Below are 56,065 nucleotides of genomic sequence, written 5' to 3' on the forward strand. Positions count from 1 at the left end.
AGCCGCTCCGGGCACCTCTCCTGGTGGGGGGTTTGGCGGAGAGGGCAGGATTCGAACCTGCGTGGGCCTGTGGCCCTTCCTGCGAGCAGGAACCCGTTGAGCCGCTCCGGGCACCTCTCCTGGTGGGGGGTTTGGCGGAGAGGGCAGGATTCGAACCTGCGCGGGCCAGTGGCCCTTCCTGTGAACAGGAACCCGATAAGCCGCTCCGGGCACCTCTCCTGGTCTTGCCTTGCTGGAACCCACTATGCCGACAAGACCTGACGGACCCCTGACTAATCCATGACCTCCAGCCGCAGCGTGTCCAGCGGGTACAGGACCTTCCCGGTGACCTCCTCGCCGAAGCTCTCGCTGTCGGCGCGGGTCCAGGTGCGGCCGCCCTCCGCCTCGACGAAGGCGTAGGAGACCTTGGCGCGGACCTCGGTCTCCACCTGCTCGGTGAGCTCCTGGGTGCTGCTCGCCGACATCTCGATCTCCTGGACCATCTGGACCGCGTTGACGGCCAGGACCCGCTTGTCGCCGAGGTTGTAGTAGCAGTCGCCGGTCAGGCGGTCGCCGTCGTCGTTGACCGCCTCGACCAGCACCCGGCCGGAGCGGGGGATGACGATGCCGTCGCAGGTGAACGGGCCGTACCGGGTGTCGCAGTGGGCGGTCTCGTCCGGCTCGGACTTCTTGCCGTCGTCGCCGATGAACTTGACCGTCGGGTCGTAGCTGTGCTCGAGGTAGCTGGCGCCGCGCTCGTCCGTGGTGTGCATGGCGAGGCTGAAGTCGACGGTGACGGTGCCCAGCTCGGGGTCGTCGCGGACCGGGCCCTCCTGCACCTCGATGGTCATCTCCTTCTGGTCGAGGCTCTGCGAGGAGTTGTTGATCTCCATCGTGATGTACGCGTACGCCTGGACCCGGCCGCGCTCCAGCGTGTCGGCGGGCAGGGTGAACCGCACCTCCTCGCTGGCCGCCAGGTCGATCTCGTGGTTGGCGAACTCCGACCCCAGCACCATCGTCAGCGTCGCCCGGCCGGACTGCTCCAGGCCGAGGTTGCGCACCTGGACCTCCAGCACGCCGCCCGCGGTGTCGAACGCCTCGCCGCGCGGGGGCGTCATGCCCTCGACCGCGCCCGCCTCGAACTCGAAGACGGTGATCTCCAGCTCCGGCGGCTGGACGTACCCGCCCGCCGCGCCCGCGCCGTTCACGGTGAACTCGGCCCGCTCCTGGCCGAGCACCTGGGACATCCCGTCCACCTCGGCGTACACCATCACGTCCAGCGGGTGCGTCCCCGCGGGCAGCGCGCCCACGACGAACTGCGCCCACTGCTTCTCCCCGGCCCCGACGCTGAGGCCCACGGCCTCGGTGCGGTTGGCGACGGAGAAGTTGACACCGACCGTGATCGGCTCGCCGTCGTCGTTGCTGATCTGGGCGAACACCTGCACCTCGGTGTGCTCGTCCAGCACGCCGGACGTGCCGTCCGCGCGCCCCGCCCCGACCTGGTGCACTGTCACCGATGCCATCGCGTCATCCCTTCGCAGACTTGCCGCCATCGTGTCCGCGCCCGCGCGGGCCGGTCGATGCCCGACGGGGCAGTCAGCGGGGCTGAGTTCGGCGACTACCGTCGCAGGTGTGTTCACCGCCTACGGCGCGTCGCACGGGGTGGTCATCGCCCTCTTCGTCGCGGGGGCGGCCGCCCTGGTGCTCGCCGGGCGCAGCCGCCCGTCGCGGGTCGCCGAGCGGGCGGTGGCGGTCGGCACGGCGGCCCTGTTCGCGGCCATGGTGGTCTACCTGAACGTCCCCGGCCGGTTCGACCCCGCGCACACGCTGCCGCTGCAGCTGTCGGACCTGGTGACGGTCTCGGCGATCTGCGCGCTGTGGTCGCGGGCGCAGTGGGCGTTCGCGCTGACCTACTACTGGGGTCTCGTGCTGAGCACGCAGGCGCTGGTCTCGCCCGCCCTGCGCGGGCCCGACTTCCCGAGCGCGGAGTTCCTGGTGTTCTGGGGCCTGCACCTGCTCGTGGTGTGGGTGGCGGTCTACCAGACCTGGGGCCTGGGCATGCGTCCCACGTGGCGCGACTACCGCACGGCGGTCGCGGTGAGTCTCGTCTGGGCGGCCGTCGCGCTGACGACCAACGCGGCGACCGGCGGCAACTACGGCTTCCTCAGCCGCAAGCCCGAGGTCGACTCGCTGCTCGACCTGCTCGGCCCGTGGCCTTGGTACCTGATCCCGGAGACCGCGCTGGTCCTGGGCGTCTGGGCGCTGATGACCTGGCCGTGGACGCGGCGGCGCTGATCAGCGGTCCCGGTGCACCAGGTGGTGCGCCAGCCCGGCCAGCTCGGCGTACCCGCGTGGCGGCAGGTCGGCCCGGCGCAGGTCCTCCAGGGCGGCGGCCAGCAGGTCGTCGGCCTGGCGCAGGCAGTGCGCCCGCCCGCCCGCCCGCTCCACCAGCTCGGCGGCGCGCACCACGTCGGCGGCGGAGAGCGCGCGCGGGGCGTGGTACAGCGCGGCCAGCTCGCGGCCCGCCGGGGTGCCCGAGGCGAGGGCGGCCAGCACGGGCAGGGTCTTCTTGCGCCGGTCCAGGTCGGCGTACACCGGCTTGCCGGTCACGTCCGGGTCGCCCCAGATGCCCAGCACGTCGTCGACGAGCTGGTAGGCCAGCCCCAGCCGCTCGCCGAAGCGGCGCAGCCCGGGCGCGCCGAGCACGACCGCGGCCGTGATCAGCGCGCCCGTCTTGCGCTCCGCGGTGCGCAGCCCCTCGGCCAGCGTGACGTCGGCGCGGCGCTCGAAGGACAGGTCGGCGGCCTGGCCGTCCTGGTAGGCCGTCACCGCCGAGGTCAGCAGCCGGACGGCGGCGGCGTCCGGGGCGATGACGTCGTAGGCCAGCGCCAGCAGGGCGTCGCCCGCCAGCATCGCCGCGCCGCGGCCGAACACCGCCCACGCGGCGGGCCTGCCGCGCCGGGCGCGGTCGCCGTCGACGATGTCGTCGTGCAGCCGGGTGTAGTTGTGCGCCAGCTCGATGGCGACCGCGGCGGGCACGGCGTCCGCGCCGACCGCGGCCGCGGCCGCCAGGGTGAGCGCGGGCCGCACGCCCTTGCCGCCGTCGGCGGTCCTCGGCTGCCCGTGCTCGTCCCACCAGCCCAGGTGGTACCCGGCGACGTGACGCGTGGACGACGGCAGCGCGTCCACCGCGGCGCGCAGCCCGGGATCGATGACCGCCCGCGCGTGCGCCAGCAGGTCGGGGGCGCCCCGGTGGCCGCAGACAAGATCGAGTACGGACACCGCGTCCCCCAGGTCCCGGCCCACAATGTCTACTGTGGACTGCAAGCGTGGCTGATCGGCGATGACGCTAACACCGGGCCGCCCGCGCGGTGCGGTGAGCGCGGGGCAACCACCCGAACCGGTGGTCAGCCCGGGAGCCAGCGGTCCAGCGCGGTGTGCACGCGCGGATGCGACCAGTACGTCATGTGGTCGACGCCGTGCGCGCTCTCGAACACCTCGGGCTCGGCGAGCGGGAACGCGGCGGCGCCGTTGGCCGAGTGCACGCCCTCGGTCGGGACCACCAGGTCGTTGGGCGCGGCGCCGAAGACCGCGTCCATCAGCCCGTCGCGCAGCCCGCGCGCCATCGGCGATCCGGGCGGCGGCTCGTAGTCGGCGGTGATGCCGTGGTAGGTCGCGGTGACCGGGCCGCACGCGTTGAGCTTGGCCAGGAACTCCCCGGACGGGTTCATCGACATGAGGCCGTCCAGGCCGCGGAACGCGCCGACGGCGAGTTGCTTGAGGACGGTCAGCACCATGTCGATCAGGTCGGTGACGCCGTTGTCCGGCACCAGCTGCAGCCAGTTCGTCAGCCGGTCCATCCAGGACGCCAGGTGCTCGGGGTCGGCCAGCGCGGTGCCCGCGTTGGGCGTGCCGACCATCACCAGCGTGCGCACGGCGAAGCGGTCGGGGGTCAGGCCGAGCTCGCCGCCCAGCTCGCACAGCGCCCGGCCGACCAGGCCGCCGCGGGAGTGCGCGACCACGTCCAGCCGCAGCCCCGCGGCCGGGGGCACCATCGACACCAGCGCGCGGGCGTTGGCCAGCGGGTCCACCGACAGCGTGTGGTGGTCGTAGGCGACCACGCGCCCGCCGTAGCGGGTGTGGAGGTCGCCGAGCAGGGACGTCGGCAGCCCGGCGAACCCCGTGCGGGTCGTGCTTCCCGTGCCGTGCAGGAACAACAGCGCCGGGCCCTCGGCCAACGCCGACCAGTCGGGCACGCCCGCGGTGACGCCGACCAGCCCCTCGGGCCGGTTGCGCTCCTCCCACCGCCGCACGAAGAAGTCGCCCACGCGCCCGAGCACCGGGTCGATGAGCGGGAACACCAGCACCTTGAGCAGCTTCGAGCCGACCGCGCCGAGCAGGCCGCGCTCCCCGGGCTCCGACGGCGGCGCCGCCGTGACGGGGATCGTGTACGTCCTGCGGTCCTCGCCTCGGTCGGTCGCCTCCTCCGCCGCCTCGGGCAGGTGCCAGCGCAGCACGCCGTCCTCGTCGGCGGCGAGCACCAGCTGGCCGAGGCCGGTGCCCGGGCCGGGCACCTCCACGACCAACTCGCCGGAGTCCGGCGTGGTGACCTCGACGGTCAGCTGGGTGTCGTAGTCGGCGCGGTCCAGGGCCTCGGCCAGCAGCGGCCGGTCGTGGCCGCGCAGGCCGGGCGACCCCGGCGGGTGCACCGCGACCTCGCCGGTCATGCCCGGCGCCGTCACCACGACGTCGCCGACGCGCACAGGGGCGCCATCGGGTCGCAGCCGCTCAGCCATGCGTGCTCTCCGTTCGCTCCATCGCCAGCCGGGGGTGGCCGAAGAACTGGTAGGCCAGCGCGGTCGCGGGCCTGCCGTCCCTGGTGTGCCGGGAGACCCGCGAGCGCCAGCGGCGCAGGACCTCCGCGGGCGGCACGCCGGAGTAGGCCAGCCGGTAGAACTCGTCCGCCGCGGCCGACGCCGACTCGTCGTGGACGTTCCACAGCGGCGCGACGACGCCCGAGGCCCCGGCGGCCAGGAACGCCCGCGCCAGCCCGGAGTAGTCGCCGAGCACCTCGCCGCCCGCGCCGACCTGGCAGGCGTTGAGGAACACGAACGGCCTGCCGGTGAAGTCCAGCGCGGCCACCTGGTCCGGGTGCAGGAACCGGTGCCGGGTCCGCCCGCCGGACTCGGCCAGCAGCACCAGTCCCTCCTGGACGGACTCGGGGTCGTAGCGGCCGTGCAGGGCGAAGTGCAGCACGTCGGCGCGCGGGCCCGCGTCCAGCGCGTCCAGCACCGCCGAGTGCAGCGGGCCGATCTCCTCGCACGGCGGGTAGCGCTCGGCCAGGCGGGCAGCCTCGGCCTCGGCGTGCGGCAGCCGCGCCCAGCCGGGCACGCCCTCGTACCGGGCGGTGACCACCGCGTGCGAGCCCGCTCGCACCCGGACCGGCGGGGTCGGCGCGGGCCTGCCCCTGGCCAGCACCCAACGGCCGACCGCGGCCGTCGCGCCGAGGAACGGCGAGCCGTCCTCCGCGCCGTCCATCACCGCCAGCTCCCACGGCACGTGCGGTTCGGTGCTCAGCAGCAGAACGGTCGGCACCCCGACCCGTCGGCGCACCGCGCGGACGGCGTCGGCGACGGGTTCCGGAATCAGCTCGCCGATGCGCCTGCCGACGCCGATCAGCCGCAGCGCCGCGCCCCGCGCGTCGTCGCCGTAGCCGCCGATGTCGATGCGCAGGGCGCGGGCGAAGGCCGCCGGGTCGTCGCCGAGGTCGCAGCGGAACGGGCCCGCGTCCGGGGCCACCCCGGGCAGCGGCGAGCGCACCGACCACAGCAGGGTCTGCCCGCGCACGTCCTCGCCGCGCTCCACGACGATCACCAGCTCCGGCCGGTCGGCGTCGAGCAGCGGGCGGATGTCGAGCACCCGGCCGTCGAACAGCGGCACCGTCCCGGACGGCGTCGCGGCGACCTCGATCTCCCGGGAGGCGAAGCCGCGCAGCCCGCCGCCGTGGTGGTACGCGGCGCCGATGTGCCTGCGGGCGCGCAGGTCCGGGCCGTCGATGGCGGTCATCCGCAGGTCGACGTGGCGCTGGTCCGGGTAGTCGACGGTGATCGGGTTGGCCCAGCCGACCGGGGTGAACGCGGCGGGGTCGTAGACGACCACGATCTCCAGCCGCACCGAGCCGAGCGGCAGCGGGATGGCGCCGGTGCCCAGCAGCGCCGGGTCGCGGCGGTCGGTCAGGCCGACCCGCAGGGTGAACGTCTCGCCGCCGGACACCGACGCGGGCGCGCGCAGCAGCGGCCACGCCTCCTCCGCGGGCGCCGCGCCGACGTGGCCCTTGGGTTTGTCGTCGATGAGCCGATCACGGTCGGACCTGGGCCTGCCGCCGGTCTTGGGGTACGGGCGGTCCAGCGGCGGGGACTCGTCGCCCATCCAGTCGTGGTCGCCCGCGCCGTACCCGCCGGGCGGTGTCCGGACGCCGCCCCAGTCAACCTGCCCGGGGCCAGCGGGTGCCCGCTCGGTCAGCGCGGAGTGCAGCAGGACGGCGGCGCTGGTCATGAGGTGCTCGTCCCAGAGCAGGTCGCGCAGCGCGGAGAGCAGGTCGGCCTCGGCGCAGTCCAGCAGTTCCGGCGGGACCTCCGTGGGCGGGGCGCCCCGCTCCAGCCAGGCGCGGGCCAGCCTGCGCAGCCGCCACACGGCCCGACCGCGCGCGGTGGCGCGCTCGGCGAGGAACTGGCGGGCGTACACCAGCCCGGCGGGATCGCCGAGCCAGGCCACGAGCCGGACCCGCTCCCACGCGCTCAGCACCGTCCTGTCACCCCCCTCGCGCCGCCATGCAAGGCTGTCACCGCCGCGAACGGCTCGGAGCCCGGGGGTGCCCTCGCATGATCGACGTGTTGTCCACCGTCCTCACCTGGGCGGCGGTGGCCGCCGCGCTGTGGGCGCTCGTGCTCGTCGTGCTCAACCGTCCCCTGCTGCTGGACCGGCCCGCCAGCGGGCTGCTGGTCGTGTTCCTGCTCATTATCGAACTCGCCCTGCTCGTCCAGGCCGTGATCGGCTTCATCCGGCTCGCGGGCGTCGACCGCGAGGTGGACGGGGTGTCCTTCGGCGGGTACCTGCTGGGCGGGCTGCTGCTGCTCCCGCTGGCGGTCTACTGGTCGATGCTGGAGCGCAGCCGCTGGGGCATGGCCGTCGTGGTCGTCGGCGCGCTGTTGATCCCCGTGGTCGTGGTGCGGCTCACCGAGATCTGGTCGGTGACCGGTGGCTGAGCTCCGTTCGGGGCCGGGCAGGCTCCTGGTCGCGGTGTACGCGGTGTTCGCCCTGGCCGCGTGCGCGCGCTCGGCGGTGCAGCTGGCGACCCGGTTCGACCGCGCCCCGCTGGCGTACCTGCTCTCCGCGCTCGCCGCCGCCGTCTACGTGGTGGCGACCGTCGCACTGGTCAAGGGCGCGCGCAGGCTCGCCGTGATCGCGTGCCTGGTGGAGCTGGTCGGAGTGCTCGCGGTCGGCACGGCGAGCCTGCTGGCGCCGTCGGCGTTCCCGGACGCCACGGTGTGGTCGGGCTTCGGGCAGGGCTACGGCTACATCCCGGCAGTGCTGCCGGTGCTCGGGCTCTGGTGGCTGGCTAAAGCGCGCGCGTAATGAGCGCGGCGATGCGCGCGTTCACGGCGGCCTGGTGGTCGGCCAGGTAGAAGTGGCCGCCGGGGAACTCCTCGACCGTGCAGGCCGCGGTCGTGTGCTCGGCCCACCGGTCGGCCTCGGGGCGGGAGACCTTCGGGTCGCTGTCGCCGATCAGCACGTGGATCGGGCAGTCCAGCCGAGGCGTTCCCGGGGTGAAGCGGTAGGTCTCCGCGGCGCGGTAGTCCGAGCGGATCGCGGGCAGCACCATGGCGACGATCTCCGGGTCGCTCAGCAGCGGGCCCTGGGTGCCGTCGAGCGTGCGGATCTCGTCGAGCAGGCCCGCGTCGTCGCGCTGGTGGACCCGCTCGTCGCGGGGCGCGCTCGGCGCGCGGCGGCCGGAGGCGACCAGGCAGGCCGGGATGACGCCGCACTCGCGCAGCCGCACGGCGACCTCGAAGGCGACCGAGGCGCCCATGCTGTGGCCGAAGAGCGCCAGCGGGAGGTCGGCCCACGGCTCCACGATGTCGACCAGCAGGTCGGCGAGGTCCTCGACGGTCTCGACGCAGGGCTCGTCGCGGCGGTCCTGGCGGCCGGGGTACTGCACGGCGAGCACCTCGATGTCCGGCGCGAGGTCGCGCGAGAGCGGGAAGTAGTAGCTCGCGCCGCCACCGGCGTGCGGCAGCGCCAGCAGCCGGGCCCGCGCGCGCGGCGACCGGTGGAACCGGCGGATCCACAGCTCGGTCGTGTCGGCGGGAGCGGTCATCGGGGGATCACCTCGGGGACTCGGGGGACGGCGGTCGCCATCAATCGTCCCAGGGCGGGCTGACGCGCGAGCGCCGTTCCGACCGCAGGCGCGGAGGGTTACGAGATCGTCGGAGCGTACTGGGCCGAATGGGTGGTACTGGGTAGTAGATCGTTCAACTTGGGGCACAACGTGTAACTGGGCGCGCGTTCGGCCGATGGTCCGAATGGAACATGACCATCGAATGAACTCCGAGCGCTGCACCGGACGGCCGAATGCGATTCGGCCTGATGGTCGTGAGGGGCGCTCGGCGTCGAACGGGGGTGCCGATGTCCCTTTCCCTCTGGCTCGTCTGCGGGGTCGTGGTCGCGGTCGCGGCATGGCGGCTGCGGCTCGCCGCGGCGCGACTGCGCGCGATCCTCGGCGAGCCGCCCGAGGCGCAGCGCGCCGAGGTCGCCCCGGCGTCCGGCGAGCCGCCCGCCATCGCGTGGCCGCACCCGCCGGGCAGGCTGTGGGTGCGCTAGGCCGGGCCGCGGGATCCGCGGCCCGGCCAGGGCGTCAGCAGTGCAGGGCCGCGTCGATCGCGGCGCGGTCGATCCGGCCGAGGTGCGCGCACGCCCGGTCGCCGCTGAAGAACCACAGGTGGTGTTGGTGCCAGTGCAGCACCCGGCCGTCACGGTCGGTCGGCGCCATCGGGTCGCCGACGTAGGTGCCGCTGAACGCCAGGCACAGTTGGACCGATCCGATGTCGGCGGGCCGGATGTCGCGAATTCTGGCGTACAGATCGGGCATCCGTCGCCGCGCCGCGGCGATCCGGGTGCGCAGTCCGCCGATCCCGTCGACAAAAACGCGGGGTTCTGACAAATCGCGGATATGCGGTTCCGCGAAATCGGTCAATACGGTGAAGTCGCCTTCGTTCACCGCTTCGGCCACGAATGCGGCCGTGATCTCCACATTCGCCGCCGCCTGCTCGGCATCGGCCTCGATGACGCGCGGCGGACGCGAATACGTCCGGTTCACCTCGCCTGCTCCAGCGCGCCGCGCAACGTCTTGCGGTGTTCGCGCCGGATCTCCACCGCGCGGGCGGCGGCGTACTCGGCCTCGGTCTCCGGGTAGACCCCGGGCACGGTGCGCGGGTTGCCCTCGGAGTCGACGGCGACGAAGACGAGGTGCGCCTCGGCGACCGGGACCCGCTCGCTGGCCCCGCGCTGCGCGGTGACGTAGACGCCGATGTCCATCGACGTCCTTCCGGTGCCCTCGACCTGGGCGAACGCGGTGACGACGTCACCGGCCCACGTCGGGTTCTTGAAGATCATGTGCTCGACGGTGACGGTCACCGCGTGGCCGTTGGCGTGCCGGGCGGCGGTGGCCCACGCGACGTCGTCGACCAGCTCGAGCAGCAGGGTGCCACGGCCGGAGCCGAACATGTTCTGGTCGGCGCGCCATACGACACGGGAAAGCTCGCAGCGCGAGGAATTCATCGTCTTGGGCTGCGGATCGGATTCGACAACGCGCGTCGGTGTGCCCATTGCGGCATCGACAGAAGGCATCGGGGCAGTGCTCCACTTGGGGTTGAAAGGAAATGGGACCAAACCACGGGGGGACCGGCGCTGAGCAGACTGTAAACGATCACCCGACGCCGCGCCGACTCGCCGCGACGTTTGGCCCCGGAATTAACTCATTGCGGTGACATCCCACTGTGGGATGCGGATATGTTCATCCGAGCGTCTTTCGCGGCGCGCCGCGGGCGGGCCGCCGTCGCCCGCCTGGGCGTCGTCGCGCCCTCGATCATCCACAGTGGAGTGATCAAAAATGCTGATCGAGCCTTGTTGGTGAGGGTTGATCAGGTAATTGGCCAGCAGGCGGACGCGACCGCGGCGGCGCGGGTGTCGCGGAACTGCCGGAACCGGCACTTTCGCGCGGATAGGATGGGGCACCATGCGGACACGGGCCTCCACGCTGGTGGGCCGGGACAGCGAGGCGGACCGGTTGGCCGGGCTCCTCGACGAGGCCCGGTCCGGCCGAGGCGGCGCCGCGTTCGTGGTGGGCGAGCCGGGCATCGGCAAGTCCCGGCTGGCGGCCGAGGCGGTGCGCAGGGCTCAGGACGCGGGCATGGTCGTGCTGCGCGGCCGGGCCAGCGCGACCGGCCCGACCGTGCCGTTCCGCCCGCTCACCGAGGCCCTGTTGTCGCTGGTGCGCCGGGGCGTGCCGCTGCCCGCGGACGCTCTGGGGCCCTACCGGCCGATCCTCGGCAGGCTCGTCCCGGAGTGGAGCACGGGCGATTCGGGGCCGAGCCCGGACTCGCTGATCATGCTCGGCGAGGCCATCCTGCGGCTCACCGCCGCCGTCGCCGACGGGCACGGCTGCGTCCTCTTCCTCGACGACCTGCACGACGCCGACGTGGAGTCGCTGGCCGTCGTGGAGTACATCTGCGACAACCTGCACACCCAGTCCACCGCGCTGATCGCGACCGCGCGCAGCGAGCCGGGGCCCGCGTTCGACCTCGTGCGCTCGGTGTCGCGGCGGGAGAGCGGCACGACGGTCGAGCTGGGCAGGCTCGGCATCGCCGACGCGCCCGCGTTCATCGCCTCCTGCCTCGGCGACCCCGACGTGCCCGCCGGACTGCCCGAACGGCTGTGGCGCGACAGCGCGGGCGTGCCGTTCGTGGTGGAGGAACTGCTGCACGGCATGGTCGACGCCGGGACGCTCGTGCGCGGCGAGGACGGCTGGCGGCTGCGCGACACCGACGCCACGTCCGTGCCGCCGACGGTGGCGCGCGCGATCGTCGACCGCGCGGAGCGCCTGGGCCCCAAGGGATGGCTGCTGTGCTCGGCCGCCGCCGTGGTCGGCAGGCGGTTCTCGCTGACCGTCGTGCAGCGGGTCACCGGCATCGACGACCGCTCGCTGCTGGAGCACCTGCACGCGGGCGTCGAGGCGCAGTTGATCGCCCGTGACGACCACGGCCTCGATTGGTACACCTTCCAGCATCCGCTTACCGCCGAGGCGCTGCGGTCGCGGCTGACCCCGGTGGAGAGCGCGGACCTGTCCCGGCGCGCCGCCGACGCCGTCGCCGAGCTGCACCCCGGCCTGCCCGGCGAGTGGTGCCAGCTCGCCGCGCTGCTGCGGGTAGGAGCCGAGCAGCCGGTGGAGGCGGCCGCGCTGTTCGCCGAGGCGGGCGGCCGGGCGCTGGCCGACGGCGCTGCCGGGTCGGCGGTGGCGCTGCTGCAGCGGGCCGAGCGCCTGCTGGCCGACGCGGGCGAGCCGGGCAAGCGCGCCGACGTCCTGGAGCAGCTGCTGTACGCGCTGGCCGAGCACGGCCAGTTCGACCGCGCCTTCGCGCTGGCCGACGCGCTCGCCGGGCTGCCGCCGGAGCGCCGGGTCGCCCTGCACGTGCGGCTGGCCTGGGCCGGGCACATCGCCGGGCGGTGGGACGAGGGGATGGCGCAGGTGGCAGCGGCGCGGGCGCTGCTGCCCGAGGACGCGGACGTCGCCGCGACCGCCCCGGTCGACGTCATCGCCGCCTACCTGGCGATGGACGGCCCCGGCGAGGACCGGCACGCCCACGCCGAGGCGCTGGCCCGTCCGGTCATCGCGGCCGCCGACCGGGTCACGCCGACCGCGCTGTGCCAGGCGTGGCAGGTGGTCGGGATCGTGGCCCGCGACCGCGACCTCGCCGAGGCGCGGGCCTGCTTCGACCGCGTCCGCGAGGTGGCCAAGGCCGGGAACCTGTCGATCTGGGAGGTCTACGGCGTCATCGGCGAGGCGTCGATCGCGTGGCTGGTGGACAGCGACGTGACCGTCGTGGAGAAGGCCCGCGACGCCGCGCTGCGGGTCGGCGCGATCACGCTGGCGGAGAACATGGCCGCGTCGATCGCGATGGACTCGGTGCTGCGCGCGGAGTTCGCCCTGGCGTCGGCGCAGATCGAGGCGGCGCTCACGGCCGTGCGCAGGCTCCGGCTGGTCGCCGTCGAGCGGTTCCTGTACGTGGTGTGCGCGGCGTTGGCCGCCCACCAGGGCAAGCGGGCCGACATGGAGCGCGCGTTGGCGGCGTTCCGGGCCGCGGGCGACGAGGCCGCCCAGGAGCGCCCGCTCGCCCACGGCCTGGCGGGCGCGATCTGCGCGCTGCTGGAGGAGGACGGCGCGGCCGCCCGGCGCGAACTCGCGGTGGCCGCGGAGGTCGAGGCGCGCAGCCCCACGACGTTCCACCTCTCCGGGACCAACGGCCTGCGCGTCCTGCTGTCCGCTGTGGACGGCGAGGTCGGCGTCGGCGATGTGGTCGCGCTGGGCGGCAGGCCGTCGGCGGCGATGCGGTGGAACCGCCAGTTCGTGCTGTTCGCCGAGGCGGTCGCGCTCGGCAGGGCGGGCGACCCGGCGGCGGCCGGGGCGAGGGCCGCCGCGGCCCGCGCCGCGGGCGAGCCGTTCCCGATGGCCAGCAACCTGGCCCTGCGGCTGGTCGCCGAGTCCGCCCGCCGCGACGGCTGGGGCGAGCCCGTGGCGTGGCTGCGCGAGGCCGAGGAGCACTTCCACGGCGCGGGCGTCGCCCCGGTCGCCAGCGCGTGCCGGGCCCTGCTGCGGTCGGTGGGCGAGTCGGTGCGGCAGCGGCGGACCGGGACCGACCGGGTGCCCGCCCGGCTGCGCGCGCTGGGCGTGACGATCCGCGAGTACGAGGTGTTCGAGCTGCTGCCCGAACGCCTGGGCAACAAGGGCCTGGCGGGCCGCCTGCACATCTCCCCGCGCACCGTGGAGAAGCACGTGGCCAGCCTGATCGCCAAGACCGGCTGCCCGGACCGCGCCGCCCTCGTCGACTTCGCCCGCCGCTTCCGGGACTAGCGGATCGCCGCCACCGGCACCAGCGGCGTGTCGCGCTCGCTGACGCAGGAGCGGATGTAGCTCTCCATGCGGTAGCGCCCGTCCGGGGTGGGCGTGAGCAGGTTGGCCAGCAGCAGGCGTTCGACCCCGTCGCCCGCCGCGGGCAGGCCCACCAGGTCGCACAGGCCGAAGTAGACGTTGCCGAGCCTTGCCACCGACCGCAGGGCGTTGCGCTCCGTCGCGTCCAATCCGGACAGATGGGCGAGCACGCTCGCGCGCAGCGACAGGTCGCCGACGGTCAGGTGGTCCAGCCTGCTGTGCTCGTCGCGCAGCAGCGCGGCCAGGTCCGAGACCCGCCGGTACGGCCGGGCCACCAGCCACGACCCGGCGATGCGCAGCGCCAGCGGCAGCCGCCAGCAGGCCCGCGCCACGGCCACCGCGGCGGCGGGCTCGGCAGCGGCCCGGCCGTCGCCGACCACCGAGGCCAGCAGGTGCACCGCGGCCCGCTCGGACAGCGGGCCGAGCCGCACCGTGGCCGCCGCCTTCACCGTCACCAGCGGCCTGCGCGCGGCCACCAGCACCGCGCTGGTCGACGAGCCGGTCAGCAGGGGGCGGACGTCGGACTCGCCGTCGACGTCGTCGAGCACGACCAGCACCCGCCGCACCGCCAGCTCCGCGCGCAGCAGCGCGGCGCGCTCGTCGGCGGAGTCCGGGAGGGCGACCGAGCCCAGCGAGCGCAGCAGGCGCCCGAGCAGCGTCGCCGCGCGCTGCGGGCCCGACGGCACGCCGCGCAGGTCCACGTGCAGCTGGCCGTCGGGGAACTGCCTGCGCAGCCGGTGCGCCACCCGGACCACGAGCGCGGTGCGGCCGGAGCCGGGGCCGCCGGTCACCACGGCCAGCCGGGCCACCGACGCGGGCGTGCGCTCGGTCAGCGCGCGCACCAGCTGCTCGGTCACCTCCGTGCGGCCGACCAGGTCCGGCACGTCGGCGGGCAGCTCGCACCGCCCGCGCGGGGTGTCGGCTGCCGCGCGGGGCGCAGGGGCGGCGGCCTTGGCCGCCCGGCCGCCCTGGCGGGCCGCCCGCAGCAGGTCGGCGCACGCCTGGTCGGCCAGCCCCAGCGCGCCCGCCAGCAGGCGGGCCGACTGCGGGTGCGGCTGGCGGGTGCGGCCGATCTCCAGGTTGCGGATCGCCCGGACGCTGAGCCCGGAGGCCGAGGCCAGGTCCTCCTGGGTCATCCCGCGCGCGATCCGGTGCCCGCGCAGCACCGCGCCGAATGGAGCCTCCGGCGTGTCCACCGAGTGCAGCCGCATCATGACCGGTCCCCGTCCTCCCCAGTTCCGCCTGTGGGCCCGGCCCGCCCGCCCCCCTGGCTCGAGCCGACCGGGCCGACTCCCACGGTCGCCCATCCGGCCCCACCCGCACATGGGGGAACCGCCCCCACATTCGGCACCTTCGCAAACTGCCGGTGGGTAATGCCTGGTCGCGGCCGCCGTCGTGGGGTGTCCTGAGCGAGGAAGGAGGTGCCCATGCCCGGATCGACCCTTGACAGCGGCCGCGTTCCGCCCGTGCGCCGCCCACGGGGTCCGGGGGAGCCGGTGACGTGCGTGGACCACCTCCCCGGGACGAGAGGAGACCGATCACGGCCTGAGGAGGCGACGACGACCGGCTGATCGCGCCCTCCCCGACCGGACCGCCGCGGCGGCCCGGGAATTTCGGCTGTCCACCCAAATTGGGGCCTTGTGGCCATTCCCTGAGCGGCTGATCCGTGTCATGGTCGGTCGCCGTGAGCGAAGTCTCGATTTCGGCCCGGCCCGCCTGGTGGACCGGAGCCGACCCCGCTCCTCGTTTGTCACCCGATTGGGTGCAATTCGTCGAATCGGCACTCTCTCAGGCGTTTTCCGTCACCCAGACGGGCGACGACGACCCGTGTGCGCCATTCGGCCGGGTGCTTTCCCCGTTCGTCGGCGCGGCCGTGGAACTGCTCCGCGGCAAAACCGAGACGCTGCCCGGGATCGACCTCCCCGCCGTTCTCGCCGACACCGCCGCCGATCTCACGCGCAGGCTGGGCGCGATTTCTGCACGGACCTTCGTTTATGAAATGCATTCCGGTCAGTCCGCGCTGACCGGGGCCGACCGGTTCGCGGAGTTCCTGCGGGGCGTCGACCTCCGCGCGCTGCTGGCCCGCTACCCCGTGCTGGCCAGGGTGATCGCGCGGACCTGCATGACCACGGTCGAGGCGACCGCCGAACTGCTCACCCGGCTGGCCGCCGACCGCGCCGCCGTCGTCGGGCTCGTCGGCGGCGACCCCGGCCCGCTGGTCGGGCTGCGCGCGGGCGCGGGCGACCGGCACCGCGGCGGCCGCTCGGCGACGCTGCTGGCCTTCGCCGACGGCCGCGGTGTCGCCTACCAGCCCCGGCCGTTGGAACTGCACGCCCGCTTCGGCGACCTGGTCGCCTGGCTGGACGGGCACGTCGGCCTCGGCCTGCGCACCGCCGCGTGCGTGGTCCGCCCGGGGTACGGCTGGGTCGAGCGCGTCGAGCACGCGCCGTGCGCATCGGCGCGCGAGGTCGAGCTGTTCTACCGGCGGCAGGGCGCGCTGCTGGCCCTGCTGTACGCCCTGGACGCGACCGACATCCACTACGAGAACCTGATCGCCGTGGGCGCCCAGCCCGTGCTCGTGGACGTGGAGACCCTGTTCCACCCGGCGTTCCCGGCGCCCTCGGCGACCGGGCCCGACCCGGCGGAGGCCGCCCTGGCCGCATCCGTCGCGCGCACCGCGCTGGTGCCGGTCATGGCCTACGGCGAGGGCGGCGCGCTGGACGTCTCCGGGCTCGGCGCCGCGGGCGGGGAGTACCCGGTGCCGGTGACCCGGTGGGTGGACGCGGGGACCGACGCCATGCGGCTGGAGCGGGTCCGCGTCCCGTTCACCGGCGGCGCCCACCGGCCCGTGCTCGACGGCCGTCCCGCCGACCCGGCCGACCACCTCCCGGCGCTGCTGAGCGGATTCCGCGCGGCCTACGACGCGATCGCCGACCACGCCGCGCCGTACGCCGGTCTGCTGGCCCGCTGCGCCGACGCCGAGACCCGGGTCGTGCTCCGGCACACCCACCGCTACGCCGACCTGCTCACCGACGCCACGCACCCGGACCTGCTGCGCTCGCACGCCGACCGCGACCGGCTGTTCGCGCTGCTGCGCGCCGAGCCCGCGGGCGTGCCCGACGTCGTCGAGCACGAGATCGCCGAACTGCGCGCGGGCGACGTCCCGACGTTCCGCGCCAAGCCCTCCAGCAGGCACATCTGGACCGGGACGGGTGCCTGCCTGCCGTACCGCCTGCCCAGGACGGGACTGCGCGCCGCCACGGACAAGCTGGCCCGGATGGGACCGGTCGACCGGCGGGCGCAGGAGTGGGTGATCCGGGCGGCGTTCGCCACCCGGGGCGCGCCCGTCCGGCACGAGTTCGTTCCCGGCCAGGCGGTGGAGGACGGGGAGTTCACCGCCGATGCCGCCCTGGCCGCCGCGGTGGCCATCGCCGAGGACATCGCGCGGCGGGCCGTGCACGGCCCCGGCCGGGTCAACTGGCTCGGGGTCGAGCCCATGGACGACCGGTTCTGGACGGTCCTGCCGATGGGCGCCGGGCTGCTGCACGGGTACTGCGGCGTCGCGCTGTTCCTGGCCCAGGCTGGCGTGCTCGCCGACCGGCCGGACCTGCGCGCCCTCGCCGCCGACGCGGTCGCGCCCTCGGCCGCCCTGCTCGACCGGTTCGCCGCGGACCCCGGCCTGGCCAGGATGGCGGGCGGGGGCATGGCGGGGGCGGGCGGCGTCGGCTACGCGCTGGCCCGGCTCGCCGTCCTGCTCGACGCCGACGACCTGCGCGCGGCCGCCGCGGCCTCGGTGCCGGTGATCGCCTCGGCCACCGACCCGGACACGCCCTCGGTCCACGACGGCGTCGCGGGCGCGCTCCTGGCCTGCCTGGCGATCGGGACGCAGGCGGCGCTGACGCTGGCCGACGCCCTGGCCGACCGGCTCGCCGCGCTGGCGCCCGCGACCCCCGGGTTCCTGCACGGCGCCGCGGGCGTCGGCCACGCCCTGCTGGCCGCGGGCCGCCCAGACGGGCACCGCTTCCTCGACGCCGCCTCGGTCGCCGACGTCCCCGACGCGGGCTGGTGCGCTGGCCGCGCGGGCATCGCGCTGGCCTGCGCGCACGCGGGCAGGCCCGTCCCCTTCGCCGCGCCCGGCCCGTCGGCCGACGCGTCGCCCTGCCACGGCGAGACCGGTGTCCTCACCGCGCTCGCCGCGCTCGCCGGACGGGCCGTCGCCGCCCGCCGCGGCGCGCACCTGCTCACGCGGACCCCACCGGGCCCGCGTGGTGGCGCTCCATCGGGGATCGCCACACCCGGCCTGCTCACCGGCGCGGCGGGCGTCGGGCACGGACTGCTGCACCTGGCCTTCCCGGCCAGCGTGCCGTCCGTCCTGCTGTTCGCCCCCGAGGAGCGGGATCGGCACACCGCGAAGGAAGGATGACCACAGATGGACCTCGACCACCTGAACTCCGCAGCGACCGACCCGGCCGCCGCCATCGGCGGCGACCCGTTCGCCACCGCCGCGCAGTCCGTCCCCGGCGCCCGCACGCGCGCGCTCGCCGGACTGTCCGCCCCCGCTCAGGGCGGAATCCAGTTCTCCTGGGTCTTCACCACGATCTCGGCCCCGAGCGCCTGATCCGGCCGGTCGGCCGCCCCGGGTCGACGGGGCGGCCGACCCGCTGGCTCACGTCGTCCCCCGGGTGATCAGGTCGAGCTGCCCGGCCGTCAGGTCGAGGTGCTCGGCGCCGAGGTTCTCCCGCAGGTGCGCGGGCGAGGTCGTGCCCGGGATCGGCCGGACGACGGGGGAGCGGGCGAGCAGCCAGGCCAGCGCCACCGGCGCGGGCGCGACGCCGAGCTCGGCGGCCACCTTGGCCACCGCGGCGTCCGCGCGCGGGATCGGCCGCCACGGGACGAAATCGATGCCGGTGGCCGCGCAGTGGTCCAGCACCGGCTGCCACGTGCGGTCGTCCGAGCTGTACTTGTTCTGCACGGCGCTGATCTCGACGATCTCCCGTGCCGCCTCCAGCGTCGGGACGTCCACTTCCGACAGTCCGATCCGGTCGATCTTGCCTTCCTCGCGCAGGCGGGCCAGGGCGCCGACCTGGTCGGCCAGCGGGACGGCCGGGTCGACGCGGTGCAGGTAGAACAGATCGATCCGCTCGACCCGCAGGCGGCGCAGGCTCAGCTCGGCCTGCTGGCGCAGGTACTCCGGCCTGCCGAGCGGCACCCACTCGCCGGGCCCCGGCCTGCTCTGCCCCGCCTTCGTCGCCACCGTGACGCCCGCGTACGGGTGCAGCGCGTCGGCGATCAGCTCCTCGTTCGCGCCCAGCCCGTAGGAGTCCGCGGTGTCGATCAGGTCGACGCCCAGGTCCACCGCCAGCCGGAGCAGGGCCACGGCGGCGTCGCGGTCCCGCGGCGGGCCCCAGCCGCAGTCGGTGAGGTGCAGCGCGCCGAATCCCAGTCTCGATGTCATGCCGCCAGCCTCGCGTGCCCTCGGCGTGACCTCCACGGATTTAGCCAGGACTAAACTCATGCGCGTGCTCCGGCTGTCCTTCACCGCCCGCGACGTGGCACTGACCCGCTTCGCGGTCTCCCCGCTGTGGGAGGTCGTGGCCAGCGTCCGCGCGCTGCGCAGGCCGGACGTGCACACCGTCCACCGGCCGTGGGCCCGTGCCGTCGCGCCCCGCCTGGCGGGCGTGGACTGGTCGCTGCTGGCCGCGCTCGTGCCCGACCGGCGCATCCCCGGCTTCGTCGCCCCGCCCCCGGCCACGCCGGTCCCCGACCTGGCCGTCGAACTGGCCGGCCTGCGCGCCACCCCGCCCGATGTCGTCCGCGCTGGCCTGCCCGACGACCCGGCGCTGGCCGCCGTCCGGGACGACCCGCCCGCCGGGCTGGACCGGCTGTGCGCGCAGATCCAGGCGTACTTCGACACCGCGCTCGCCCCCTACTGGCCGCGCATCCGCACCCTGGTCGAGGGCGACGTGCTGCGCCGCGCCCGCCTCCTCGCCGAGGGCGGCGCGCAGGCGCTGCTCAACGACATCGACCCGAGCGTGCGCTGGGCGGACGACGAGCTGTCCGTCGACCACCGGGCCGCGTCCGGCTCGCTGCGGCTGCGCGGGCGCGGCCTGCTGCTGGTGCCGTCGGTGTTCGTCTGGCCCAGGGTGTTCACCCTGGTCGCCCCGCCGTGGCAGCCCACCCTGCGCTACCCACCCCGCGGCGTGGCGACACTGTGGGAGCGCGGCGAGGACCGCCCCCGGCGCGCGCTCGCGGGCGTCATCGGCCGCTCCCGCGCGCGGATTCTGTCTGAACTAGACATACCACTGTCCACAACAGACTTGGCTGCCCGTACCGGGATCACGGCAGGCGCCGTGTCCCAGCACCTGACCGCGCTCCGCAACGCCGGGCTGGTGGCGGGCCACCGAGCGGGCAGGCACGTCCGCTACGCCCGCACGGAGGCGGCGGAGGCCCTGCTTGCGGCCGAAGCGGTCAGTGGAGGGCGCTGACCCGGGCGACCCGGTCCAGCCACCACGTGGTGCGGTCGTCGGCGGCGGGCCAGTCCACGGTGGGCGCAGGCGCCGTGCGGAGGACGGGGACGAAGCCGTCGACCGGGCGCAGCGGCTCGGGCACGACATCGCCGGTGAGCAGTGCCAGGGTTCCCACGCCGCAGGCGAAGTCCAGTGACGGCAGCGCGCCCGCGAGCGCGATCTCGGCGGCCAGCCCCACGCTGGTCTCCAGTGCCGAGGACACCACGCACGGCAGCCCGCACGCCTCCGCGACGGCCAGCGCCCGTCGCACGCCGCCCAGCGGTGCGCACTTGAGGACCGCCACGTCCGCCGCCCCGGCGACGGCGACCCGAAGCGGGTCTTCGGCCCGGCGGATCGACTCGTCGGCGGCGATCCGCACGTCCACCCGGCGGCGGACGGCGGCCAGCTCCTCGACCGCGCGGCAGGGCTGCTCGACGTACTCCAGCCCCCGCGCGGCCCGGTCCAGCTCCCGGATGCGGCGCACGGCGGTGTCGACGTCCCACGCGGCGTTGGCGTCGACCCGGACCCGCGCCACCGCGTCCCGCACCGCCTCCACCCTGGCGACGTCCTCCGCCGCCGAGTCGGGGTGGTCGGCCACCTTCACCTTCGCCGTGCCGCAGCCGGACGCCGCAGCCAGCTCGTGGGCGCGCTCCGGCGACACCGCCGGGATGATGCAGTTGACCGGGACCCGCTCGCGCACCGGCTCCGGCCAGCCGACCTCGGCGGCCTCCACGGCGGCCGCCCACCACGCTGCGGACTCCCGGTCGTCGTACTCGGGGAAGGGGCAGAACTCGCCCCATCCGGCCGGTCCGGACAGCAGCACGCCCTCGCGCACGTCGACGCGGCGGAACCGGGTGCGCAGCGGGATCGAGTAGACCTTCACAGAGCGGCCGCGCGCTCGGCGCGCCTGGCGAACACCGCGTCGCGCTTCTCGGCCATCTCCAGCAGCGCCCTGCGGCGGACCTTCGCGGGCAGCCGGTCGAGGTAGAGGTGCCCGTTGACGTGGTCGGTCTCGTGCTGCAGGCACCGGGCGAAGTAGCCGCGGCCCTCCACCGTGATCGGGTTGCCGTGCATGTCCTGACCGTGCACGACGGCGTGGTCCGGCCGGGCGACGGGGATGGACGGGCCGGGCACGGACAGGCAGCCCTCCCGCTCCTCGACCAGCCTGCGCGTCCCGGTCTCGGCCAGCACCGGGTTGCAGACGTGCCCGACGTGGCGGGCGCCGGTCTCGTCGAGGCAGTCGTAGACGAACAGCCGCAGGTCGACGTCGACCTGGTTGGCCGCGAGACCGGCACCCTCGGCGACCTTCATGGTGACGAACATGTCGTCGATGAGCCGCTCCAGCTCGGGCGTGCCGAACTCGACGACGTCCCGGCACGGCCGGTGCAGGACGTCCTCCCCGACGACGGTGATGCGCAGAACCTGGGCCATGGTGGCAAGTTATCATCTGGGACGTTCGTACTAGTACAGATGTACAGGAGTGGTCCGTGGCCTTCGTCCTGCTCGGGGTGGCGATCGTCTTCGAGGTGCTCGCGACGAGCCTGCTCAAGTCCACCGACGGCTTCTCCCGGCCGTGGCCCACGGTGTCCTGCCTGGCCGCGTACGCGGTCGCGTTCCTCGCGCTGGCGCTGGCGATCCAGCGCGGCCTGCAGGTCGGCGTCGGCTACGCGATCTGGTCCGGCCTCGGCACCACGCTGATCGTCATCATCGGCGCGCTGATGCTGCGGGAACCGGTGACGCCCGCCACGCTGGCGGGCATCGCCCTGGTGGTGTCCGGTGTGGTCGTGCTGAACCTGAGCGGGGCGCACTGATGGCGCGCGACCCGGAGGGCAGGCGGCTGCGCATCCTGGAGGCCGCCTGCGCCCTGATCGCCGAGACCGGGGTCGGCGCGCTGACCCACCGCGCCGTCGCCGCCCGCGCCGGGGTGCCGGTCGGCGCGACGACGTACTACTTCGCCACGCTCGACGAGCTGGCCACCTCCGCGATCGCGCACGCCGCCGAGCTGGCCGCCGGGGAGGCGCGCCTCTGGCAGGAGGCGATCGCCGCCGCCGAGGACGTGCCCGCGACGGTCGCCGCGCTGATCGCCGACTACCTCGCCGACCACCGGCCGTGGAGCCTGATCGAGCACGAGCTGTACGTCGCCGCCGCGCACCGCCCCGAACTGCGGCCCATGGCCATCGCGTGGAGCGACGGGACGACGGCGGCGCTGAGCCCGCGCGTGGGCCCGGCCGCCGCCCGTGCCGTCACGGTGTTCCTGGACGGCGTCATGCTCGACGCGCTCGTCCGCGACGCGCCCGTGGACGCGGACTTCCTCGCCCGGGCCGTGGCCGCGCTGATGGGACTCGACTGAGGCTCACCCGGTCCGCGTCCGCTCCAGCAGGGCGGTCAGCGCGCCGTCGGCGCCGAGCGCGCGGTCGCAGAGCGCGGCCAGCGCCGGATTCGGCCGGGCCCTGCCGTTCTCGACTTTGCTCAGGTAGCCCTTGGTGAAGTACACGGCCGCGCCGAGCGAGGCCAGCGACATTCCTTTCGACTGGCGCAGGCGGCGCAGTTCTTCTCCGAATTCCATCAGCGGTCCCCGTACGTGTCGAAATTGTGCTCCGGTCGCCGGGTGCGTCGACTCGGCGACCGGAGCGGTGGGCAGGTCGGCCATTTCAGCCCAGCAGCACGGCGAGCAGGCCGGTCAGGACGAGAATGACGTGGGTGTGCATGGTGGTCCGCTCCTGTCGAGGCAGTGGACCGCGCCGATCGATCTCGGGTCGACGGGCAGCTCGGTTGCGGTGGCCGCGGTGGCCTGGTACCCGGTGAGCAGCCCGGCCGCGAAGCCTGCCAGCAGCATCCAGAACCCAAGCCGCACCGCGAACGAGAACGAGAACAAGACCTTCACCGCGACCCCCGTTGACTGGTCGATTCAATTCGCCGCGAGTCCTTTGTGGCGATGACGTCGGTGTGATTCCGACACCACAAGAATGACTCGCCGCGAAATGTCGCGGCAGATGTTTCCCGTTGTCAGAGCGGATGGAAACAGGGAAACGCCCGGCGGACGTGCGCGGATGCGGAAACGCCGTCGCGGTGGGCGGCGATACAATCTCCGGCACCGGTTCGAGAGGTGGGCGATGGACGCTGGAATCGCGGGACTGATCGACGACCTCAAGGCGGTGCGCCGCGGATACGGGGTGCACGCGCCGGATCTGGCGACGCGGGTCGGCCCCGCGCTCGCCCGGGTCTGCGCCGTCGCCGAGACGGACGCCCCGGGTCTGCGCAGACACAAGGTGATCAGCACGCTCACCGAGCTGACCGACCGGCTGCCCGACTCGCCCCGGGCCATCGGCCGCATCGCGTTCGGTTTGGACGGTGGCGGCCATGAGCGCTACACCGACCGCGTCTCGCGCATCGCGGGCATGATCGACCGCGACGCCCGCACCGCGCAGCGCCGCGTGGACGACGTGATCGCCCAGATCGCCGAGTCGGCGGCCTCTGCGGTGCCGCGCCAGTCCCGCCGCGACGACCTGGACTGGCACACCGCCTCCGTCAAGGTCGTGGTCGCGCTGCACCTGCCGGTCGCCGAGGTGATCGAGACCCGGCGGGTGGTCAGCCACCGGGCCGGGCTGTCCGAAGTGGACCACTCGGTGTCGGTGGCCAGGGTGCCCGGCGCGTCCGGCCCGCCGTCGCTGGCCGACCTCGGGGTCGACCTGCTGTACGGGGGCGTGCTGCACTCACCCGAGCTGATCACCGCGACGCGCGTGCGCCTGCGGCTGCGCCTGCCCCAGCCGCTCGGCCAGGGCGATGGCCACGAGTTCTCGTTCCGCATCCGACTTCCTCAGGGACTCGCGCCGTTCTACGTGTGCACGCCCATGGCCCCCTGCGACCGCTTCGAGCTGACCGTCGGGTTCGGCGCGGGGCGGGCCCCGGGGCGGATCTGGCTGATCGACGACGAGTTCGCGCTCGACGCCGGGGAGGACGTGCCGGGCCGTCCGCTGGTGGAGGCCGACGCGGCCGGGCAGGCGCGGGCGGTGTTCACCAACCTGGCCACGCAGCGCTCGTACGGCCTCGGCTGGGCCCCTCACGACGACGGCGCCTGACCGGTCGGCGGCGGGGGCGCTGCCTGGACCGCGGCGGGGCCGGGCGCGAGCAGGCCCAGCGCGGCCACGGCGGCCAGCACCCCGCCGATCCGGCCGCGGCGGGCGTCGACGGGCTGCGGCGGCTCGGGCAGCCGGGGCCCGGCGGGCAGGCCCGCGAGGCTGTCGGTGATCGCCGCGAGCCGGTGCGCGGTCTCGGCGGCGGTGGGTCTTCGCCTGGGGTTCCTGGCCAGCAGCGCGGCGATCACCGACCACAGCGCGTCGGGCACGCCGCCGGGGCGCGAGGGCAGCAGGTGGACGAGGTCCGTGGCGCCGCGCCCGGCCAGCGGGGGCACGCCGCAGCAGAGCTCGTAGAGCACGACGCCCAAGGCGTAGAGGTCGGCGGGCGGGCCGACGGGGGCGCGCAGCGGTATCTCCGGCGCGGTGTACTGCGGGCTGTTGAGCAGCACGGCGTCCGGGCCGTCGGCGGCCAGCAGGAGCGGCACGACGCAGTGCCCGGTCAGCCGGACGCGCTCGCCGTCGACCAGCACGTTCTCCGGTTTGACGGCCAGGTGCGCGAACCGGCGGCGGTGCAGGTCGCTCAGCGCGGCGGCGATCCGCGCCCCGGTCGCGGCCACCCCCGCGGGCGGCAGCGGCCCCCGGACCGCCAGCCGCCCGCGCAGGGACTGCCCCTCGGCCAGGTCCATGACCAGCCCGGCGACCTCCCCGTCGCAGAAGCTGTCCCAGACGGCGACCAGGTGGTCCCCGCCGACCCCGTGGACCCGGCCGACCAGCTCGCGCAGCAGGCGCCCGGTCCCCGGCCGGGCGGCGAGGTCGCGGCGCAACAGCTTCACCGCGACCTCAGCGGGCACGCCGTCGCCGCGAACCGCGCCGACGACCTCTCCCATCGGCCCCACGCCCAGCCGCCCGGTCACCCGGTACCGGTCCTGCCACCGCATAGCTGGTGCCCCATTTCCCAACGCCCGCTGCACTGTCGTCAAGCACAGCGCGGGGGAGGGGGTGCGGGGAACGTCAGCGGTTGGACAGAAACGTGACAGTCGGTCGGGTGTTCAGCGGGTGTCGGGTGCGGGGGCGTCGGGTGGTCAGGCCTTGAGCTTGGCCAGGCGCTGGGGGGTGGGCCAGCGGACGTCGGTCACCCAGCCGAGCTTCTCCATGAGCCAGATCAGGCGGGCGGAGATGTCGATCTCGAAGCGGCGGACGCCGTGGCGGGCGCAGGTGGGGTCGGCGTGGTGGAGGTTGTGCCAGGCCTCGCCCATCGAGAGGACGGCCAGCGGCCAGAAGTTGGTGGCCTTGTCGCGCGACTTGAACGGGCGCTCGCCGACCATGTGGCAGATCGAGTTCACCGACCAGGTGACGTGGTGCAGGAACGAGACGCGGACCAGGCCCGCCCAGAAGAACGCGGTCACCGCGCCCCACAGCGACCAGGTCAGCAGGCCGCCGAGCACGGCGGGGGCGAGCAGGGTGACCGCGGTCCAGAGGCCGAACTGGCGGTGCACGCGGCGGATGTCGTCGTCGGCGAGGAGGTCGGGGGCGAAGCGCTCGGCGTTGGTGAGGTCGCGGTCGAAGACCCAGCCCATGTGCGCGTGCCAGAAGCCCTTGACCAGCGCGGCGGGCGAGGTGCCGAACGCCCACGGCGAGTGCGGGTCGCCCGCGCGGTCGGCGAAGGCGTGGTGGCGGCGGTGGTCGGCGACCCAGTGCATGATCGGCCCCTGCAGCGCCATGCTCCCCACGATCGCCAACCCGACCCGGACCGCACGCGGCGCCTTGAACGCGCCGTGGGTGAAGTAGCGGTGGAAGCCGACGGTGACGCCCAGGCAGGTCACAGTGTAGAAGAACGCGGCCAGCCCGATGTCCACCCACCCGAGCCCCCACCCCCAGGCGAACGGCACGGCGGCGATCAGGGCGACGAACGGGACCAGGATGAACAGGTAGGTCCCGACCTGCGGCCACGTCCCACGCGGCGCGCCGAGAATCGGCTTGGGACCGGTGCGGGCGGACCCGTCATCGGCGACGGACACGGACATGAGGCGGCTCCCTCGGGGGACATTGGGTCGGAAAACGGGCAGAACCGGGGCAAGCAAACCAGCCGCCGCCCCCGCCTCCAAGTTCCCTCCCCCCTCCCGCCCGAACCGTCCACCGCGATTAACCCCCTCCATACCGGTCGGTGGGGCCGAGGTCACATCCCGTCACAGTCAGATGATGCGACCATATGACGCGATCATCCGAATGTGCCCTCGGCTGGGATGCTCACACCATCTGAATGGCCGCTCAGATGACGCCGCCATCCGAAACTCGCCCCGGACCGGCATGATCGCACCATCTGAACGACTGGCCAGATGGTGTCACCATCCGAAAGTGGCCCCGCTTGGAGATGATCAGGTCATCCGAGGCGCCCGATCAGATGATGACATCATCCAGAATGGCGTCTCCGCTCACATGATCAGACCATCTGGAGTGCGTCCAGATGATGTTGTCATCCGAAATCGCACGCAGCTCGCACGGCCAGCCCTGCGCGGCTGGCGGTACGAACCGTGGGGTCGCGGTGTGGACCCCGGGCGGGCGGTGTGAATCCCGGGCGGGCGGGTGTGAACCCTGGGCGGCACGCGGTGTGAACCCCGGGCAGGTGGGCGGTGTGCACCCCGGGCGGGCACGCAATGCGGACCCCGGGCGGGCGGTGTGAAGCCTGGGCAGGCGAGCGGTGCGAACCCCGGGCGGGCGGGCGGTGTGAACCCTGGGCAGGCACGCGGTGCGGACTCCGGACGGGCGGGCCGCGCGTGCAACCGCGAGTGGCCCATCCGCACCGCCACGCCGCCGGTGCTGCCCGCGAAGTTCGGGCACGAGGGCACCGCGTGCGACTCCATCGTCGGCGCCGCTTGCGCGGTTCGGCCGGTGGATCGGCATGATCGGATCATCTGGGCGGTGAATCAGATGATGCAATCATTTGGGCTGTCGCGGAACTCGCGTGATCAGGGCATGTGAGTGGCGCGTCAGATGATGTTGTCATCTGGGGGTCGGATGGGCTGAGCATCTGAAACTTGGGTCAGGCGGATTCGCGGGGGACCAGTTCGGTGGGGAGGACCACGGGGTCGCCGGGGGGTTGGCCGCCTATTTGGAGGAGGAGGAGTTCCGTCATGGTGCGCGCCTGGTCGACGACCGGTTGGCGGATCGTGGTGAGGGCGGGTTCGGTGTGTTGGGCTAGTTCGATGTCGTCGTAGCCCACGAGGGCGACGTCCTCCGGCACGCGCCGCCCGGCGGCTCGGAGGGTGCGGAGGGCGCCGATGGCCATCATGTCGTTCGCGGCGAACACGGCGTCCGGGTTGTGGTCGAGGAGGGTCGCCATCGCTGCCTCGCCGGAGGCTCGGGTGAAGTCGCCGAAGGCGACGGGGCCCGCGTCGCGGCCCGCGCGGGCCAGGGCGCGGTGGTAGCCGGTGAGGCGGTCGGCGGCGGCCGTCATGTCCGGCGGACCGGCGATGTGCGCGATCCGTGACCGCCCGGCCGCCACCAAGCGCTCGGTGGCCAGTTGGGCGCCGCCCACGTTGTCGGTGTCGACGTACACCAGCCCGGGGATCGGGCGCTCCGGCCGACCCCCGACCACCACCGGCACGCGGGCCTGCACGAGCAGCTGCGGCAGCGGGTCGTCGGCGTGCATGGACGCCAACAGCACCCCGTCGACGTGGCCGCTGCGGACGTACTCGCCGACCCGCTGGTGCTCGGCGTCGTTCTGGGCGTTCACCAGCACCAGCTGCACGCCCGTGCCCACCAGCGCCTGGCTCGTCGCGATGATCACCGCGGACAGGTACGGGTCGGCGAGCACGGTGGCGTCGGCCTCGCGCAGCACCAGCGCCACCGAGTCCGTGCGCCGCGACGCCAGGCTGCGGGCAGCCCGGTTGGGCACGTAGCCCAGCCGGGCGATGGTGTCCTCGACCAGGTCCCGGGCCTCCGGCGACACCCGGGGCGAGCCGTTGATCACCCGGGACACGGTCGCCCTGGACACCCCCGCCGCCGCGGCGACGGTGTCCAGGGTGGGCTGCCGTTCGGTCGTCATGTGCCGTTCGCTTTGATCACCTCGCGGTACCAGTGCGCGCTGTCCTTCCAGACCCGCCGCTGGGTCGCGTAGTCCACGTGAACGATACCGAAACGCTTGGCATAGCCGTAGGACCACTCGAAGTTGTCCACGAGCGACCAGACGAAGTAGCCGCGCAGGTCCGCCCCCGCGGTGATCGCCTCGTGCACCGCGCCGACGTGCGAGCGCAGGTACTCCACCCGCGACGGGTCGGACACGGCTCCGTCCACGACGGTGTCCGGGAACGCCGCGCCGTTCTCGGTGACCATGAGCGGCACCCCGTACTCGCGGTGCACCCCGACCAGCAGGTCGGTGAGCCCGCCGGGATCGATGCCCCAGTCCATCTCCGTCACCGGCCCGGTCACCGGGGCGAAGCGCACGTGCTCGCTGCCCGGCCACGGCGACGGCTCGACCCGCGGGCCGAACCCCTCGACCACGGCGGTCGAGTAGTAGTTGATCCCCAGCACGTCGATCGGCGCGCCGATCGCGGCCTCGTCGCCGTCGCGGACGAACGACCAGTCGGTGACCGCCAGGGTGTCCAGCATCAGGTCGTCGGGGTAGCCGCCGCGGAACAGCGGGCCGAGGAAGACCCGGTTGCCGACCGCGTCGATGCGCCGGGCCGCCTCGACCGCGTCGGCGGAGTCGTCGGCGGGCGAGACCGCGTGCGGGTTGAGCGCGATGGACACCTGCGCGTCCGAGGGCAGCGCTGCCCGCAGCGCCTGCACACCCCACCCGTGGGCGAGGTTGAGGTGGTGCGCCGCCGCGAGCGCGGCCGCGCCGTCGGTGCGGCCGGGGGCGTGCAGGCCGCTGCCGTAGCCGAGGAACGCCGAGCACCACGGCTCGTTCAGCGTCGTCCACAGTGGAACGCGGTCGCCGAGCCGAGCCGCCACGACGGCCGCGTAGTCGGCGAAGCGCGCCGCGGTGTCCCGGGCCGTCCACCCGCCCGCGTCCTCCAGCTCCTGCGGCAGGTCCCAGTGGTAGAGCGTCAGCACCGGCATGATGCCGTGGCCGAGCAGCTCGTCGACCAGGTTCGCGTAGAAGTCCAGGTCGCCCGCCAGCACGCGCGGCCAGGACACCGAGAACCGGTACGCCTTCAGCCCGATGTCGGCCATGAGCGCCACGTCCGAGCGGAACCGCCGGTAGTGGTCGACCGCCACGTCCCCGGTGTCGCCGTTGTCCACCTTGCCCGGGGTGTGCGAGAACGTGTCCCAGATGGACGGACCACGCCCCTCGACCGCCCCCTCGACCTGGTAGGCCGCCGTGGCCGCGCCCCACAGGAACCCCTCCGGAAACCTCATCCCTTCACCGCTCCCTGCATGATCCCTCCGATGATCTGGCGCCCGAGCAGCAGGAACACGATCACCATCGGGAAGGTGGCGATCACCGTCCCCGCGAGCACCAGCGAGTAGTCGACCTCGATGCCGCCCGCGGTGTTGGCGATGGCCACCTGCACCGTCGGGTTCTGCGTGTTGAGCAGGATCAGCGGCCAGAACAGGTCGTTCCAATAGGTGATGAACGTCAGCAGCCCCAGCACGGCCGCGCCCGGCCGGGCCAGCGGCAGCACGACGTTCCAGTAGATGCGCCACGTGCTCGCGCCGTCGAGCCTGCCCGCCTCCAGCAACTCGTGCGACACCGCGCTTGAGAGGTATTGGCGCATGAAGAACACGCCGAACGCGGTCACCAGCGCGGGCACGATCACCCCGCGCAGGTCGTTCGCCCAGCCGAACCACTGCGTCACCATGATGTAGAGCGGGATGATCGCGAGCTGGGTCGGCACCAGCATGGTCGCCACCACCGCGCCGAACAGCGCGTCGCGGCCGCGGAAGCGCAGCTTGGCGAAGGCGAACCCGGCCAGGGTCGAGGTGAGCACCACCGACACCGTGATCGTGCCCGCGACGATGGTGGAGTTCAGCAGCGCCAGCCCGAAGTTGCCCTGCTCGTAGGCGGCGACGACGTTGTCCCACAGGTTCCCGCCTGGCACCAGCGGCGGCGGGTAGCTGCCCACCGACTGCTGGTCGCGCGAGGAGACCACGATGGACCAGTAGAGCGGGAACACCGAGACCAGCACGATCCCGATCAGCAGCGCGTACGTCGGCCAGCGCGCTCCGGATGCCCTCATGTCCACCTCACTCCGACGACCGGATGCGCCGGACGACCAGGAAGTTGATCAGCACGATCACCACGGTGATCACGAACAGCGTCCACGCGATCGCCGCGCCGTAGCCGTAGCGGCCGTTGGTCCAGAACTGCTGGTACAGGTAGAGGACCACGGTCTGGAACTGCCGCTCCGACCCGCCGTTGTGGTTGCGCGTCGTGTCGAACAGGAACGGCTCGGCGAACAGCTGCAGCGCGCCCACGGTGGACACGATCACCGTGAAGATGATCGTCGGCCGCAGGCTCGGGATGGTGATCGACCAGAACTGCCGCCACTTGCCCGCGCCGTCGATGGCCGCCGACTCGTACAGCTCGTACGGGATCGTCTGCATGGCCGCCAGGTAGATCAGCGCGTTGTAGCCGGTCCAGTGCCAGGTCACCATCGCCGAGACCGCGAACCAGCTCGCCGCCGTGCTCGCCCGCCAGTCGATCGGGGCGTCGGTGAACGGCGACAGCAGCCAGTTCAGCAGGCCGAAGTCGCGGGCGAAGATCTGGTTGAAGATCAGCGCCACCGCCGCGACCGAGGTCACGTACGGCACCAGCACGCCCATCCGCAGCGCCAGACGCCCGCGCAGCTTGTAGTTGAGCAGGTGCGCGATACCCAGGGCGAACAGCAGTTGCGGGACGGTCGCGAACACCCCGATGCCCAGGGTGTTCACCAGCGCGTTCCAGAAGTTGTCGTCGCCGAGCAGGGCGCTGTAGTTGTCCAGGCCGACCGAGACGTCCTCGCTGCCGGGCCGCCGCGTGTTCCACGCCGTGGTGGAGATCAGCGCCGTGTAGGCCAGCGGGAGGACCCCGAAGACCCCGAACAGCAGGAAGAACGGCGCCACGTACGCGTACGGCGAGCCCTTGACGTCCCACCGGTACAGCCGGGACCGCCACACCGCCCGGCGGTCGGATGGTTCCGCGAGCCGCCGCCGGTCGACCGACGACGGCTCGCGGAGCGCGGTGCGACTCATCCCGTCCCTGCCGCCGCTTCGATGTCCGACATCGCCTTGGCCCACGCCTCGTCGGGGTCGCCGCCCTGCTCGACGCTGTTGAGCGCGACGGCGAACGTGCTGCCGATGACGCCGCTCTGCGGCCCCACGACCTGGACGGGCGCGTCGGCCAGCGACGCGGGGAAGATCTCGCCCGCGGGGGCGTTGTTGAAGAACGGCGCGCTGAAGTCCTTGACCTCCGGCTGCTCCCACGTGCCGCGCTGGCTGGGGAAGTTGCCGATCTTCTGGAACAGCTTGACCGCCTGCTCCGGCGCGGTCAGCCACTTGGCCAGCTCCACGGCCGCCGCGGTGTTCCTGCCCTGGCTCGGGACGGTCACGTAGGAGCCGCCCCAGTTGCCCGACCCACCGGGGATCCGGGCGATGTCCCACTTGCCCTCGGTGTCGGCGGCGTTGGACTTGATGTAGCCCATCATCCAGGCCGGGCAGGTGATCGTGGCGAACTGGCCCTGCTGGAAGCCGGTGTTCCACTCGGGGGTGAACTCCGGCAGCGCTGCCGACTGGCCGGACTTGATCGCCCTGGCCGTCAGGTCCCACGCGGCCTTGACCGCCGGGTTCTCAGCGACGATCAGGTCGCCGTTGGCGTTGTAGAAGGTCTCCTTCTCGTTGCCCAGGACGCCGGTGAACACGTGCCCGCCCGCGTCGAACCACTTGGCCTTGTCCGGCGCCTTGCTCAGGAACCGGTCGCCGGTGGCGACGTAGTCCTCCCAGGTGGGCCACAGCCGGGAGACCTCGTCGCGGTCGGTCGGCAGGCCGGCGGCCTTGAACAGGTCGGCGCGGTAGCACATGGCCAGGCCGCCGATGTCGGTCGGCAGGCCGATCAGCGCGGAGCCGTCCGGGGTGGAGGCCCTGGCCAGGGTCGCGTCGGTCCACGCCGCGGTGTCGACGCCCTGGTCGCGGAAGTTGACGAACTTGTCGGTCTGCCCGACATAGCCCGCGACCTGGCCGACCTCGATGAGCTCCAGGTCGGCGGCCCCGGTGCCCGCGGTCAGGCGGGCCTGCAGGTTCTGGTGGTGGGTGCCGAAGTCGCTGCGGTTCTCAATGATCTTGACGTTGGGGTGCAGCCGCTCGTACTCGTCGTAGAGGGAGCGGTCGTCGGGGAGCGAGAAGTTGTCCCCGAAGACGTTGACGGTCAGCGTGACGGGGGCGTTGGGGTCGCCGCCCGACCCCTGGTCCCCGCCGCCCGAGCACGCCGTGAGCACCAGGCCGCCGATCAGCAGCCCGGCCGCGGCGCGCGTGCGTCCTGCTCTGCGCATTCCGTGCCTCCTGAAGCGCCGTGAGAGCGGTCTCACGGCTGGGTTGATCGTGAAACTGGGGAGAAAGGGGGGCGGGCCCCGCCGTGGGACCGGCGGCGGGGCCCGCCGGGATCAGCGGGCGAAGGTGAACCAGTTGACGTTGACGAAGTCGGCGGGCTGGCCGCTGGTGAACGTCAGGTACACGTCGTGCACCCCGGTGACGCCGCCGATGTTGGCCGGGATCGTCCGCCAGCTCTGCCAGCCGCCGGTGTTGCCGACGGCGAAGCTGCCGATCGGCGCGCTGGTGCGGCTGTCCAGCCGCACCTCGACCAGGCCGGACACCCCGCCGCCCGCGCCGGAGGCGACCCGGGCGCTGAACTGGCGGGCGGGGGTCGAGCCGAAGTCGACGCCCCGGTAGAGCGCCCAGTCGCCGTTGGCGAGCCAGCCGATGTTCTGGCCGCCGCCGGTGTCGCTCGTCGTCTCGACCTCGACGCCGCTCTGCTGCTGGAACGACTCCGCCTGGATGGTCGAGTACGCGCTGCCGCCGTCACCCGGCGGCGGGGTCGTCGTGGGCGGCTGGGTGCCGCCGCCGCGGGTGTAGACCGCGACGTAGTCGACGACCATCGGGTGACCGGGCACGGTCGCCGCGGTCGGGGTCGGGCTGCCCTGCACGCCGTCGGGGAAGGCGCCGCCCATGGCGACGTTGAGCAGGATGAAGTAGCCGGCGTGGTTGGTCATGTTCGCCCACGACGTCGCGTCCATCTGGCTCTGCGTCACCCGGTGGTACTCCTGGCCGTCGACGTACCAGCGCAGCTGGTTCGGCGAGACGCTGGTGTCCCACTCGAAGCGGTAGGTGTGGAAGGCGCTCTGGCAGGTCGCGCCCGGGCAGGCGCGGCTGCCGCCGAGGCCGGAGAACTCGTTGCACGGCCCGCCGGGCGCGACGCCGCAGTGCAGCACGCCCCACACGGTGTTGAGGCCGTTGACGTTCTCCATCACGTCGAACTCGCCGATGCCCGGCCAGTTCCAGTAGTCGCCGCGGTAGGGCGCGCCCAGTGCCCAGAACGCGGGCCAGTACCCGAGCGCGGCCTGGCCGGTCACGTTGGGCATCTGGATGCGGCCCTCGATGGCCATGACGCCGCCGGACGGCGGCCGGAAGTCCGACCGCTGGGTCTCGATCCGCGCCGACGTCCAGTTGCCCGCGCTGTCGCGCCGGGGCGTGATCCGCAGGTTGCCCGCGCCGTCGAGGGCGAGGTTCTGCGTGCTGTCGGTGTAGTTCTGGATCTCGCCGGTGCCCCAGTTGGCGGGCCCGCCGGGATAGCCGTGGCCGAGGTCGATGATCCAGTTCTGCGACGACGGCAGGGTGTTGGCAGGTCCGGTGAAGTCGTCGCTCCAGGCCAGCGACCACCCGCTGGGCGGGGGCGGCACCTGGGCCTGGGCGGTCAGGGTGACGGGGATGGTGACCAGCGCGACGACGGCGCCGATCGCCACCGGTAAACGCTTGCGATGCAGGGTGGGCACGGGCGTGACCTCCTTGTCGACCCGAGTCCTTCGACGGTTTGTTGTCCGGGGGAACAAACTTGAGAATCGATGTAAGCGCTCTCACGGACACTTGTCAATGATTCGGACGAAAGGATCAAGACCTGGCTGCGCTGGTGATCCGCGCGGTCACGGACCGTCGTCGCGCATCATCCGGTCGTGGTGGGCAGGGGAACCCGACTGGCGCTGTCCCGGGCGGCGGCGTCCGGGGGAACCTGGTGATCCATTCGGCGGAAGGAGCGGCGATGGCCAGTCTGTTGCAGCGGGGCAAGGTGTCCGCGGTGTTCCGGGCGATGGACGCCGACGGGGACGGGTGCCTCACCGAGTACGACTTCCGGTCGATCGCCCAGCGGTGGGGCCGATTGGGCGGCGCGGCGCCCCAGGACCGGGAGCGGGTCACCGCGATCATGTTGAGCTGGTGGGCGACCGTGGCCAGCGGGTACGACGCCGACGGCGACGACCGGGTGACCGTGGACGAGGTCCTGGCCGTCGTCGACCGGCTGCCCGCCATGCTCGACGCCGTCGCCGCGACCGCGTCGGCCATGTTCGACGCGGTGGACGCCGACCACGACGACCTGATCTCCGCGGCCGAGTACCGCACCCTCATCGAGATCTGGAACGGCAGGCGCACCGACACCGACTCCGTCTTCGACATCCTCGACGGCGACGGCGACGGCCACCTCAGCCGCGAGGAGTTCATCGAGCTGTGGACGCAGTTCTGGGCGGGCGACGACCCGACCGCCCCCGGCAACTGGGTCTTCGGCCGCTTCGCCCTGCCCGCCTGAGCGGAATGCGAACCGCCGCGGCGCCAGCAGGCGCCGCGGCGGCCCTCTCCTCCCGTGTTCGCTCAGTACCCGGCGCAGGCGTTCAACACGGCCGCGGCCTGGGAAGTGCGCTCCTGCAGCCACTCGACGGGAGTGGCGAAGTCGTCGAGGCTGACGTTGCCCAGCATGGTGGCGACGCCGTCGATGGCCTCGCTCACGGTGACGTCCCCGGCCTGGGCGGCCAGGGCGGACAGCTCCTGCGCCGCGCCCCGGCTCTGCTCGACCGCGGTCGCCGGGTCGGTGGACGGGATGAAATCGATGGCGCCGATCGCCTGCACGCACACCTGGGCCGTGGTCAGCGCCCGATCGGCGGCGTTGACGGTGTCGGCGGCCTGCTGGATCTCCGCGCACCCGGTGAGCAGCGCCAACCCGGCGACAGCTGCGACAACGGAACCAACTCGACGCATCGTGCGACCCTCCGGCCTAGAACGACCGAAGGTCTCCCCACCGCCTGCGAGGACGGCGTTCGGGCCGGACAGGTGCGGACCTGACGTAGTGACGACCACGAACCGGGCGGGTACTCCCCTTCGCGAGGTCAGGATACCGGTCGCGAAGATCGGCTGTCCAGCGTTGCCCCGTCCGCGAGCGATCCTCGACAATGGTGCCGAGGGGGAGACCATGCCGCTCGCACCGACCGCGGACGACGTCCTCGCGGGGCACGACCTGACCGGCCACCACGCCCTCGTCACCGGGGGCACCGGCGGCATCGGCGCGGAGACCGCCAAGGCGCTCGCGAGGGCGGGCGCCGACGTGCTGATCACCGGCCGCGACCCGGTCAAGGGCGCGGCCGCCGCGGCCAGCATGGGCGTGGCCTTCGCCCGGCTCGACCTCGCCGACCCGGACTCCATCGCCGCCTTCGCCGTGCCCCGCCCGGTCACCATGCTCATCCTCAACGCGGGCCTGCTCACCAACGCGCTCGTCCGCACCAAGGCGGGCTTCGAGCCGCACTTCGGGGTCAACCACCTCGGCCACTTCGCCCTGGCCGCGCGCGTCCCGCTGCGGGAGGCGCGGGTCGTCGTGCTCTCCTCCCGCGCGCACCGCAGGGCCGACATCGACTTCGACGACCCGGACTGGCGCAGCCGCGCCTACGACCCCTGGCGCGCCTACGGCCAGTCCAAGACGGCCAACGCCCTGTTCGCCCTGGAGTTCGACCGCCGCACCGAGCACACCGCGACCGCCGTGCTGCCCGGGCTGGTGCTCACCGACATCGTCCGCGACCTCACCCCCGCGCAGCTGAGCGCGCAGGGGTGGGACGGGCGGGGACCGGGCTGGCGGACCGCGGCGCAGGCCGCGGCCAGCACGGTCTGGGCGGCGGTCACCCCCGGTCTGGGCGGGCGGATCGTGGCCGACTGCGCGCCGACCGAGCCGTGGCCGACCGGGCACGACCTGCCCGACGGCCACCACGCGGCGTACGCGGCCGACCCGGAGCGGGCGGCGCGGCTGTGGGAGCTGTCCGAGCGGCTACTGCCAGACCGCGCCCGCTGACGCCTCGGCGTCGAGCAGGTCCAGCAGCGCCTCGTCGATGTCGGGCAGCGACCACACCAGGTGGCGCACGCCGGTCTCGACCATGTGCTCGCGCTGGAAGCTGTGCGGGTGGTCGTTGGGCAGGCCGATGAACCCGACGCCGATGTCCTTGGCGAACTCGGCGAAGCGGTTGACGTCGTCGACGAACAGGGCCTGGCCGGGCGTGACGCCGTAGTAGTCGACGATCTCGGCGATGCCGGGCCGGAAGTCGTTGGTGCTGATGTACTCCGGCTGGGCGAAGCGGTCCCGCCACGGGCCGAGGAAGTCGTCGAACGCGGCGCGGTCCATGCCGCCGTAGCAGATCAGCGTGGCGCCCTTCTCGCGCAGCAGGTCGATCAGCTCGCCCGCGCCCTTGGCCAGGACCATCGGGTGGTCGGCCAGGTAGCGCTCGCGCTCGGCGAAGAACGCCTCGACGGCCTGCCGCCACGTCCACGGACGCCGGACAGCCGAGGCCAGGATCGCGCCCGCGACCTCGCGCGGCTGCGAGAGGATCAGGCGTTCGAGGTCGGCGGTGTACTCCACGCCGTGTGCGGTCAGCAGCCGGTGGATGACCGGGCTGAACGTGTCGGGCAGCAGGACGCCGTCAAGATTGAGACACACCAACTTCAACTGCTGGAACCGCATGGGGGCCTCCGGGGAGCTGGGCTGGCGGAACCGTGCCGGATGGGGAGAAGGCGGCCAGGCGCCACGGCGGCACCAGACCGGGCAGCGCTATGCGCCACATGTCGGTCACCCGCTCGTGCACGTCGGCGCGGCCGGTGAGGACCTCGGACTGGATCTGGATGCCGAGGAACGACCCGGAGATCCAGGTGGCCACCACGTTGGGGTCCAGTCCCTTGTGCAGGTCGCCCCGGTGCAGCGCGGCCTCGACGTGCCTGCGCGCCACGCCGATCCAGCGCAGGTACGGCTCGGGCCGGGGGGCGACGAAGCTGCCGGTCTCCACCGTCAGCCGCACACTGGCGCGGACGCGCACGTTGGTCTGCAGCGCGTGCGCGAGCTGGTGGGTGAGGTCGATGATCTGCTGAAGGCCCAGCGACTCCGGGTCGGTGGGCGTGTCGTCGACGCTGAACTGCTCGTCGACCAGCGCGTGCGCCAGCTCCTCCTTGGAGGAGAAGTGGAAGTAGAACGCGCCCTTGGTGACCCCCGCCGTCGCCAGGATCCCGGAGAGCCGGGCGCCCTGGAAGCCGTGCTGGTCGATGACCTCGGCGGCGGCGTCGAGGATCTGGGTACGGGTCCGCTCCGCCCGTTGCTGTTGTGCCACTGCTGCTGTGCCCCTTCCGTGAGCGGTGCGGTAGAGGTTTCCCGCAGGGGCCGATCCTGACAGCAAACCGACCGAAAAGAAACCGCCTGGTAGGTTTGTTTCCGGAGATTGTGATAGCGGTCACCTGTTCGACTGGTGCTCGCAGCCTCCGGCCATCTTGATCGAAACGGTCGCCATGACTAGCTGATGCCTGCTAGTTTCCCAGGTGGCAGCACATTTACGAGCGAGCACTCAGGTTTGGTACCAGACCTTTGCCGCGGACTCCGCAGGTGGGTGACCCGGCCGTTGACAAACCGGCCGGTCGGTTTTATCTTTCGGACATCGCTGGACCAGCGACCCGCACGGGCCGGTCCCAGCCGCCTCGGGGGAGGCGGGCGCGGCCGCTGGTCGGAGGACCTGCAGTGGGGAGTGGGCGCATGCCGGGTTCCGAGCCGATCGCCGTGGTCGCCATGGCCTGCCGGTTGCCCGGCGGGATCGACACCCCGGACGCCTTCTGGCGCCTGCTGGCCGACGGCGGCGACGCCATCGAGCCGTTCCCGGCCCGCTGGGACGGCCTCGACCTGCACGACGCCGCCGTCCACGACGGCGGTTTCCTGCACGACGCCGACCGCTTCGACGCCGCCTTCTTCGGGCTGTCCCCGCTGGCCGCGCAGGCCATGGAGCCCGAGCGGCGCATCGCGCTGGAGGCCGTGTGGGAGGCGATGGAGCGCGCGGGGATCAGACCCGACGCCGACATCGGCCTCTACCTCGGCGCCACCGACTACCTCGACCGCGGTGTCGTGCGCGGCAGGCACCCTGGCGGACTGGCCGCCCGCGTCGCCGCCACCATCGGCCTGCGCGGTCCGGAGACCACAGTGGACACCGCGTGCTCGTCGTCGCTGGTCGCGATCGACCTCGCCGTGGCCGCGCTGCGGGCCGGGGAGTGCGCGGTCGCGGTCGCGGGCGGGGTGACCGTCATGACGACGCCCTCGGCCTACGTGGACGCACCCACCGGCAACGCCCCGGACGGGCGGTGCAAGAGCTTCTCGTCGGACGCGGACGGCACGGGCTGGGCCGAGGGCTGCGGCGTCCTGGTGCTCAAGCCCCTGGCCGCCGCGCTCGCCGACGGCGACGACGTCCTCGCCCTGCTGCGCGGGTCGGCAGCGGGCCCGCACGACCAGGAGTCCGTGCTGCGCGCCGCACTGGCCGACGCGGGACTGTCCCCGGGCGACATCGACGCGGTCGAGGCGCACGGCGCGGGCGACGCCGACGGCGACGCCGAGGAGGCCGCCGCGCTGGCCGCGGTCCACCGGGACCGGGACCGCCCGCTGTGGCTCGGCTCGGCGAAGTCGAACGTCGGGCACACCCAGGCGGCCGCGGGCGTCACCGGGGTCATCAAGGCCGTCCTGGCGCTGGGGCACGAGGTGCTCCCGCCCTCGGCGCACTCCGCCCGACCCGCCGGGCTGCCCGGCGAGCTGACGCTGCTCACCGGGCCGGTGCCGTGGCCGCGGGGCGCGCGGCCGAGGCGGGCGGGGGTGTCCGCGTTCGGGCACGGCGGGACCAACGCGCACCTGATCGTCGAGGAGGCGCCGCGCCCCCGGCCGGTGGCGCGGGACGAGCCGGACGCGACGGCGTACCCGGTCGTGCTGTCCGGCCACGACGAGACGGCCGTCCGCGCGCAGGCGCGCAGCTGGGCCGACCACCTCGCGGGCGAGGAGGCGCGGGTGCTCGACGTGGCCATGACCGCGGCGCTGCACCGCACGTCCTTCGGCGTGCGGGCGTGCGTCACCGCCTCCGGCCGCGCCGAGCTGATCTCCCGCCTGCGCGACGTCGCCGACGGGATCGTGCTGCCCGAGCGGGCCGCCGACGGCGGGCTCGCCATGGTCTTCACCGGCCAGGGCGTGCAGCGGCCGGACACCGGACACGCGCTGCGCGCGGCGTTCCCCGTGTTCGCCGAGGCGTTCGACGCGGTGTGCGCGGAGTTCGACCCCGACGTCCGCGCTGCCGTCCTCGGCGGCGGCGACGCCGTCGCGCACGACCCGGGGATCGCGCAGCCCGCGCTGTTCGCCGTGCAGGTGGCGCTGTTCCGGCTGTGGGTGTCGTGGGGCGTGCTGCCGTCGGCGGTGACCGGGCACGCGGTGGGCGAGCTGGCCGCCGCGCACGTCGCGGGCGTGCTGTCGCTGCAGGACGCGGCCCGGCTCGCGGTCGCCCGCGGGCGGCTGGCCAGGGCGTGCCCCGGCGGGGCGATGGCGGCGGTCGGGCTGTCCGAGGCGGACACGATCGACGCCGTGTCCGATGTGGACGTGGCGGTGGTGGGGTCGGGCGACCCGGGCGAGACGGTCGTCGCGGGGCCGGAGCACGCGGTGCTGGAGGCGGTCGACCGGGTCAGGGCGCTGGGGGTCCCGGTGCGGCGGCTGACGGTGGCCTCGGCGTACCCGGGCCAGGGCGCCCTGCTCGCCGAGTACGGCGCGGTCGTGCGCTCGTGCACCTGGCAGGCGCCGGAACTGCCGCTGGTCAGCGCGATGACCGCCGAGTGGATGGGCCCGGACCTCGCGCCCGGCGACGGCGTGCGCGCCCCGGGCTACTGGATCGACCAGCTCGGCGGCGCGGTGCGCTTCGCCGAGGCCATCCGGGTGCTCGAGGACGCCGGGATCGGCGGCTACCTGGAGTGCGGCCCGGGTCCGGTGTGGACGGCGACGGCGCTGGCCTGCCTGCCCGCCGACTCGCCGAGCCGGTTCCTGCCCAGCCTGTCCGGCGACGACGAGACCCGCGACGTGCTGGCCGCGCTGGGCGCGCTGCACGTGGCCGGGCAGGAGGTCGACTGGGCCACCGTCTTCGCCGGGCGCGCCGCGCGGCGGGTGGCGCTGCCGCCGTACGGGTTCCAGCGCGAGCGCTACTGGCTGCCCGTCGCGCGCTCCGGCGGCGACCTGCGGCCGGTCAGCCCGGAGGCGCTGCCGCACCCGTGGCTGGACGCGGTGACCAGCACCGCCGACGGCGAGGGGCACCTGTTCACCGGGCGGCTGTCCGTCGCGGCGCACCCGTGGCTTGCCGACCACCGGCTGTTCGGGACGATCGTGGTCCCGGGCACCGGGTTGGTGGAGCTGGCCGCCGCGGCGGCCGACCAGGTGGGCGCGGCCGGGATCGGCGAGCTGTCGCTGGCCCGCCCGCTGGTGCTGCCGCCCACCGGCTATGTCCGGCTGCGGGTCACCCTGGGCGCGGAGGCGGCCGGGCTGCGCCCGATCGCGCTGTACTCCCAGCCCGAGGACGCCTCGGACGGCTGGACCCTGCACGCCGTGGGCACGGTCGTCACCGAGTGGGCCGAGCACGAGCCGGGGTGGGACTCCTGGCCCATGGCCGACCCGGTCTCGGTGTCCGGGCTGCACGCGCGGCTGGTGGCGCAGGGCCTGGTCTGCGGGCCCGCGTTCCGGGGGCTCACCGAACTCGGCAGGGTGGGCGACAGCGCCTATGGCGTCGTGCGGGTGCCCGAGCAGCTGGAGGGCGACTTCGACGGCGTCCACCCGGCGCTGCTCGACGCCGTGCTGCACGCGCTGGCCGCGCTGCGGCCGACCGGCGGGCTGCTGATGCCGGTCGCGTGGCGCGGGGTGACGCTCTACGGCTCGTCGGGCACGCACCTGCGGTTCCGGCTGGACCTGGTCGACCGGGGCGAGCACAGCGTGGCCCGGCTCTGGGTGACCGACGACGAGGACATGCCCGTCGCGCACGTCGACGAGCTGCGGCTGCGTCCGGTCACCGCCGAGCAGGTCCGCGCTGGCGACCCGGCCCGGCACCTGTACCGGGTCGACTCGGTCCCGGTCGTCGTGCCGCCGTCGGCCCCCGGCGCCACCTGGACCCTGGCCGACCTGCCCGCGCTCGCCTCGGCCCCGGCCCCGTCGCGGCTGGTGATCGAGGTGCCGAGGGCGGGCGGGGCGGACGTGGCCGCCGCCGTCCGGGCCAGCGTGGTGGGCGCGCTGGACGTCCTGCAGGCGCTGCTGGCCGATCCCCGGCTGGCCTCGACCGAACTGGTCTGGGTGACCCGAGGCGACCTCGCCGCCGCCCCCGTCCGCGGGCTGATCCGCGCGGCCAGGGCCGAGCACGGCAACCGGCTGCGCCTGATCGACGCGCCGCCGGGCGCGGACGTGACCGCGGCGCTCGCGGTGACCGACGAGCCGGAGCTGGTCGTCCGCGACGGCGTCGTGCGGGCGGTGCGGCTGGCCCGCGCGGTCGCCCCCGACGCCCCGCCGCGCCCGCTCGGGCCCGCGGGCACGGTCCTGATCACCGGCGGCACGTCGAAGCTGGGCAGGCTGGTGGCGCTGCACCTGGTGCGCCGGTACGGCGTGCGGCACCTGGTGCTGACCTCGCGCAGCGGTCCGTTCTCGCCGGGGGCGGCCGAGGTCATCCGGGAGCTGATGGACGCGGGCGCGCAGTCGGTGCGGGTGCCCGCGTGCGACGTGGCCAACCGCGCGGACCTGGAGCGCGTGCTGGCCGGTGTGGACCGCAGGCTGCCGCTGCGCGGGGTGTTCCACCTCGCGGCGACCGGCGAGGACGCGGCGCTGACCGACCAGACGGCCGAGCGGATCGACCGGGTGCTGGCCCCGAAGGTGGCGGGCGCGCTGCACCTGGACGCGCTGACCTCGGGGATGGACCTGTCGGCGTTCGTCCTGTTCTCCTCAGCGTCCGGCGTGCTGGGCGCGGCGGGCCGGTCCGCGCACTCGGCGGCGAACACGTTCCTGGACGCCCTCGCCGAGGACCGGCGCGGCCGGGGCCTGGCCGGGTCGAGCCTGGCCTGGGGCCATTGGTCGGCCCTGCCCGGCCCGGACGGCGCGGCCACCGAGGGCGCGCTCACCACGCCCGAGGCCCTCCGCCTCCTGGACGCCGCGCTGGCCCGCGCGGACACCCACCTGGTACCGGCCAAACTGGACATGTCGAGCGGCGCGGAGACCCCGCCGCTGCTGCGGTCGCTGCACCCCGGCCGCTAGCCACACGATCGGGTGAGGCGGCTAACGGCCCGGCCCGCCGCCCGCGAAATCCCCAGCGGACGGACGGTGGGGGTGGTCCCGGTGAACCGAGCCCGGTCGGTGGGCCTGGTGGTCGCGGTCGCGCTGCTGACGGGCTGCCGGGGACACCCCGGCCTCGACGACGGGCCCGCGCTCCGGCCGCCCGCGTCGCCCGCGTCGACCGTCGTTCCACCGGCGCCCACGCGGGTCGTCCCAGCGGCGCCCACGCGGATCGACGGCCCGCCGGGAACGGGACCCGAGGAGATACCGGGAGTGCCGAACCCTCCGTCGAGGTCTGTTCCGCCGTCATGCCCGCGATACTGCGGCGACCCGGACGCCGCCGAGCCCGGGGAGCGGCCGCCTGACGAGATCCCCGGGGTGACGGTCGTCCCCACGCTCCCGGCCCCGTCCGACGTCGACGCCACGGAGGCGCCGTGAGCGAGAAGGAGGACGTGCGGGGTCTGCTCGAACTCGTCGGGCTCGTGGTCGCGCCCGTGACCGCGGTGACCGCCGTGCTCATGTACTTCGGGTGGAACCGGCAGAACGCGATCTACGGCTACTTCGGCGTCGACCACGCGGTCCTGAGGTTCTCCGCGCAGGACTACCTGCTGCGCAGCGTCGGCGTCGTGTTCAAGCCGCTCGCGGTCGTGCTGGGCGTGCTGGTGCTGCTCGTCGCCGTCCGGCGGGTGGCCGCACGGCTCGACGCCGTGACCGTCCCGCTCGGGCGCGGGGTCAGGCTCCCCGCGGTGCAGGCGGTCAGGATCGGCGTCGCCGTGATCGCGCTCGTGTGGGCGGTCTCGGCGCTGGCCGGGCACGCCGAACCGCTGACGGGCGCGCTCGCCCTGGCCCTCGCCGCCGTGCTCGGCGGTCCGCCGCTGCACGGGACCGAGCGGCCGTTCCGGGGACGCGTCCTAGTCGGCTCGGTGGTGGCGTTCGCGGTGTTCTGGGCGGCCGCCGTCCACGCTGGCCGCGGCGGGACGGCGCTCGCCGAGCACATCGACCGGAACCCCGACGCCCAGCCCGCCCTCACCGTCTACAGCACCGAGCGGCTCACCCTGCCCGGCGAGACCGTCGTCGGCCCCTCGACGTACCGCTACACGGGACTGCGCCTGCTGTCCTACGCCAACGACCGCTGGGTCGTCATCACCGGCCGCGACCCCGAGCGCGGCAGGCTCACGCTGACGCTGCTGCGCGACACCGACCGCGTCCGGGTCGAGGTCACCGACTAGACGGTGCGGGGGAAGCCCAGGTCGACCCCGCCGTGGCTGGGATCGGGCCAGCGGGTGGTGACGACCTTCGTGCGGGTGAAGAAGTGCACGCCGTCGGGGCCGTAGGCGTGGGTGTCGCCGAACAGTGAGTCCTTCCAGCCGCCGAAGCTGTAGTACCCGACGGGCACCGGGATGGGGACGTTCACGCCCACCATGCCGACCTCGATCTCGTTCTGGAACCGGCGGGCCGCGCCGCCGTCGGTGGTGAAGACCGCCGTGCCGTTGCCGTAGGGGTTGGCGTTCACCAGGTCCACCGCCGCCGGGTACGACGGCACGCGCACCACCGACAGCACCGGGCCGAAGATCTCGTCGGTGTAGACCGACATGTCCGGCCGGACCCGGTCGAACAGCGTGGGCCCCAGCCAGAAGCCGGAGCCGTCCACCGCGCGCCGCCTGCCGTCGACCACCAACTCCGCGCCCTCAGCGACACCGGCGTCCACATAGGACGCCACCCGGTCGCGGTGGGCGGCGGTCACCAGCGGGCCCATGTCCTCGCCCATCCGCAGCGCGTCGACCCGGGTGGCGATGCGGCCGACGAGGTCGTCGGCGATGCCGCCGACCGCGACGACCACCGAGATCGCCATGCAGCGCTCGCCCGCCGAGCCGAAGCCAGCGGACACCGCGGCGTCGGCGGCCAGGTCGAGGTCGGCGTCGGGGAGCACGACCATGTGGTTCTTCGCCCCGCCCAGCGCCTGGACGCGTTTGCCCGCGCGCGTGCCCGTCTCGTACACGTGCCGCGCCACCGGGGTGGAGCCGACGAACGACACCGCCCGCACGTCCGGGTGCGTCAGCAGGCCGTCCACCGCGGCCTTGTCGCCGTGCAGGACGTTCAGCACGCCGTCGGGCAGCCCGGCCTCGGCCCACAGCCCGGCCAGGAAGTTCGCCGCGGACGGGTCCTTCTCCGACGGCTTGAGCACGACCGCGTTCCCGCACGCGACCGCCGCGGGCACGAACCACAGCGGCACCATCGCCGGGAAGTTGAACGGCGAGACCACCGCGACCACGCCGAGCGGCTGCCGGATCGAGTGCACGTCCACCCCGCGCGAGGCGTTCTCGCTGAAGCCGCCCTTGAGCAGGTGCGGGATCCCGCAGGCGAACTCCACCGCCTCCAGCGCCCGCGCCACCTCGCCGCGCGCGTCGTCGACGACCTTGCCGTGCTCGGCGGAGACGATCGCGGCCAGGTCGTCCCCGCGCCGCCGCAGCAGCGCCCGGAACTCGAACAGCACCGCCGAGCGCGCGGCCAGCGAGGCGTCCCGCCAGCCGGGGAACGCGGCGGCGGCCGCGGCCACCGCCTCGTCCACTTCGGACTGCCCGGCGAAGTCGACGCGGCCGCGCACCGCGCCGATCGCCGGGTCGAACACCTCCCCGGAGCGCTCGGCGGTCCCCGTCCACGGCTTGCCGGAGATCCAGTGCGTGATCCTCACAGCGCCTCCACCGCCCCCCTCAGCGCGTCCAACGCCTCGTCCACCTCGTCGGCCGTCACCGTCATCGGCGGCGCCAGCCGGATCACGTTGTTGTGCAGGCCGCCCTTGCCGACCAGCAGCCCGCGGGACCGGCAGCCCTCCAGCACCGCGACCGCCGCGTCCGGCGCGGGCTCGGTCCCGCCCGGCCGCACCAGCTCCACACCCACCATCAGGCCCTTGCCGCGCACGTCCCCGATCCACGGCGAGGCCACCGACCGCAGCCCGGCCAGCAGCCGCGCGCCCTGCTCGCGGGCGTTGGCCTGCAGGTCGTGCTCGGCGATGTAGTCGAGCACGGCCATCGCGCCCACGGTCGCGACCGGGTTGCCGCCGAAGGTGGAGATCGAGTTGGCGGTCAGGCAGTCCATGACCTCGGCGCGGGCCACGACGCCGCCGATGGCCAGGCCGTTGCCCAGCCCCTTGGCGAAGGTCATCATGTCCGGCACGACGCCGTGCGCGCCGATGCCCCAGAAGTGCTCCCCGGTGCGCCCCCAGCCGGTCTGCACCTCGTCGGAGATCAGCAGGATGCCGTGCTCGGCCAGGACCTCGGCGAACGCCCCGTACAGCCCGTCCGGCGGCACGGTGAACCCGCCGACGCCCTGGATCGGCTCGACGATCAGGCACGCGACGTCGCCGGAGGTCATGGTCTGGATGACCTCGCGCAGGTCGTCCACGCACGCCTTGATGTAGTCGGCGTCGGACAGCGCCGCGAACGGGCCGCGGTACCGATAGCCGCCGTGCACGTGCGCGACCCGGACCGGCGACAGCGAACTCGCCGACCAGCCGCGGTTGCCGGTCACGCCGACGGTGGCGAAGGCGCGCCCGTGGTAGGAGTTGCGCATCGCCAGCACCTGGTTGCTGCGCCGGTACTGGGTGGCCAGCATCAGCGCCGTCTCGTTGGCCTCGGTGCCGGAGTTGGTGAAGAACACCTTGGCGTCCGGGATCCCCGACAGCGCCGCGATCCGCTCCGCCAGCTCCACCTGCGCGCGGATCAGGTAGAGCGTCGAGGTGTGCAGGATGCCGCTGTCGAGCTGCTTGCGGACGGCGTCGGAGATCTCCGGGACGTCGTAGCCGATGGCGTTGGTCAGGATGCCCGCGAAGAAGTCCAGGTAGCCGCGGCCGGTCGAGTCGGTCACCCGGCGCCCGTGCCCGCTCACGATCTCCAGCGGGTCGGCGTAGTAGAGGGCCAGCCAGTTCGGGAGCACGGCGCGGTGGCGCTCGACGAGGGTCATACCGTCGGAGTGTGCTGGGCCGGGCACGGGCGCGCCAACGGACAGACTGCACGCCGATCACCCTGTGCGCCTTACAGTTTGTGCGACACTGTGTCGGGTGTACCCGACGGTCTCGGACGCCATCGCGCTGCCCGTCGTCCGGGCGGGCGGGCCCGAGGTCGTGGCGGGCGCCGTGGGCCTCGACCGGCGGGTGCGCTGGGTGCACGTGGCCGAGGTCGCCGACATCGCCGCCCTGCTGCGCGGCGGGGAACTCGTCCTCACCACCGGCATCGCCCTGCCCGACGACCCGGGCGGGCTCACCCGCTACGTCGACGACCTCGCCGCCGCCCGGGTGGCAGGCCTGGTCGTCGAGCTGGTCCGGCACTGGCGCGGCGCGCTGCCGCCCGCGCTGACCGCCGCCGCGGAGCGGCACGGCCTCCCGCTGGTCACCCTGGCCAGGGAGACCCGGTTCGTGGCGGTCACCGAGGCCGTCGCCGGGCTGATCCTGGACGCCCAGACCGCCGAGCTGCGCGCCGCCGAGCAGATCCACGAGACGTTCACGGCGCTGACCGTCGCGGGCGCCGAGCCGGTGGAGGTGCTGCGCGAGGCCGCCCGCGCGTCCGGGGCGCCGGTCGTGCTGGAGAACCTCGCCCACGACGTGCTGGCCTACGACACCGCCGGGCTCGACCCTGGCGACGTGCTGGCCGACTGGGCGCGCCGCTCCCGCGCGGTCGCCGTCGCCGAGCGCACCGGCTACCACGCCGGGGCGGGGTGGCTGGTGACGGTCGTCGGGGCCCGCGGCCAGCACTGGGGCCGTCTGGTGCTGCTGTGCCGGGGCGAGCCCGCGCACAGCCAGCGGGTGATCGCCGAGCGGGCGGCGTCCGCGCTCGCCGTGCACCGGCTGGTCGCGCGCGACCAGGAGACCCTGGAACGGCACGCCCACCGGACCCTGCTCGCCGACCTGCTCTCCGAGTCCGGCGCGGAGATCACCGCCCACAGCGCCGCGCTGGGCGTGCCGCTGGAGCACCGCAGGCTCGTCGGCATGGCCGTGCGCCCGCGCACCCGGCCCACCGGCCGCTCGATGGCCACCCACGAGGTCCTGCGCGACCTCGCCGAGGCCACCGCGCTGGCCGCCCGCCGCGCCCGGGTGGCCGCGCTGGTCGGGATCGTCGACGACACCAGCGTGCGGGCCCTGCTGTCGCTGACCCCGCAGGCCGTCCCCGACGCCGTGCTCGCCCGGCTGGCCGCCGAGACCCACCAGGCCGCGGCCGTGCCGGTGGTCGTGGCCGTCGGCTGCACCGTCGCCACCGCCGCCGACGCCCGCCGCAGCCTGGTGGAGGCCGCCCAGGTGGCGCAGGCCGTCCGCGCCCCGGGCGAGACCTACCACCGCCTTGAGGACGTGCGGCTGCGCGGCCTGCTGTACCTGCTGGCCGGGGACGAGAGGGTGACCGCGTTCGCCGAGCGCGAGCTCGGCCCGCTGCTGGCCCGCGACGCCACCCACGGCAGCCGCCTGGTCGAGGCGCTGCGGCACTTCTGCGCCCACGGCGGCAACAAGTCCGCCGCCGCGGCGGCCGCGCATCTGTCTCGCACGGCGTACTACCAGCAGCTCGCCCGGGTCGAGCAGGTGCTGGGCGTGTCGCTGGAGGACCCGGAGTCGGTGCTGTCCCTGCACGTGGCCCTGCTCGCCATGGACGTCGACTGACGCCGTCGGGGTCACCGGGGCCGCCGACCGACGTCAACTGACACAGTGTTCGGGTTGGCGATCAACGGCGAACACTGTGACGCTCGCCACAGCGTTCCCGGCCGTCCCACGATGCCTGGACGGGCCGATGAGAGGAGACACCTTGATCGTGCGAGCGGGGCTGGTCCAACAGCGGTGGACCGGCGACAAGGAGTCGATGATCGCCAACGCGGTCGCGGCCATCGCCACGGCGGCGTCCCAGGGCGCGCGGGTGGTGTGCCTGCAGGAGCTGTTCTACGGCCCGTACTTCTGCCAGGTCCAGGACGCCGACTACTACTCCTACACCGAGGCCATCCCGGACGGCCCCACCACGCGGCTGATGTGCGAGGTGGCCGAGCGGCACGGCGTCGTGCTCGTCGTGCCGATGTACGAGCAGGAGCAGCCTGGCGTCTACTACAACACCGCCGCGGTGATCGACGCCGACGGCCGGTACCTGGGCAAGCACCGCAAGAACCACATCCCGCAGGTGAAGGGCTTCTGGGAGAAGTTCTACTTCCGGCCGGGGAACCTGGGCTACCCGGTGTTCGACACCGCGGTCGGCCGCATCGGGGTCTACATCTGCTACGAGCGGCACTTCCCGGAGGGCTGGCGGGCGCTCGGGCTGGGCGGGGCGTCGATCGTGTTCAACCCGTCGGCGACCAGCCGGGGGCTCTCGGAGTACCTGTGGCGGCTGGAGCAGCCCGCCGCCGCGGTCGCCAACGAGTACTTCGTCGGCACGATCAACCGCGTCGGCGTGGAGCCGCTGGGGGACAACGACTTCTACGGCCAGTCCTACTTCGCCGACCCGCGCGGGCAGCTCGTCGGCGCCGCGGCGTCGGACACCGAGGAGGAGGTCGTGGTCCGCGACCTGGACATGGACCAGCTCGCCGCGGTCCGCGACCTGTGGGCGTTCTACCGCGACCGCAGGCCGGAGACCTACTCCCCGCTGACGGAGGCGTGATGCGCACCCTGATCCGCGGCGGCACCGTGGTCAACTCCGGCGGCCCGTTCGCCGCCGATGTGCTGGTCGACGGCGAGACCATCGCCGCGGTCGCCGCGCCCGGCCTGTTCACCGACGCGGACACCGTCATCGACGCGACCGGACGCTACGTGCTGCCCGGCGGCATCGACGCCCACACCCACATGGAGATGCCCTTCGGCGGGACGTCGTCGTCGGACACCTTCGCCACCGGCACCGCGGCGGCCGCGTGGGGCGGCACGACCACGATCATCGACTTCGCCGTGCAGGCCAAGGGCGCCTCGCTGCTGGCCACCCTGGACAAGTGGCACGAGAAGGCGGGCGGGCACTGCGCCGTCGACTACTCCTTCCACATGATCGTCTCCGACGTCAACGACACCTCGCTCAAGGAGATGGAGTCCTGCGTCGCCGCGGGCGTGAACAGCTTCAAGATGTTCATGGCCTACCCCGGCGTCTTCTACGCCACCGACGGGGAGATCCTGCGCGCGATGACGAAGGCGCGGGAGACCGGCGCCATGGTCATGATGCACGCGGAAAACGGCATCGCCATCGACCAGCTCGTCGCGCAAGCGCTTGCCGACGGGCGGACCGACCCCGTGCACCACAGCCTGACCCGCCCGCCGGAGCTGGAGGGCGAGGCCACCCACCGGGCGATCGCCCTCGCCGCGGTGACCGGTGCCCCGCTCTACATCGTGCACCTGTCGTCCCGGCACGCGCTGGACGCGGTGACGGCCGCGCGCGACAGCGGGCAGAACGTGTTCGCCGAAACGTGCCCGCAGTACCTGTTCCTGTCCATCGAGGACATGGCGCGGCCGGACTTCGAGGGCGCCAAGTTCGTCTGCTCCCCGCCGCTGCGCCCGGCCGACCACCAGCTGGACCTGTGGCGCGGGCTGCGCACGAACGACCTGTCGGTGGTCTCGACCGACCACTGCCCGTTCTGCTTCGCCGGGCAGAAGGAGCTGGGGCGCGGCGACTTCTCCAGGATCCCCAACGGGATGCCCGGCGTCGAGCACCGGATGGACCTGCTGCACCAGGGCGTCGTCCGCGGCGAGATCTCGCTGTCGCGCTGGGTGGAGATCAGCGCGACGACGCCAGCGCGGATGTTCGGGCTGTACCCGCGCAAGGGCGTGGTCGCGCCCGGGTCGGACGCCGACCTCGTCGTCTACGACCCGACCGCCACCCAGGTGCTCTCGGCGGCGACCCACCACATGAACGTCGACTACTCCGCCTACGAGGGGATGGAGCTGGTCGGCCGGGTGGAGACGGTGCTTTCGCGCGGCTCGGTCGTCGTCGCCGACGGCGCGTTCCACGGCCGCGAGGGGCACGGCCGGTTCCTGGACCGCGATCTCTGCCAGTACCTGCGCTGAGAGGGGTGCGCCATGGAGTTCGGCGTGGTGCTGCAGACCGACCCGCCCGCGCGCGACGTCGTGCGGCTGATGGCCGAGGCCGAGGAGCGCGGCTTCCGCTACGGGTGGACGTTCGACTCGTGCGTGCTGTGGCAGGAGCCGTTCGTCATCTACTCCCAGATCCTCGCCCAGACGTCGGACCTGGTCGTCGGGCCGATGGTGACCAACCCGAGCACGCGCGACTGGTCGGTCACGGCGTCGCTGTTCGCGACCCTGAACGACATGTACGGCAACCGGACCGTCTGCGGCATCGGCCGGGGCGACTCCGCGCGGCGGGTGATCGGGCAGAAGCCGGCGTCGCTGGCGGTGCTGGCCGAGGCCATGCACGTCATCCGCGAGCTGGCCGAGGGCCGGGAGGCGGTGCTGCACGGCGCGCCGGTGCGGATCCCGTGGGTGCGGGAGGGCCGCCTGGAGGTCTGGATGGCCGCGTACGGGCCGCGCGCGCTGCGGCTGGTGGGGGAGCAGGCCGACGGGTTCATCCTGCAGTGCGCCGATCCGGCGATCGCCCGCTGGACCATCGCGTCGGTGCGCGCCGCCGCGGCGGCGGTCGGGCGCGACCCCGGCGGGATCACGGTGTGCGTGGCCGCGCCCGCGTACGTCGGCGACGACCTGGCCCACCAGCGCGACCAGCTGCGGTGGTTCGGCGGGATGGTGGGCAACCACGTCGCCGACCTGGTGGCCCGCTACGGCGAGTCCGGCCCGGTGCCGCGCGAGCTGACCGACTACATCCGCGGCCGCGACGGGTACGACTACTCCCACCACGGCAAGGCGGGCAACCGGTCCGCGGACTTCGTGCCCGACGAGATCGTCGACCGCTTCTGCCTGCTCGGCCCGGCCGCCGCGCACAAGGACCGCATCGCCGAGCTCGCCGACCTCGGCGTCGACCAGTTCGCCCTGTACCTCATGCACGACGACAAGGAGGACACGCTGCGCGCTTACGGCGAACGCATCGTGTGAATCGGTTTACCCGACACGTTCTCGTCACCCGGATGAGTGTCACTCGTTAGTGGGATGTCACAGTCAGCTCCCCGGCTGGAGGTCCCACCCATGCCCGGTCCACGCCTGCGCGCCGGAATCGCCGCGCTCGCCCTCATCCCCGCACTGGCCGTGTCCACACCGGCCGCCGCCGACGGGCCGCTGGCGCGCGTGTCCGCCTCGCTGGCCGGGGTCCTCGACGCCGCGCTGCCCGGCCAGGCGATGACCGTCCTGGTCCACGGCACGTCCGCGGCGGCAGCCGCCGACGCCGTGCGGCAGGCGGGGATGACCAGGGTGACCGCGTTCGAGCGCATCGGCGTGGAGGTCGCGCGGGGCACCGCGGCCCAGGTCGCGGCCGTGCGCGCGCTGCCCGGGGTGACCTATGTGGAGAACAACGACCCGATCGAGTTCTTCGCCAGCTCGGGCACGGCGGCGACGACGTCGCGCCAGGCCCAGCAGACGCTCACCGGCGCGAACGGGCGCAGGCTCGCGGGGAGCGGCGTCACCGTGGCCGTCATCGACTCCGGCATCGACCCGACCCACCCGGCGTTCCGCGGCGACGACGGCCGGACCCGGGTGGTGCGCAACCTCAAGAGCGTCTGCCTGGACGGGTCGACCACCGGGACGTCGTGCGTGATCGACCTGCCGACGGTCATCGACACCGACACGCTGGCGGTCGGCGGCCACGGCACGCACGTCAGCGGCATCGCCGCGGGCCGCGACTACACGCTGGGCGACGGCACGGTGGTGGGCGGCTCGGCGCCGGACGCCAAGATCGTGTCGATCTCCACGGGCGCGGTCATCCTGATCGTGGGCGCGGACTCGGCGCTGAACTGGGTGCTGGAGAACCACGCCGCGCCGTGCGGGGCGGGCGTCCCGGCGTCGGTGTGCCCGCCGATCAAGGTCATCAACAACTCCTACGGCCCGGTCGGCGGCGGCCAGTTCGACCCCGAGTCGGCGACGGTGAAGCTGCAGCGCGCGTTGGTCGCCGAGGGCGTGGTCGTGGTGTGGGCCAACGGCAACGACGGCGGCGACGGCTCGGCCAGCCTGTCCAACCCGCCCGGCCAGGACCCGACCCCGGGCGTGCTGTCCGTGGCGTCGTACAACGACCAGGGCACCGGCACGCGCGACGGCGCGGTCTCCGACTTCTCCTCCCGCGGCGCGGCGAACGACACCTCGACCTGGCCGGACATCTCCGCGCCGGGGGAGGACATCGTCTCGGCGTGCAGGCTGTACCTGCCGATCTGCGCGACCGGCCTGCAGCCGGTGAACGGGCCCGGGCTGCTGGACCTCGGGACCTACAACGTGATCAGCGGGACGTCGATGGCGGCCCCGCAGATCGCGGGCATCGTCGCCCAGCTCTTCCAGGCCGACCCGACCGCGACCCCCGCGGAGGTCGAGGCCGCCCTGAAGTCCACCGCCCACAAGTTCACCGACGGCGCGGCCTACCAGCCGGTGGGCGCGTACACGTCGAGCTTCGACAAGGGCACGGGCCTGGTGGACACGGTCGCGGCGGTGAACGCCCTGGTGGGCTGACGACCGCTGCCTGGCGGACGCCGTGGGAGGCGGGGCTTCCACGGCGTCCGCCCTCTCATCTCCGCAAGTCCAGATAGGACAGGAGCGCGGCCGACCCGCGGAGGCGGGCGAGGCTCTGGTGGTGGACGTCGCGGTCGCGGCGGGCGAGTTCGGTGCGGGCGCGGGTGGGGTCGCCGGTCGCGCGCAGGGTCGTGATGACGGCCTCGATGATGGGGAACGGGTAGTCGCCGCGGCGCAGGACGGCGATGAGGTGGGCGATGCGCTGCTCGGCGGGGTCGTAGACGCGGTAGCCGGTGCGGTCGCGGGACGGGACGAGGAGGCCGCGGGACTCCCATTGGCGCAGGACCGGGGTCTTGACGCCGATGTCGCGGGCGAGGTCGCCGATGCGCACGTCGGGCCGGGTGGGCGGAGTCGGGGTGGCGGCCACCTCGGCGAAGGCGGCGGTGGCGGCGGCGATGTGCGCGCGCTCGCGGGCGAGTTCGGCGTGACCGGAGTCGACGAGGGCGAGCGCGACGGCGGTCTGTCCGGTGTGGACGGCGTTCATGATCTCCCGCGCTGCGCCCCAGCCGTGCCCCGCGGCGAGGGCGCGGGTGGTGACGAGGGCGTCGGCGTGGGCCTGCGTGAAGACCCGGTAGCCGTTGGGCGCCCGCTCGGCCGGGGGCAGGAACCCCTGGTCGAGGTAGTTGCGGACCTGCTGCGGCGTGACCCCGGCGATGCGGGCCAGCTCGACGAGACGGGGCACGGGTGGGATTCTACGGTCACTTGAGGGTTTGCCGGGACTCGGGCGTGGTCAGCGCGGAAGAAAGTCTCAAACAGCAGGTCAATGAGACAATTGAACCTGTGACCGAACAGGAAGTGATCAGGCAGCTCCTCGACCTCGACGGCGTCATCGCGATGGAGAACTCCGGCGACACGTTCCTCATCTACGACCCCCACGGCGACGTCCCCTACAACCGCCGTTTCCCGTTCGCCACGGTGGTGACCGGGGACAGTTACGACAAGGCGTCCGACCTCGACCGTCCGGGCGCCTTCCGCCTCAACCTGGGCCTGACGAAGCAGACGTTCCGCACCCTGTTCCCGGCAGCGGCCCCGGTTACCCACACGGTGGACGACCAGGTCATGCCGCACCCCGTCTACGCCCCCCAACACTGGGTCTGCCTGGTGAACCCTTCGAGGGGGACCTTCGAGCAGGCGCGCCCGTTGATCCAGGAGGCGTACGACTTCGCCGCCCGCAAGCACCGCAACCGCCTGACCCCGAACCGCTAGCCCTCCGCCGGGCCCGCTGCCCAGCACCTGGGGGAGGGGCAGCGGCCAGACCGCGCACCGACGGCCAGGCCGCTGTGCTGGGGGTGTGGCCGCCACCTAGGTAGTCAGGCGGCTGCGCTGGGGGTGTGGCCGCCGTGCTGTGGGCGTGGCGCTGTGCTGGCAGCTGGGCCGCCCGCGCTGGGGGTGTGGGCGCTGTGCTGGCAGCTGGGCCGCCCGCGCTGGGGGTGTGGGCGCTGTGCTGGCGGCTAGGCCGCCCGCGCTAGGGATCTAGGCGTCGTGCTGGCGGTCTGGCCGCCGCGCTGGTGGCTAGGTCGCCGTGTTCGCGTGGCGGCTGTGCTGGTGGTGTGGGTGCTGATTGGGGGTGCGGCGGTTGTGCTGGTGGGGTGGGCGCTGGTTGGTGGCGTGGGGGTTGTGCTGGTGGTGTGGGTGCTGGTCGGTGGCGTGGCGGCTGTGTTGGGGCCTGGCGTGGCTGTCCCGCTCCGCTGGCTGCCAGGTCAGCGCCGTCAGAGACGGGACCGGCAACCGGCTCCCGGGCGCCTTGTCCCGAGTCGGGTTCCCGGCGGTGGTGGCGGCCTCGCTGCCACCTAGCTTCTCGACGCCCAGGGCCGTGCTGGGTCGACCGGGGGCGGTCCTGTGGCTCGCTGGCGCGGTCAGTGGCCCAGAGCGGCCAGGGCGGCGGTGACGGCGGCCTCGCGGAGGTCGTCGGCGGGGACGTCGCGGAAGTGGATGGTGCAGTCCTGGAGGCCGCCCAGGGCCACCACCGCCCTCGTCGCGGCCTGCAGGTCGGCGTGGTTGCCCACCAGCAGGGTGGCGAGGCGGCCGCGCCAGGTGAGGACCGTGTCGATGAGGTCGAGTTCGACCAGGGTGCTGGACTCGGTCAGCAGCAGGATCGTCTCGTTGCGGTGGCGGTAGTGGAGGTCGAAGTAGCCCTCCAGGAGTCCGCGGGGGGTCGGGGGGTCCGCCTCCTGCGCGCGGACGAACTCCTCGCCCTCGTCGATCAGGGGCTGGACGATGCTGCGGACCAGCGCCTCCCGGGAGGCGAAGTGGTAGTACAGCGCGGGCTTGGTGATGCCCAGGCTGTCGGCGATCTCCTGGAGGCTGGTGCGCTGGACGCCCTTGCGGGCGAAGAGCTCGCGGGCCGCGTCCTGGATGCGGGTTCGGGTGTCGCTGGTCATCACGGGGGAGCGTAATCGACTTAACGGTTGGTAAGGTGACGGCAGGAACTTACCGACCGTTAAGTAAGTGGGGAACCATGCGAGTGCTTGTCTCCGGCGCCAGCATCGCCGGGCCGGTGGTGGCGTACTGGCTGGTCAGGTACGGGTTCGAGGTGACCGTCGTGGAGCGGGCGCAGCGGCTGCGCAAGGCGGGCGGCCACGCGGTCGACCTGTTCACGCCCGCCATCGACATCTCCGAGCGGATGGGGGTGCTCGACGAGATCCAGGCCAAGGCGACCGGCATCGACCGGATGGTCGTGCACCGCCCGGGCTCGGCGCGGCCGGTCGGCGTCGACATCGGCAAGGTGTTCACCGCGATCAGCGACCGCCACGTCGAGGTCATGCGCGACGAGCTGAGCGAGATCTACTACAGGGCCGCCCGCGATGACGTCGAGTACGTCTTCGGCGACTCCATCACCGCCATCGACCCCGACGGCACGGTCGCCTTCGAGCGCGGCGCGCCCCGCCGGTTCGACATCGTCATCGGCGCCGACGGCCTGCACTCGAACGTCCGCTCGCTCGTGTTCGGCCCCGAGAAGGACTTCACCGACTTCATCGGCGCCTACCTCGCCGTCCTGTCGATGCCCGGCCGCCACGCCGACCCCGGCGTCTTCACCGGCCACTTCCGGCCCGACCGCGT

51 protein-coding genes and 2 tRNA genes (1 of these 53 cut by a window edge) are annotated in these 56,065 nt (G+C 73.7%); 24 read left to right on the forward strand and 29 right to left on the reverse strand.

The window, feature by feature from the left end; all coding sequences use genetic code 11:
• Positions 1-33: 33 nt before the first annotated feature.
• The 3 genes from IEY98_RS29595 to IEY98_RS29605 all read right to left on the reverse strand — a co-directional run bounded on the left by IEY98_RS29595 (position 34) and on the right by IEY98_RS29605 (position 1,502).
• A tRNA-OTHER gene (locus IEY98_RS29595) sits at positions 34-120 on the reverse strand.
• Between the two features lie 12 nt (positions 121-132).
• A tRNA-OTHER gene (locus tag IEY98_RS29600) sits at positions 133-219 on the reverse strand.
• Between the two features lie 53 nt (positions 220-272).
• Positions 273-1,502: a hypothetical protein gene (locus tag IEY98_RS29605; RefSeq protein ID WP_189213980.1), complete on the reverse strand. Its 1,230-nt coding sequence runs from the start codon at positions 1,500-1,502 to the stop codon at positions 273-275.
• A 109-nt stretch (positions 1,503-1,611) separates the two neighbouring features.
• Between IEY98_RS29605 and IEY98_RS29610 the strand changes: the two genes are divergently transcribed.
• Positions 1,612-2,274 (forward strand): YwaF family protein, encoded by a 663-nt coding sequence (locus IEY98_RS29610; protein ID WP_189213981.1) that lies wholly within the window; start codon positions 1,612-1,614, stop codon positions 2,272-2,274.
• Here IEY98_RS29610 and IEY98_RS29615 read toward each other — a convergent pair whose 3' ends face one another.
• The 3 genes from IEY98_RS29615 to IEY98_RS29625 all read right to left on the reverse strand — a co-directional run bounded on the left by IEY98_RS29615 (position 2,275) and on the right by IEY98_RS29625 (position 6,783).
• On the reverse strand, positions 2,275-3,261 hold the full coding sequence (locus tag IEY98_RS29615) for a polyprenyl synthetase family protein (RefSeq protein ID WP_189214116.1): 987 nt from the start codon (positions 3,259-3,261) through the stop codon (positions 2,275-2,277).
• Between the two features lie 125 nt (positions 3,262-3,386).
• Entirely contained in the window at positions 3,387-4,775 is a 1,389-nt protein-coding gene (locus IEY98_RS29620) for an esterase/lipase family protein (RefSeq protein WP_189213982.1), read from the reverse strand.
• Positions 4,768-6,783 (reverse strand): CHAT domain-containing protein, encoded by a 2,016-nt coding sequence (locus tag IEY98_RS29625; RefSeq protein WP_189213983.1) that lies wholly within the window; start codon positions 6,781-6,783, stop codon positions 4,768-4,770. Before IEY98_RS29625 ends, IEY98_RS29620 begins: the two co-directional genes overlap by 8 nt.
• Positions 6,784-6,860: 77 nt before the next feature.
• On the opposite strand from IEY98_RS29625, the gene IEY98_RS29630 reads away from it, so the two are divergent.
• Both IEY98_RS29630 and IEY98_RS29635 read left to right on the forward strand, forming a co-directional pair.
• The gene (locus IEY98_RS29630) at positions 6,861-7,244 is read left to right on the forward strand and encodes a hypothetical protein (RefSeq protein WP_189213984.1); all 384 of its coding nucleotides are present in this window, start codon (positions 6,861-6,863) and stop codon (positions 7,242-7,244) included.
• Positions 7,237-7,614, forward strand: a complete 378-nt coding sequence (locus tag IEY98_RS29635; RefSeq protein WP_189213985.1) for a hypothetical protein — start codon at positions 7,237-7,239, stop codon at positions 7,612-7,614. Before IEY98_RS29630 ends, IEY98_RS29635 begins: the two co-directional genes overlap by 8 nt.
• Here IEY98_RS29635 and IEY98_RS29640 read toward each other — a convergent pair.
• Positions 7,598-8,356, reverse strand: coding sequence for a thioesterase II family protein (locus tag IEY98_RS29640; protein ID WP_189213986.1), 759 nt, complete (start codon positions 8,354-8,356; stop codon positions 7,598-7,600). The genes IEY98_RS29635 and IEY98_RS29640 overlap by 17 nt on opposite strands.
• Before the next feature lie 308 nt (positions 8,357-8,664).
• On the opposite strand from IEY98_RS29640, the gene IEY98_RS29645 reads away from it, so the two are divergent.
• Positions 8,665-8,859: a hypothetical protein gene (locus IEY98_RS29645; RefSeq protein WP_189213987.1), complete on the forward strand. Its 195-nt coding sequence runs from the start codon at positions 8,665-8,667 to the stop codon at positions 8,857-8,859.
• A gap of 34 nt (positions 8,860-8,893) precedes the next feature.
• Here the strand turns inward: IEY98_RS29645 and IEY98_RS29650 are convergent, their stop codons facing one another.
• Positions 8,894-9,355 (reverse strand): ester cyclase, encoded by a 462-nt coding sequence (locus IEY98_RS29650; RefSeq protein WP_189213988.1) that lies wholly within the window; start codon positions 9,353-9,355, stop codon positions 8,894-8,896.
• The gene (locus IEY98_RS29655) at positions 9,352-9,816 is read right to left on the reverse strand and encodes an acyl-CoA thioesterase (RefSeq protein ID WP_189213989.1); all 465 of its coding nucleotides are present in this window, start codon (positions 9,814-9,816) and stop codon (positions 9,352-9,354) included. The genes IEY98_RS29650 and IEY98_RS29655 overlap by 4 nt, the downstream gene beginning before the upstream one ends.
• A gap of 457 nt (positions 9,817-10,273) precedes the next feature.
• Between IEY98_RS29655 and IEY98_RS29660 the strand changes: the two genes are divergently transcribed.
• Positions 10,274-13,165 carry a helix-turn-helix transcriptional regulator gene (locus IEY98_RS29660; RefSeq protein WP_189213990.1) on the forward strand — a complete coding sequence of 964 codons (2,892 nt, stop codon included), beginning with the start codon at positions 10,274-10,276 and terminating at the stop codon, positions 13,163-13,165.
• Here the strand turns inward: IEY98_RS29660 and IEY98_RS29665 are convergent.
• Positions 13,162-14,457 carry a helix-turn-helix domain-containing protein gene (locus IEY98_RS29665; protein ID WP_189213991.1) on the reverse strand — a complete coding sequence of 432 codons (1,296 nt, stop codon included), beginning with the start codon at positions 14,455-14,457 and terminating at the stop codon, positions 13,162-13,164. The genes IEY98_RS29660 and IEY98_RS29665 overlap by 4 nt on opposite strands.
• A gap of 632 nt (positions 14,458-15,089) precedes the next feature.
• Between IEY98_RS29665 and IEY98_RS29670 the strand changes: the two genes are divergently transcribed.
• Entirely contained in the window at positions 15,090-17,666 is a 2,577-nt protein-coding gene (locus IEY98_RS29670; RefSeq protein ID WP_189213992.1) for a type 2 lanthipeptide synthetase LanM family protein, read from the forward strand.
• Between the two features lie 6 nt (positions 17,667-17,672).
• Positions 17,673-17,861 carry a hypothetical protein gene (locus IEY98_RS29675; RefSeq protein ID WP_189213993.1) on the forward strand — a complete coding sequence of 63 codons (189 nt, stop codon included), beginning with the start codon at positions 17,673-17,675 and terminating at the stop codon, positions 17,859-17,861.
• Between the two features lie 48 nt (positions 17,862-17,909).
• Here the strand turns inward: IEY98_RS29675 and IEY98_RS29680 are convergent, their stop codons facing one another.
• Positions 17,910-18,698 carry an aldo/keto reductase gene (locus tag IEY98_RS29680; protein ID WP_229787718.1) on the reverse strand — a complete coding sequence of 263 codons (789 nt, stop codon included), beginning with the start codon at positions 18,696-18,698 and terminating at the stop codon, positions 17,910-17,912.
• Positions 18,699-18,762: 64 nt separating this feature from the next.
• Between IEY98_RS29680 and IEY98_RS29685 the strand changes: the two genes are divergently transcribed.
• Positions 18,763-19,728 carry an ArsR/SmtB family transcription factor gene (locus tag IEY98_RS29685; RefSeq protein ID WP_229787720.1) on the forward strand — a complete coding sequence of 322 codons (966 nt, stop codon included), beginning with the start codon at positions 18,763-18,765 and terminating at the stop codon, positions 19,726-19,728.
• Here IEY98_RS29685 and IEY98_RS29690 read toward each other — a convergent pair.
• Both IEY98_RS29690 and def read right to left on the reverse strand, forming a co-directional pair.
• Complete coding sequence (locus IEY98_RS29690) at positions 19,712-20,632, reverse strand: o-succinylbenzoate synthase (protein WP_189213996.1); 921 nt, start codon at positions 20,630-20,632, stop codon at positions 19,712-19,714. The genes IEY98_RS29685 and IEY98_RS29690 overlap by 17 nt on opposite strands.
• Positions 20,629-21,180 carry a peptide deformylase gene (def, locus tag IEY98_RS29695; protein ID WP_189213997.1) on the reverse strand — a complete coding sequence of 184 codons (552 nt, stop codon included), beginning with the start codon at positions 21,178-21,180 and terminating at the stop codon, positions 20,629-20,631. Before def ends, IEY98_RS29690 begins: the two co-directional genes overlap by 4 nt.
• A gap of 56 nt (positions 21,181-21,236) precedes the next feature.
• On the opposite strand from def, the gene IEY98_RS29700 reads away from it, so the two are divergent.
• Both IEY98_RS29700 and IEY98_RS29705 read left to right on the forward strand, forming a co-directional pair.
• Positions 21,237-21,560 (forward strand): DMT family transporter, encoded by a 324-nt coding sequence (locus IEY98_RS29700; protein WP_189213998.1) that lies wholly within the window; start codon positions 21,237-21,239, stop codon positions 21,558-21,560.
• On the forward strand, positions 21,560-22,099 hold the full coding sequence (locus tag IEY98_RS29705) for a TetR/AcrR family transcriptional regulator (protein ID WP_189213999.1): 540 nt from the start codon (positions 21,560-21,562) through the stop codon (positions 22,097-22,099). The genes IEY98_RS29700 and IEY98_RS29705 overlap by 1 nt, the downstream gene beginning before the upstream one ends.
• A gap of 3 nt (positions 22,100-22,102) precedes the next feature.
• Here the strand turns inward: IEY98_RS29705 and IEY98_RS29710 are convergent, their stop codons facing one another.
• Positions 22,103-22,315 (reverse strand): helix-turn-helix domain-containing protein, encoded by a 213-nt coding sequence (locus tag IEY98_RS29710; RefSeq protein ID WP_229787722.1) that lies wholly within the window; start codon positions 22,313-22,315, stop codon positions 22,103-22,105.
• A 67-nt stretch (positions 22,316-22,382) separates the two neighbouring features.
• On the opposite strand from IEY98_RS29710, the gene IEY98_RS29715 reads away from it, so the two are divergent.
• Positions 22,383-22,688, forward strand: coding sequence for a hypothetical protein (locus IEY98_RS29715; protein WP_189214000.1), 306 nt, complete (start codon positions 22,383-22,385; stop codon positions 22,686-22,688).
• Positions 22,689-22,862: 174 nt separating this feature from the next.
• Positions 22,863-23,828, forward strand: coding sequence for a hypothetical protein (locus IEY98_RS29720; RefSeq protein ID WP_189214001.1), 966 nt, complete (start codon positions 22,863-22,865; stop codon positions 23,826-23,828).
• Here the strand turns inward: IEY98_RS29720 and IEY98_RS29725 are convergent.
• From IEY98_RS29725 to IEY98_RS29760, 8 genes are all read right to left on the reverse strand, one after another.
• A complete protein-coding gene (locus tag IEY98_RS29725; protein WP_189214002.1) occupies positions 23,810-24,763 on the reverse strand; it encodes a protein kinase domain-containing protein in 954 nt (317 codons plus the stop codon). The genes IEY98_RS29720 and IEY98_RS29725 overlap by 19 nt on opposite strands.
• 144 nt (positions 24,764-24,907) lie before the next feature.
• Positions 24,908-25,849: an acyl-CoA desaturase gene (locus IEY98_RS29730; protein WP_189214003.1), complete on the reverse strand. Its 942-nt coding sequence runs from the start codon at positions 25,847-25,849 to the stop codon at positions 24,908-24,910.
• A gap of 1,016 nt (positions 25,850-26,865) precedes the next feature.
• A complete protein-coding gene (locus IEY98_RS29735; RefSeq protein ID WP_189214004.1) occupies positions 26,866-27,870 on the reverse strand; it encodes a LacI family DNA-binding transcriptional regulator in 1,005 nt (334 codons plus the stop codon).
• Complete coding sequence (locus IEY98_RS29740; RefSeq protein WP_189214005.1) at positions 27,867-29,186, reverse strand: GH1 family beta-glucosidase; 1,320 nt, start codon at positions 29,184-29,186, stop codon at positions 27,867-27,869. Before IEY98_RS29740 ends, IEY98_RS29735 begins: the two co-directional genes overlap by 4 nt.
• Complete coding sequence (locus tag IEY98_RS29745) at positions 29,183-30,007, reverse strand: carbohydrate ABC transporter permease (protein WP_189214006.1); 825 nt, start codon at positions 30,005-30,007, stop codon at positions 29,183-29,185. Before IEY98_RS29745 ends, IEY98_RS29740 begins: the two co-directional genes overlap by 4 nt.
• 7 nt (positions 30,008-30,014) lie before the next feature.
• Positions 30,015-31,001, reverse strand: coding sequence for a carbohydrate ABC transporter permease (locus IEY98_RS29750; RefSeq protein ID WP_189214007.1), 987 nt, complete (start codon positions 30,999-31,001; stop codon positions 30,015-30,017).
• Entirely contained in the window at positions 30,998-32,293 is a 1,296-nt protein-coding gene (locus tag IEY98_RS29755; protein WP_189214008.1) for an ABC transporter substrate-binding protein, read from the reverse strand. The genes IEY98_RS29750 and IEY98_RS29755 overlap by 4 nt, the downstream gene beginning before the upstream one ends.
• Positions 32,294-32,404: 111 nt before the next feature.
• Positions 32,405-33,760 carry a glycoside hydrolase family 16 protein gene (locus IEY98_RS29760; RefSeq protein WP_229787724.1) on the reverse strand — a complete coding sequence of 452 codons (1,356 nt, stop codon included), beginning with the start codon at positions 33,758-33,760 and terminating at the stop codon, positions 32,405-32,407.
• 293 nt (positions 33,761-34,053) lie between these two features.
• Here IEY98_RS29760 and IEY98_RS29765 point away from each other — a divergent pair, with 293 nt between their 5' ends.
• A complete protein-coding gene (locus IEY98_RS29765) occupies positions 34,054-34,593 on the forward strand; it encodes an EF-hand domain-containing protein (RefSeq protein WP_189214010.1) in 540 nt (179 codons plus the stop codon).
• Between the two features lie 62 nt (positions 34,594-34,655).
• Here the strand turns inward: IEY98_RS29765 and IEY98_RS29770 are convergent, their stop codons facing one another.
• Positions 34,656-35,039, reverse strand: a complete 384-nt coding sequence (locus tag IEY98_RS29770; RefSeq protein WP_189214011.1) for a bacteriophage spanin2 family protein — start codon at positions 35,037-35,039, stop codon at positions 34,656-34,658.
• A 211-nt stretch (positions 35,040-35,250) separates the two neighbouring features.
• Here IEY98_RS29770 and IEY98_RS29775 point away from each other — a divergent pair, with 211 nt between their 5' ends.
• Positions 35,251-36,117 (forward strand): SDR family NAD(P)-dependent oxidoreductase, encoded by an 867-nt coding sequence (locus tag IEY98_RS29775; protein WP_189214012.1) that lies wholly within the window; start codon positions 35,251-35,253, stop codon positions 36,115-36,117.
• On the opposite strand, the gene IEY98_RS29780 is transcribed toward IEY98_RS29775, so the two are convergent.
• Positions 36,094-36,756: an HAD family hydrolase gene (locus IEY98_RS29780; RefSeq protein ID WP_229787726.1), complete on the reverse strand. Its 663-nt coding sequence runs from the start codon at positions 36,754-36,756 to the stop codon at positions 36,094-36,096. The genes IEY98_RS29775 and IEY98_RS29780 overlap by 24 nt on opposite strands.
• Entirely contained in the window at positions 36,740-37,417 is a 678-nt protein-coding gene (locus IEY98_RS29785; RefSeq protein ID WP_189214014.1) for a ScbR family autoregulator-binding transcription factor, read from the reverse strand. The genes IEY98_RS29780 and IEY98_RS29785 overlap by 17 nt, the downstream gene beginning before the upstream one ends.
• 416 nt (positions 37,418-37,833) lie before the next feature.
• Between IEY98_RS29785 and IEY98_RS29790 the strand changes: the two genes are divergently transcribed.
• The 3 genes from IEY98_RS29790 to IEY98_RS29800 all read left to right on the forward strand — a co-directional run bounded on the left by IEY98_RS29790 (position 37,834) and on the right by IEY98_RS29800 (position 43,619).
• Positions 37,834-42,372: a type I polyketide synthase gene (locus IEY98_RS29790; RefSeq protein ID WP_189214015.1), complete on the forward strand. Its 4,539-nt coding sequence runs from the start codon at positions 37,834-37,836 to the stop codon at positions 42,370-42,372.
• An 81-nt stretch (positions 42,373-42,453) separates the two neighbouring features.
• Entirely contained in the window at positions 42,454-42,828 is a 375-nt protein-coding gene (locus tag IEY98_RS29795; protein WP_189214016.1) for a hypothetical protein, read from the forward strand.
• Entirely contained in the window at positions 42,825-43,619 is a 795-nt protein-coding gene (locus IEY98_RS29800; RefSeq protein ID WP_189214017.1) for a hypothetical protein, read from the forward strand. The genes IEY98_RS29795 and IEY98_RS29800 overlap by 4 nt, the downstream gene beginning before the upstream one ends.
• Here IEY98_RS29800 and IEY98_RS29805 read toward each other — a convergent pair.
• Together IEY98_RS29805 and IEY98_RS29810 are read right to left on the reverse strand one after the other, a co-directional pair.
• Positions 43,616-45,082, reverse strand: a complete 1,467-nt coding sequence (locus IEY98_RS29805; RefSeq protein WP_189214018.1) for a CoA-acylating methylmalonate-semialdehyde dehydrogenase — start codon at positions 45,080-45,082, stop codon at positions 43,616-43,618. The two genes, IEY98_RS29800 and IEY98_RS29805, sit on opposite strands and share 4 nt — an antisense overlap.
• A complete protein-coding gene (locus IEY98_RS29810) occupies positions 45,079-46,350 on the reverse strand; it encodes an aspartate aminotransferase family protein (RefSeq protein ID WP_189214019.1) in 1,272 nt (423 codons plus the stop codon). The genes IEY98_RS29805 and IEY98_RS29810 overlap by 4 nt, the downstream gene beginning before the upstream one ends.
• A 97-nt stretch (positions 46,351-46,447) precedes the next feature.
• On the opposite strand from IEY98_RS29810, the gene IEY98_RS29815 reads away from it, so the two are divergent.
• The 5 genes from IEY98_RS29815 (at position 46,448) to IEY98_RS29835 (ending at position 52,945) form a co-directional block, all read left to right on the forward strand.
• A complete protein-coding gene (locus IEY98_RS29815) occupies positions 46,448-48,031 on the forward strand; it encodes a PucR family transcriptional regulator (RefSeq protein WP_189214020.1) in 1,584 nt (527 codons plus the stop codon).
• A 127-nt stretch (positions 48,032-48,158) separates the two neighbouring features.
• Positions 48,159-49,010 carry a nitrilase-related carbon-nitrogen hydrolase gene (locus IEY98_RS29820; protein WP_189214021.1) on the forward strand — a complete coding sequence of 284 codons (852 nt, stop codon included), beginning with the start codon at positions 48,159-48,161 and terminating at the stop codon, positions 49,008-49,010.
• Positions 49,010-50,395 (forward strand): dihydropyrimidinase, encoded by a 1,386-nt coding sequence (gene hydA, locus IEY98_RS29825; protein ID WP_189214022.1) that lies wholly within the window; start codon positions 49,010-49,012, stop codon positions 50,393-50,395. Before IEY98_RS29820 ends, hydA begins: the two co-directional genes overlap by 1 nt.
• Before the next feature lie 12 nt (positions 50,396-50,407).
• Entirely contained in the window at positions 50,408-51,391 is a 984-nt protein-coding gene (locus IEY98_RS29830; RefSeq protein ID WP_189214023.1) for a TIGR03842 family LLM class F420-dependent oxidoreductase, read from the forward strand.
• A 90-nt stretch (positions 51,392-51,481) separates the two neighbouring features.
• Positions 51,482-52,945 carry a S8 family serine peptidase gene (locus IEY98_RS29835; protein ID WP_189214024.1) on the forward strand — a complete coding sequence of 488 codons (1,464 nt, stop codon included), beginning with the start codon at positions 51,482-51,484 and terminating at the stop codon, positions 52,943-52,945.
• Positions 52,946-53,000: 55 nt separating this feature from the next.
• On the opposite strand, the gene IEY98_RS29840 is transcribed toward IEY98_RS29835, so the two are convergent.
• A complete protein-coding gene (locus IEY98_RS29840; RefSeq protein ID WP_229787728.1) occupies positions 53,001-53,687 on the reverse strand; it encodes a MerR family transcriptional regulator in 687 nt (228 codons plus the stop codon).
• 98 nt (positions 53,688-53,785) lie between these two features.
• Between IEY98_RS29840 and IEY98_RS29845 the strand changes: the two genes are divergently transcribed.
• Complete coding sequence (locus IEY98_RS29845) at positions 53,786-54,211, forward strand: DUF6194 family protein (RefSeq protein ID WP_189214025.1); 426 nt, start codon at positions 53,786-53,788, stop codon at positions 54,209-54,211.
• Positions 54,212-54,861: 650 nt separating this feature from the next.
• Here IEY98_RS29845 and IEY98_RS29850 read toward each other — a convergent pair.
• Positions 54,862-55,386 carry a TetR/AcrR family transcriptional regulator gene (locus IEY98_RS29850; protein WP_189214026.1) on the reverse strand — a complete coding sequence of 175 codons (525 nt, stop codon included), beginning with the start codon at positions 55,384-55,386 and terminating at the stop codon, positions 54,862-54,864.
• 77 nt (positions 55,387-55,463) lie between these two features.
• Between IEY98_RS29850 and IEY98_RS29855 the strand changes: the two genes are divergently transcribed.
• Positions 55,464-56,065 carry the 5' portion of an FAD-dependent monooxygenase gene (locus tag IEY98_RS29855; RefSeq protein WP_189214027.1) on the forward strand. It continues 598 nt past the right edge of the window, so 602 of the gene's 1,200 nt are visible here — the first part of the coding sequence; its start codon is at positions 55,464-55,466; its stop codon lies beyond the right edge, outside the window.

It is taken from the genome of Actinokineospora fastidiosa, from assembly GCF_014648415.1.
Classification (GTDB): domain Bacteria; phylum Actinomycetota; class Actinomycetes; order Mycobacteriales; family Pseudonocardiaceae; genus Actinokineospora; species Actinokineospora fastidiosa.

What these genes read in the sequence shown, in the direction of transcription:
- IEY98_RS29730 (WP_189214003.1), bottom strand. Translation starts at nt 25,849, where the DNA reads ATGTCCGTGTCCGTCGCCGATGACGGGTCCGCCCGCACCGGTCCCAAG.
- IEY98_RS29620 (WP_189213982.1), bottom strand. Translation starts at nt 4,775, where the DNA reads ATGGCTGAGCGGCTGCGACCCGATGGCGCCCCTGTGCGCGTCGGCGAC.
- IEY98_RS29810 (WP_189214019.1), bottom strand. Translation starts at nt 46,350, where the DNA reads ATGACCCTCGTCGAGCGCCACCGCGCCGTGCTCCCGAACTGGCTGGCC.
- IEY98_RS29770 (WP_189214011.1), bottom strand. Translation starts at nt 35,039, where the DNA reads ATGCGTCGAGTTGGTTCCGTTGTCGCAGCTGTCGCCGGGTTGGCGCTG.
- IEY98_RS29660 (WP_189213990.1), top strand. Translation starts at nt 10,274, where the DNA reads ATGCGGACACGGGCCTCCACGCTGGTGGGCCGGGACAGCGAGGCGGAC.
- hydA (WP_189214022.1), top strand. Translation starts at nt 49,010, where the DNA reads ATGCGCACCCTGATCCGCGGCGGCACCGTGGTCAACTCCGGCGGCCCG.
- IEY98_RS29850 (WP_189214026.1), bottom strand. Translation starts at nt 55,386, where the DNA reads ATGACCAGCGACACCCGAACCCGCATCCAGGACGCGGCCCGCGAGCTC.
- IEY98_RS29750 (WP_189214007.1), bottom strand. Translation starts at nt 31,001, where the DNA reads ATGAGTCGCACCGCGCTCCGCGAGCCGTCGTCGGTCGACCGGCGGCGG.
- IEY98_RS29645 (WP_189213987.1), top strand. Translation starts at nt 8,665, where the DNA reads ATGTCCCTTTCCCTCTGGCTCGTCTGCGGGGTCGTGGTCGCGGTCGCG.
- IEY98_RS29765 (WP_189214010.1), top strand. Translation starts at nt 34,054, where the DNA reads ATGGCCAGTCTGTTGCAGCGGGGCAAGGTGTCCGCGGTGTTCCGGGCG.
- IEY98_RS29740 (WP_189214005.1), bottom strand. Translation starts at nt 29,186, where the DNA reads ATGAGGTTTCCGGAGGGGTTCCTGTGGGGCGCGGCCACGGCGGCCTAC.
- IEY98_RS29820 (WP_189214021.1), top strand. Translation starts at nt 48,159, where the DNA reads ATGAGAGGAGACACCTTGATCGTGCGAGCGGGGCTGGTCCAACAGCGG.
- IEY98_RS29675 (WP_189213993.1), top strand. Translation starts at nt 17,673, where the DNA reads ATGGACCTCGACCACCTGAACTCCGCAGCGACCGACCCGGCCGCCGCC.
- IEY98_RS29655 (WP_189213989.1), bottom strand. Translation starts at nt 9,816, where the DNA reads ATGAATTCCTCGCGCTGCGAGCTTTCCCGTGTCGTATGGCGCGCCGAC.
- def (WP_189213997.1), bottom strand. Translation starts at nt 21,180, where the DNA reads ATGGCCCAGGTTCTGCGCATCACCGTCGTCGGGGAGGACGTCCTGCAC.
- IEY98_RS29835 (WP_189214024.1), top strand. Translation starts at nt 51,482, where the DNA reads ATGCCCGGTCCACGCCTGCGCGCCGGAATCGCCGCGCTCGCCCTCATC.
- IEY98_RS29775 (WP_189214012.1), top strand. Translation starts at nt 35,251, where the DNA reads ATGCCGCTCGCACCGACCGCGGACGACGTCCTCGCGGGGCACGACCTG.
- IEY98_RS29605 (WP_189213980.1), bottom strand. Translation starts at nt 1,502, where the DNA reads ATGGCATCGGTGACAGTGCACCAGGTCGGGGCGGGGCGCGCGGACGGC.
- IEY98_RS29790 (WP_189214015.1), top strand. Translation starts at nt 37,834, where the DNA reads ATGCCGGGTTCCGAGCCGATCGCCGTGGTCGCCATGGCCTGCCGGTTG.
- IEY98_RS29830 (WP_189214023.1), top strand. Translation starts at nt 50,408, where the DNA reads ATGGAGTTCGGCGTGGTGCTGCAGACCGACCCGCCCGCGCGCGACGTC.
- IEY98_RS29735 (WP_189214004.1), bottom strand. Translation starts at nt 27,870, where the DNA reads ATGACGACCGAACGGCAGCCCACCCTGGACACCGTCGCCGCGGCGGCG.
- IEY98_RS29725 (WP_189214002.1), bottom strand. Translation starts at nt 24,763, where the DNA reads ATGCGGTGGCAGGACCGGTACCGGGTGACCGGGCGGCTGGGCGTGGGG.
- IEY98_RS29755 (WP_189214008.1), bottom strand. Translation starts at nt 32,293, where the DNA reads ATGCGCAGAGCAGGACGCACGCGCGCCGCGGCCGGGCTGCTGATCGGC.
- IEY98_RS29640 (WP_189213986.1), bottom strand. Translation starts at nt 8,356, where the DNA reads ATGACCGCTCCCGCCGACACGACCGAGCTGTGGATCCGCCGGTTCCAC.
- IEY98_RS29720 (WP_189214001.1), top strand. Translation starts at nt 22,863, where the DNA reads ATGGACGCTGGAATCGCGGGACTGATCGACGACCTCAAGGCGGTGCGC.
- IEY98_RS29745 (WP_189214006.1), bottom strand. Translation starts at nt 30,007, where the DNA reads ATGAGGGCATCCGGAGCGCGCTGGCCGACGTACGCGCTGCTGATCGGG.
- IEY98_RS29680 (WP_229787718.1), bottom strand. Translation starts at nt 18,698, where the DNA reads ATGACATCGAGACTGGGATTCGGCGCGCTGCACCTCACCGACTGCGGC.
- IEY98_RS29710 (WP_229787722.1), bottom strand. Translation starts at nt 22,315, where the DNA reads ATGGAATTCGGAGAAGAACTGCGCCGCCTGCGCCAGTCGAAAGGAATG.
- IEY98_RS29665 (WP_189213991.1), bottom strand. Translation starts at nt 14,457, where the DNA reads ATGATGCGGCTGCACTCGGTGGACACGCCGGAGGCTCCATTCGGCGCG.
- IEY98_RS29630 (WP_189213984.1), top strand. Translation starts at nt 6,861, where the DNA reads ATGATCGACGTGTTGTCCACCGTCCTCACCTGGGCGGCGGTGGCCGCC.
- IEY98_RS29705 (WP_189213999.1), top strand. Translation starts at nt 21,560, where the DNA reads ATGGCGCGCGACCCGGAGGGCAGGCGGCTGCGCATCCTGGAGGCCGCC.